The 57,671-nt window shown below is 35.3% G+C and carries 46 protein-coding genes and 1 tRNA gene (2 of these 47 only partly in view); 7 read left to right on the forward strand and 40 right to left on the reverse strand.

Annotated elements, in window-relative coordinates:
- The 10 genes from QTL86_RS14755 to QTL86_RS14800 form a co-directional block, all read right to left on the reverse strand.
- A protein-coding gene (locus QTL86_RS14755; protein ID WP_127065596.1) for a carbohydrate ABC transporter permease crosses the window boundary here: on the reverse strand, positions 1–523 show its 5' portion. 365 nt of this gene lie to the left of the window's left edge; only the first 523 of its 888 coding nucleotides appear in the window; it begins with the start codon at positions 521–523; the stop codon falls past the left edge of the window.
- A gap of 105 nt (positions 524–628) precedes the next feature.
- Complete coding sequence (locus tag QTL86_RS14760; RefSeq protein WP_127065595.1) at positions 629–1,972, reverse strand: extracellular solute-binding protein; 1,344 nt, start codon at positions 1,970–1,972, stop codon at positions 629–631.
- Between the two features lie 121 nt (positions 1,973–2,093).
- Positions 2,094–2,849, reverse strand: coding sequence for a response regulator (locus QTL86_RS14765; RefSeq protein WP_243118671.1), 756 nt, complete (start codon positions 2,847–2,849; stop codon positions 2,094–2,096).
- Positions 2,849–4,588, reverse strand: coding sequence for a sensor histidine kinase (locus QTL86_RS14770; protein ID WP_410495261.1), 1,740 nt, complete (start codon positions 4,586–4,588; stop codon positions 2,849–2,851). The genes QTL86_RS14765 and QTL86_RS14770 overlap by 1 nt, the downstream gene beginning before the upstream one ends.
- 78 nt (positions 4,589–4,666) lie before the next feature.
- Positions 4,667–6,643, reverse strand: coding sequence for a transketolase (tkt, locus tag QTL86_RS14775; protein ID WP_127065592.1), 1,977 nt, complete (start codon positions 6,641–6,643; stop codon positions 4,667–4,669).
- A gap of 129 nt (positions 6,644–6,772) precedes the next feature.
- Positions 6,773–7,426 carry a fructose-6-phosphate aldolase gene (gene fsa, locus QTL86_RS14780; protein WP_127065591.1) on the reverse strand — a complete coding sequence of 218 codons (654 nt, stop codon included), beginning with the start codon at positions 7,424–7,426 and terminating at the stop codon, positions 6,773–6,775.
- 314 nt (positions 7,427–7,740) lie between these two features.
- Positions 7,741–8,475, reverse strand: coding sequence for a GntR family transcriptional regulator (locus QTL86_RS14785; RefSeq protein WP_013655604.1), 735 nt, complete (start codon positions 8,473–8,475; stop codon positions 7,741–7,743).
- A 105-nt stretch (positions 8,476–8,580) separates the two neighbouring features.
- On the reverse strand, positions 8,581–9,033 hold the full coding sequence (locus tag QTL86_RS14790; RefSeq protein WP_013655603.1) for a hypothetical protein: 453 nt from the start codon (positions 9,031–9,033) through the stop codon (positions 8,581–8,583).
- Entirely contained in the window at positions 9,033–9,893 is an 861-nt protein-coding gene (locus tag QTL86_RS14795) for an AraC family transcriptional regulator (RefSeq protein ID WP_127065590.1), read from the reverse strand. The genes QTL86_RS14790 and QTL86_RS14795 overlap by 1 nt, the downstream gene beginning before the upstream one ends.
- A 166-nt stretch (positions 9,894–10,059) precedes the next feature.
- A complete protein-coding gene (locus QTL86_RS14800) occupies positions 10,060–11,865 on the reverse strand; it encodes a MutS-related protein (RefSeq protein WP_410495263.1) in 1,806 nt (601 codons plus the stop codon).
- Between the two features lie 305 nt (positions 11,866–12,170).
- On the opposite strand from QTL86_RS14800, the gene QTL86_RS14805 reads away from it, so the two are divergent.
- Positions 12,171–14,312, forward strand: a complete 2,142-nt coding sequence (locus QTL86_RS14805; protein ID WP_410495264.1) for a glycoside hydrolase family 3 C-terminal domain-containing protein — start codon at positions 12,171–12,173, stop codon at positions 14,310–14,312.
- Between the two features lie 117 nt (positions 14,313–14,429).
- Here QTL86_RS14805 and QTL86_RS14810 read toward each other — a convergent pair whose 3' ends face one another.
- From QTL86_RS14810 to QTL86_RS14835, 6 genes are all read right to left on the reverse strand, one after another.
- Positions 14,430–15,101 carry an SDR family NAD(P)-dependent oxidoreductase gene (locus QTL86_RS14810; RefSeq protein WP_190283503.1) on the reverse strand — a complete coding sequence of 224 codons (672 nt, stop codon included), beginning with the start codon at positions 15,099–15,101 and terminating at the stop codon, positions 14,430–14,432.
- A 197-nt stretch (positions 15,102–15,298) separates the two neighbouring features.
- Entirely contained in the window at positions 15,299–16,090 is a 792-nt protein-coding gene (locus tag QTL86_RS14815) for a polysaccharide deacetylase family protein (RefSeq protein WP_410495266.1), read from the reverse strand.
- 33 nt (positions 16,091–16,123) lie between these two features.
- Complete coding sequence (locus QTL86_RS14820) at positions 16,124–17,701, reverse strand: mannitol dehydrogenase family protein (protein WP_127065585.1); 1,578 nt, start codon at positions 17,699–17,701, stop codon at positions 16,124–16,126.
- A 14-nt stretch (positions 17,702–17,715) separates the two neighbouring features.
- The gene (gene uxuA / locus QTL86_RS14825) at positions 17,716–18,783 is read right to left on the reverse strand and encodes a mannonate dehydratase (protein ID WP_127065584.1); all 1,068 of its coding nucleotides are present in this window, start codon (positions 18,781–18,783) and stop codon (positions 17,716–17,718) included.
- Positions 18,784–18,808: 25 nt separating this feature from the next.
- Complete coding sequence (locus QTL86_RS14830) at positions 18,809–20,923, reverse strand: glycoside hydrolase family 3 protein (RefSeq protein WP_127065583.1); 2,115 nt, start codon at positions 20,921–20,923, stop codon at positions 18,809–18,811.
- Between the two features lie 25 nt (positions 20,924–20,948).
- Positions 20,949–22,976: an alpha-glucuronidase gene (locus QTL86_RS14835; RefSeq protein ID WP_410495268.1), complete on the reverse strand. Its 2,028-nt coding sequence runs from the start codon at positions 22,974–22,976 to the stop codon at positions 20,949–20,951.
- A 146-nt stretch (positions 22,977–23,122) separates the two neighbouring features.
- On the opposite strand from QTL86_RS14835, the gene QTL86_RS14840 reads away from it, so the two are divergent.
- On the forward strand, positions 23,123–23,920 hold the full coding sequence (locus QTL86_RS14840; protein ID WP_127065582.1) for a helix-turn-helix domain-containing protein: 798 nt from the start codon (positions 23,123–23,125) through the stop codon (positions 23,918–23,920).
- A gap of 74 nt (positions 23,921–23,994) precedes the next feature.
- Here QTL86_RS14840 and QTL86_RS14845 read toward each other — a convergent pair whose 3' ends face one another.
- The 3 genes from QTL86_RS14845 to QTL86_RS14855 all read right to left on the reverse strand — a co-directional run bounded on the left by QTL86_RS14845 (position 23,995) and on the right by QTL86_RS14855 (position 25,969).
- Positions 23,995–24,237: a DUF6171 family protein gene (locus QTL86_RS14845; protein WP_013655593.1), complete on the reverse strand. Its 243-nt coding sequence runs from the start codon at positions 24,235–24,237 to the stop codon at positions 23,995–23,997.
- Complete coding sequence (locus QTL86_RS14850) at positions 24,238–25,737, reverse strand: alpha-N-arabinofuranosidase (protein ID WP_410495269.1); 1,500 nt, start codon at positions 25,735–25,737, stop codon at positions 24,238–24,240.
- A 73-nt stretch (positions 25,738–25,810) separates the two neighbouring features.
- Positions 25,811–25,969: a hypothetical protein gene (locus QTL86_RS14855; protein WP_190283502.1), complete on the reverse strand. Its 159-nt coding sequence runs from the start codon at positions 25,967–25,969 to the stop codon at positions 25,811–25,813.
- Between QTL86_RS14855 and QTL86_RS14860 the strand changes: the two genes are divergently transcribed.
- Positions 25,970–26,055 (forward strand) — tRNA-OTHER (locus tag QTL86_RS14860). It begins immediately after the preceding gene.
- Positions 26,056–26,522: 467 nt separating this feature from the next.
- Here QTL86_RS14860 and QTL86_RS14865 read toward each other — a convergent pair.
- Both QTL86_RS14865 and araA read right to left on the reverse strand, forming a co-directional pair.
- Positions 26,523–28,166: a ribulokinase gene (locus QTL86_RS14865; protein WP_127065579.1), complete on the reverse strand. Its 1,644-nt coding sequence runs from the start codon at positions 28,164–28,166 to the stop codon at positions 26,523–26,525.
- A 12-nt stretch (positions 28,167–28,178) separates the two neighbouring features.
- Complete coding sequence (gene araA / locus QTL86_RS14870; RefSeq protein WP_127065578.1) at positions 28,179–29,660, reverse strand: L-arabinose isomerase; 1,482 nt, start codon at positions 29,658–29,660, stop codon at positions 28,179–28,181.
- Between the two features lie 317 nt (positions 29,661–29,977).
- Between araA and QTL86_RS14875 the strand changes: the two genes are divergently transcribed.
- A complete protein-coding gene (locus QTL86_RS14875) occupies positions 29,978–30,997 on the forward strand; it encodes a LacI family DNA-binding transcriptional regulator (protein ID WP_127065577.1) in 1,020 nt (339 codons plus the stop codon).
- 232 nt (positions 30,998–31,229) lie between these two features.
- Here the strand turns inward: QTL86_RS14875 and QTL86_RS14880 are convergent, their stop codons facing one another.
- The 6 genes from QTL86_RS14880 to aroD form a co-directional block, all read right to left on the reverse strand.
- Positions 31,230–31,763 carry a hypothetical protein gene (locus tag QTL86_RS14880; RefSeq protein WP_127065576.1) on the reverse strand — a complete coding sequence of 178 codons (534 nt, stop codon included), beginning with the start codon at positions 31,761–31,763 and terminating at the stop codon, positions 31,230–31,232.
- A 219-nt stretch (positions 31,764–31,982) separates the two neighbouring features.
- On the reverse strand, positions 31,983–33,128 hold the full coding sequence (locus QTL86_RS14885; protein ID WP_410495271.1) for a toxic anion resistance protein: 1,146 nt from the start codon (positions 33,126–33,128) through the stop codon (positions 31,983–31,985).
- An 87-nt stretch (positions 33,129–33,215) separates the two neighbouring features.
- Entirely contained in the window at positions 33,216–34,910 is a 1,695-nt protein-coding gene (locus QTL86_RS14890) for a vWA domain-containing protein (RefSeq protein ID WP_127065574.1), read from the reverse strand.
- 26 nt (positions 34,911–34,936) lie between these two features.
- On the reverse strand, positions 34,937–35,671 hold the full coding sequence (locus tag QTL86_RS14895; RefSeq protein ID WP_410495272.1) for a hypothetical protein: 735 nt from the start codon (positions 35,669–35,671) through the stop codon (positions 34,937–34,939).
- A 183-nt stretch (positions 35,672–35,854) separates the two neighbouring features.
- Positions 35,855–36,724, reverse strand: coding sequence for a shikimate dehydrogenase (locus QTL86_RS14900; protein ID WP_127065572.1), 870 nt, complete (start codon positions 36,722–36,724; stop codon positions 35,855–35,857).
- Between the two features lie 99 nt (positions 36,725–36,823).
- Positions 36,824–37,588 carry a type I 3-dehydroquinate dehydratase gene (gene aroD, locus QTL86_RS14905; RefSeq protein ID WP_410495273.1) on the reverse strand — a complete coding sequence of 255 codons (765 nt, stop codon included), beginning with the start codon at positions 37,586–37,588 and terminating at the stop codon, positions 36,824–36,826.
- Between the two features lie 223 nt (positions 37,589–37,811).
- Between aroD and QTL86_RS14910 the strand changes: the two genes are divergently transcribed.
- Positions 37,812–38,702 carry a LysR family transcriptional regulator gene (locus tag QTL86_RS14910; RefSeq protein ID WP_127065570.1) on the forward strand — a complete coding sequence of 297 codons (891 nt, stop codon included), beginning with the start codon at positions 37,812–37,814 and terminating at the stop codon, positions 38,700–38,702.
- A gap of 228 nt (positions 38,703–38,930) precedes the next feature.
- Here the strand turns inward: QTL86_RS14910 and QTL86_RS14915 are convergent, their stop codons facing one another.
- The 3 genes from QTL86_RS14915 to QTL86_RS14925 all read right to left on the reverse strand — a co-directional run bounded on the left by QTL86_RS14915 (position 38,931) and on the right by QTL86_RS14925 (position 43,857).
- Entirely contained in the window at positions 38,931–40,295 is a 1,365-nt protein-coding gene (locus tag QTL86_RS14915; RefSeq protein WP_243118644.1) for a dicarboxylate/amino acid:cation symporter, read from the reverse strand.
- A gap of 249 nt (positions 40,296–40,544) precedes the next feature.
- On the reverse strand, positions 40,545–41,750 hold the full coding sequence (locus QTL86_RS14920) for an MFS transporter (protein ID WP_127065569.1): 1,206 nt from the start codon (positions 41,748–41,750) through the stop codon (positions 40,545–40,547).
- Between the two features lie 106 nt (positions 41,751–41,856).
- Positions 41,857–43,857 carry an FAD-dependent oxidoreductase gene (locus tag QTL86_RS14925; protein WP_127065568.1) on the reverse strand — a complete coding sequence of 667 codons (2,001 nt, stop codon included), beginning with the start codon at positions 43,855–43,857 and terminating at the stop codon, positions 41,857–41,859.
- Positions 43,858–44,166: 309 nt separating this feature from the next.
- On the opposite strand from QTL86_RS14925, the gene QTL86_RS14930 reads away from it, so the two are divergent.
- A complete protein-coding gene (locus QTL86_RS14930; protein ID WP_127065567.1) occupies positions 44,167–45,231 on the forward strand; it encodes a LacI family DNA-binding transcriptional regulator in 1,065 nt (354 codons plus the stop codon).
- A 136-nt stretch (positions 45,232–45,367) separates the two neighbouring features.
- Here the strand turns inward: QTL86_RS14930 and QTL86_RS14935 are convergent, their stop codons facing one another.
- Positions 45,368–45,712 (reverse strand): hypothetical protein, encoded by a 345-nt coding sequence (locus QTL86_RS14935; protein WP_127065566.1) that lies wholly within the window; start codon positions 45,710–45,712, stop codon positions 45,368–45,370.
- A 129-nt stretch (positions 45,713–45,841) separates the two neighbouring features.
- Positions 45,842–46,174: an SHOCT domain-containing protein gene (locus tag QTL86_RS14940; RefSeq protein WP_410495274.1), complete on the reverse strand. Its 333-nt coding sequence runs from the start codon at positions 46,172–46,174 to the stop codon at positions 45,842–45,844.
- Positions 46,175–46,769: 595 nt separating this feature from the next.
- Here QTL86_RS14940 and QTL86_RS14945 point away from each other — a divergent pair.
- Complete coding sequence (locus QTL86_RS14945; protein WP_127065565.1) at positions 46,770–48,752, forward strand: oleate hydratase; 1,983 nt, start codon at positions 46,770–46,772, stop codon at positions 48,750–48,752.
- A gap of 266 nt (positions 48,753–49,018) precedes the next feature.
- Here the strand turns inward: QTL86_RS14945 and QTL86_RS14950 are convergent, their stop codons facing one another.
- The 8 genes from QTL86_RS14950 to QTL86_RS14985 all read right to left on the reverse strand — a co-directional run.
- Positions 49,019–50,239 carry a Zn-dependent hydrolase gene (locus QTL86_RS14950; RefSeq protein WP_127065564.1) on the reverse strand — a complete coding sequence of 407 codons (1,221 nt, stop codon included), beginning with the start codon at positions 50,237–50,239 and terminating at the stop codon, positions 49,019–49,021.
- Positions 50,240–50,280: 41 nt separating this feature from the next.
- Positions 50,281–51,780 (reverse strand): NAD-dependent dihydropyrimidine dehydrogenase subunit PreA, encoded by a 1,500-nt coding sequence (preA, locus tag QTL86_RS14955; protein WP_410495275.1) that lies wholly within the window; start codon positions 51,778–51,780, stop codon positions 50,281–50,283.
- An 18-nt stretch (positions 51,781–51,798) separates the two neighbouring features.
- Positions 51,799–53,166, reverse strand: a complete 1,368-nt coding sequence (gene hydA, locus QTL86_RS14960; RefSeq protein WP_410495276.1) for a dihydropyrimidinase — start codon at positions 53,164–53,166, stop codon at positions 51,799–51,801.
- Positions 53,167–53,781: 615 nt separating this feature from the next.
- Positions 53,782–54,963, reverse strand: a complete 1,182-nt coding sequence (locus QTL86_RS14965; protein WP_410495277.1) for an ABC transporter substrate-binding protein — start codon at positions 54,961–54,963, stop codon at positions 53,782–53,784.
- A gap of 75 nt (positions 54,964–55,038) precedes the next feature.
- Positions 55,039–55,824 (reverse strand): ABC transporter permease, encoded by a 786-nt coding sequence (locus QTL86_RS14970; RefSeq protein WP_410495278.1) that lies wholly within the window; start codon positions 55,822–55,824, stop codon positions 55,039–55,041.
- 12 nt (positions 55,825–55,836) lie between these two features.
- Positions 55,837–56,649 carry an ABC transporter permease gene (locus QTL86_RS14975; RefSeq protein ID WP_013655579.1) on the reverse strand — a complete coding sequence of 271 codons (813 nt, stop codon included), beginning with the start codon at positions 56,647–56,649 and terminating at the stop codon, positions 55,837–55,839.
- 2 nt (positions 56,650–56,651) lie between these two features.
- Positions 56,652–57,485, reverse strand: a complete 834-nt coding sequence (locus QTL86_RS14980) for an ABC transporter ATP-binding protein (RefSeq protein WP_410495279.1) — start codon at positions 57,483–57,485, stop codon at positions 56,652–56,654.
- 153 nt (positions 57,486–57,638) lie between these two features.
- A protein-coding gene (locus QTL86_RS14985; protein ID WP_410495280.1) for an iron-containing alcohol dehydrogenase crosses the window boundary here: on the reverse strand, positions 57,639–57,671 show its end. The gene runs 1,122 nt beyond the window's last position; the window shows 33 of its 1,155 coding nt (coding positions 1,123–1,155); its start codon lies beyond the right edge, outside the window; it ends in the stop codon at positions 57,639–57,641.

Genomic DNA, 57,671 nt, shown 5'->3' on the forward strand with positions numbered 1-57,671 from the left:
TATGATAACCTACATACTGCCACAAAATAGGTACAAAAGAAGCCCCTAAAGCTGTATTCGTTTCTCCTAGCCAAGCCTTTGCCCATCTCCCTAAACCTATTGCTCTTAAAAACGTATTAAGTAGTCCATAGTCAGGATTATAAATTTTCATCCATAGCTGTCCAATAACAACTGTGGCTAGTACAACTGGGATAAAAAACACTGTTCTAAAAAAGCCCTCTCCCTTAATACCATTAGCCAAAACAAGTGCTAGTATTAAAGAAATGGGTATTTGAATCACTAATGAAACTACTAAGAAAAACAAGGAGTTCATAACAGCTTTAGGGAACCCATCCTTGTTATTTATAAAGAGTTCTTTAAAGTTATCTATTCCAATAAATTTTGCTATGCCAAAGCCATTCCAATCTAATGTTGAGTAATATCCTGATAAAATAACAGGTAATACGATAATTAGCAAAAAGAATAATGTTGCTGGTAGCATAAACAGAAAAATAGCTTTCTTATCAGCGAAAATATTCTTCATCTCATCTCTCCCCCTCTATCACAAAGTTCTCTATCATCAAGTCCTGTTTAGAAAAGCCACTGTTAGCTTAAGTTCTGCTTAAACAACAGTGGCTTTTGTATTTAACTATTCATTCATTGTTTGTAACTGTTTTACAAATTCTTCTGGTGTAATTTGTTTTGCAAATAATTCTGCTGATTTATTCATATAGGTTTCGGAATCTTCACCTTCAAGTAATGTATTCCACCATAAAGTAAATGAATTAGAGTCCTGAATCAAATCAACTAATTGTAATGTCAGTGGATCAATTTGAGATTCATCTACATCTACTTTCCATGTTGGGATACCAGCCCCACTTAAGTATAAGTTCTTAGAGAATTTTTCAGAAATTGTTCTTAATGCATATACTGCTTCTTTAGGATGTTTTGTAGCAGCATTAACGACAAAGGTTTCAGCTACACCACCAGTAAAGTCATTCACATTGCTCTTTTCGTTAATCGTTGGGAATTTAGCAATTGAGATTTTACCTTTTACAGGACAATCATCTGCATTGATATTTCCAATTGTCCAGCTACCATTAACGTACATCGGTATTTGACCATTATAGAAAGGTACTTCTGATTCATCTCTTGATACTCCCAAAGCACCATTTGTAAATGCACCCATGTCTACAAGTTCTTGTAATTTAGCAGCACCTTCAATAATACCCTCATCTACGAAAGAGCCTTTTTTAGTTAAAGCATTATAACATGTTTCATAGCCTGCTGCTCTTGTTTCTATAATATCTAAATACATATCGATACACCATCTATCTTTAGCACCTACTGCCATTGGTGTAATACCATTATCTTTAAATGTTTTACAAGCTGTTACTAATTCATCCCATGTTTCAGGAATTTTAACACTATATTTATTAAATAACTCTGTATTTACAAAGAATGTGCCAACTGACATTGAGTGTCCTATACCATAAATCTTTCCGTCAAATGTCATATTGGTAAGCGTACCATTTAATATTTTATCTTTCGTAGCATCATCAAGGTACTCATCTAATGCAAGGACTTTACCTGCATCTACGATATTCTTCATATAACCGCCGCTCCAGTAGAAATAAATGTCTGGTGCTTCATTAGCTGCAATTGTTGCTGTCATCTTCGTTTTATAAGTTTCATTTTCAGTTGCATCTAATACTACCTGAATATTAGGATTTTCTTCATTAAACTCTTTTACTGCTGCTTCAAATGGCGCTTTACTAGATTCACTTTCCGCTGCCCAAATATGCCACAAATTCAAGGTCACCACTTCATCTGAGGTAGTTTCTGCTTCTTGTTTTGCTTCTGTACTTGTACTAGCAGTATTCTCAGTTTTAGTTCCATCCCCTGTTGTAGTAGTACCGCCTGTACATCCTATCATTGAAAATGCCATCATGCTTGAGATTAAGAATGTTATTGCCTTTTTAAATTTCCCCATCTTATCCCCTCCTGGATATATTGTAGTTTTTTACAACCAAATCCTTGATATGCTTTTATTTTATAGGCATTTTGCATCTATGTACACGTATTTAGATGTTTAAAAATAGTAATTTTTTTACCTATTCTAAGTTATACTTATGATTTTTTATCACTTTTTTATAATCATGAATGGACATTCCCCTATTTTTCTTAAAACATTTACTAAAATAAGTAGCATCTACTACACCTACTAATTCAGCTATCTCATAAGCTTTCTTATCTGTATTTTCAAGGTACCATATAGCTCTCTCGATTCTTGCCTTTGTAAGATATTCTATGAAAGGTTCGCCTACCTCTCTCTTGAATAATCTACTTAAATAAGATGAATTCAAAAAAAAATGGGCGGCCACTGTTGATAAAGATAGATCTTGATCACTTAAATGCTCTCTCACATACTCTAATACCTGTTGAATGACTGGCCTCGATGCACTTTCCTTTTCACTAATGCCGTACTTAAGCCTTCTTTCCTTTACCCTCATAATAGCTTTTTCTAAAGCTTCATTTAATTCACTTTTTCTAATAGGTTTTAAAAGATAGTCAGACACCCCTAATTTGATAGCTCTTTGGGCATACTCAAATTCTTCATAAGCACTAATCATAATAATAATCAAATCGGGGTTATAAGCTAACGCTTTTTGAGTCAACTCTAAACCATCTACAATAGGCATCTTTATATCCGTAATCACTATATCTGGATATTTTTGCTTAATCACTGCTATACCCTCTTCTCCATTAGTAGCTTCACAAATCATATTTATCCCTAGTTCCTTATTAATAAGCAGCTTAATAAGTCCCCTGGTTTTCTCTTCATCATCAATTACGAGCACTTTAATCATCACTCTCTACTCCCCCCTATTGGTATATAAAGCGTTATCTTCGTCCCCCTATCTTCCTCACTTTCTATCCTATATAAATCTCTTCTTTCGAAAAAAATGTTCAATCGTTCAAAAGTCCCCCTTAACCCAAAGCTTGCCTTATTATTCATAATGGTTGCTATTTTTTCTCCTGCCATACCAACCCCATCATCTTCTACTTCAAGTAAAATATAGTTTTCCTCTAATCTCGAACGAATGGCGATATGCCCTGGTTGTTGTTTTGGTTTAATACCATGGTAAATAGCATTTTCCACTAATGGTTGCAGTATAAGTTTTGGTACTGTATAGGGCAGTACACAAGCTTCTATTTCAAAGGTAAACTGTATGGTCTCTCCATATCTCATTTTTTGCAGGTATAAATAATCTTTTACAATATTTATTTCCTCTTCAAGTGAAATAATTTCACTTCCCTTACTTAAGCTAGTACGATAGTAATTTCCAAAGGCCTCCAGCGCTTCACAAAGTTCGTCATTTCTTCCTGAATAAGCTAAAAACCGCATGGCATCAATAGTATTGTATAAAAAGTGGGGCTTTACTTGTTCTTGCAGCATCCTAAGTTCAGCAGTTCTCTTAAACTGCTGTTCTGCATAAATTCTTTTAATGAGTTTTTCAATCTCATCTACCATATCATTATAATGATTTTTAAGTTCACCAACCTCATCGCCTCCTGTCTTTATATCTACCTTTACAAACTTTCCAGTTTCCATCTGTTTCATTGAATGAACCAATCTTTCAATAGGTTTTGTAATAGTGTGGGACATAATTAAACAGCTCACCATAACAAAAATACCACTCATAATAATAATAACAACAATGGCTACTTGATAAGGTTCCCTCTCTAATTCCTTTATTGGAATACTCATAATAGCCATCCAGCCATATTTAGATAACACTTTGTATGAAAATAAATACCTACTATCATTTACACTTACAATGCGTGACCCCTTCTCATCCTTTAATCCTTTAGGAAAAATCTCATTAATTATTTCTTTAGAGATATCCCCTTCTGTAGCAATTACTTTTTGATTTTCATTCAGCAGTAAAATATTAGGACTATATCCACTTGAAATTTCATCATAATTACTTTTAAAGGCCTCCTCTGAGATGTTAATCATCAATGTTCCTATAGGTTTCATTGTCACTGTGCTATTAATAATACGAATCAAAGAAATGGTATTTTCTGCTTCTCCATTCCAAAAAATATCATCTGCATTAATCTCAATAATATAATAACCTTTTTCATCCTTTGCTCTCTCGTACCAAGAAGCCTCTTCAATAGATTCAAATTTTAAAGACTTCAAAGAATGCTTATCTGAGCCATATCGATGCCCATAATGATCAAATACATAAATAGACTGAACATACGGTATGGAGTGAACCATCTCCGCTAGAGCTGTCGACACCCGATTTTGATTGGCTACTAATTCCGTATTACTCTTTTCTTTAATAACTTGTTGAATTTCATTATTGGCTATTATAATTCTAGAATTATTGCTAACATTAGTAATGACATTATCAATATTCGTTTCAAGTGAGTTTAATGATTGTGTTATTAGACTTACTTGTTTTTCAATAGTAATTTGATTGCTTATATAAGCGTAGATGGTAAGCGATATACTTAAGGAAAAAACCAAAAAACACATATACATAATAGACAACTTAATTGAAATCTTCCAATCTGAATATGCTAGCTTTCTCATAGTCATTCTCCTTAATAACTTAAAACAAAAAGGTGCTGTACAACTTACTCTTTAGTTGTGCAACACCTTTTTTAGTCTCTATTTACGTAACATTTGCTTAGCTTGATTTACTACATTCTCTACTGCAAATCCCTGCTTTTTAAATATAATACCTGCCGGAGCTGACTCACCAAAGGTATCTATTGAAATCACTTGTCCTTCAAATCCTGTGTACTTATGCCAACCGAAGCTAGTAGCTGCTTCTATTGCAATTCTCTTTACCTTATTACTTGGCAGGATAGATTCTTTATACTCGTCAGATTGCTTTTCAAAAACATCTACAGATGCCATGCTAATAGCACTTGCTTTAATACCTTCTTCAGCTAATACTTTTGTTGCTTGTTCAACTAAATGTACCTCTGAACCTGTTGCAATTAATAATATCTCCGCCTCTTCTGGCGCTACACCACCTACGACATAGGCACCTTTCTTAGCTTCTTCTCCTGATTTTTCAAGGAAAGGTAGGTCTTGTCTTGAAAGAACAATAGCTACTGGTTCTGTTTTACTATTTAGTGCATACTCCCATGCTGCCACTGTTTCTTTCGCATCAGCTGGCCTAAAAGTTATAAGGTTTGGCGTACTACGAAGCATTGCTAGCTGCTCTATAGGTTGATGTGTTGGACCATCTTCTCCTACTCCTATGCTATCATGAGTTAATACATAAGTTACTGGCAATTTCATAAGTGCTGCTAATCGCATTGGATTCTTCATATAATCACTAAATACAAAAAAGGTTGAACAGAAGGTTCTAAGTCCCCCGTGTAAAGTGATACCATTTGCTATAGCACCCATAGCATGTTCACGAATGCCAAAGTGAAGATTCCGTCCTGAGTAGTCTTCGCTACTAAAATCCCCCTTACCATTCATATAAGTTTTAGTCGAAGGAGCAAGGTCTGCAGATCCTCCTATTATGTAATCAACTACGTCTGCCATATGATTAATGACTTCGTAAGAAGCTACACGTGTAGCCATTTTCTTACTTGTATCTTGATACTTATCATAAATATCTAATTTTACTTCTCCTAGGTTATGCCACTGCTCCCACTTCTCAACATATTCTGGATAAGTTTTGGCATAGCTTTCAAATAGCTTCTGCCACTCAGCTTCTTTCTTAGCACCCTCTTGATTAAGTTCTTTAATATGTGTTTTCACTTCATCTTCTACAAAGAATGCTTGATCATGGTGTTCTAAAAAGCTTCTCATTTCTGCTAAATTCTCCTGTCCTAAAGGCTCACCATGTGCTGCTGCTTTTCCTTGTTTCTTTGGACAACCATATCCAATTTGTGTTTTTATTTCTATAAAGCTTGGTTTTGATAGATTAGCTTTAGCCGCATCTAGTGCTTTTTTAATAGCCGCTATATCATTACCGTCTTCTACAAGGAAGGTTTCAAAACCTTGTGCCTCAAAACGTGCTCTTACGTTTTCTTTAAAAGCAATATTGGTACTACCTTCAATAGTAATATTATTTGAATCATAGAGTACAATAAGCTTACCTAATTTTAATGTGCCTGCTAGAGACGCTGCTTCATAGGAAATACCTTCCATCAAACAGCCATCTCCAACTAATGTATAGGTATAATGATCTACAATAGGATAGCCCTCTTTATTGAATTCAGCACTCAAATGTTTTTCTGCTATGGCCATACCTACTGCCATGGCAATCCCTTGTCCTAAAGGACCTGTAGTTGCTTCTACTCCAACAGTATGTCCATACTCTGGATGACCTGGTGTTAGGCTTCCTTCTTGGCGGAAATTCTTGAGGTCTTCTGCTGTGAGTCCATAATTAAATACATGTAATAAAGCATATAATAGGGCTGAACCATGTCCTGCTGAAAGAACAAAGCGGTCTCTATTTTCCCATTTTGGATTTTTAGGATTATGTGCCATATTAGCCCATAAAGTATATGCCATAGGCGCAGAACCTAAAGGCAATCCTGGATGTCCTGAATTAGCCTCTTGAACAGCTTCTGCTGCTAATACACGAATAGTATTAATTGTTTTTTGCTCTACTTTCATTTTCTACTCCCTTTCTCCTATTAAAATCTTCTAAATACCTCGTTCTGTAATTATGACAGTTATTAGTTCTTTAAAATATATGCATATGACCTTAAAAGAAGGGCCATATGCAAAATAAGGGGGTTATTGTTAGTTAAGCTTTTGTTCTAAACCTTCCCAATCCTTGAGGAATCTTTGAATACCATTATCTGTAAGAGGATGTTTAGTCATTTGAATAATGACGTTATAAGGGACAGTTGCAATATGAGCTCCTGCTTTAGCTGCATCTACTACATGAAGAGGACTACGTACACTAGCTGCGATAATCTCTGTTTCAATGCCGTGGATATCAAATATTTCTGCAATATCTCTTACTAATTGCATACCTTCTGCTCCGACATCATCAAGCCTTCCCAAGAATGGACTAACATAAGTAGCTCCAGCTCTAGCTGCAAGTAAAGCTTGTGCAGCTGAAAAAATTAAAGTTACATTGGTTTTAATCCCTTTGGCAGTTAGCTGTTTCGTTGCTTTTAACCCTTCTTCTGTCATAGGTAATTTAATAACAATATTTTTGTGTATTTTAGCAAGTTCTAAAGCTTCCTCTACCATTTTAGGTGCTTCAAGTGAAATAACTTCTGCACTAATAGGACCATCTACAATCTCTGTAATTTCTTTAATAACGGATTTAAACTCAAGTCCTTCACGAGCAATAAGAGAAGGGTTAGTAGTTACCCCACAGATTACTCCTAGGTCATTTGCCTTACGAATTTCTTCAGTATTAGCTGTGTCCACAAATAATTTCATTTTAATTCCTCCTAAATAGTTGTATATAAAGTTTTATTGAATCTATTATCACGTTGTTTTTCATCACGTCGTTATGTTGTCCGTACAAGTTAAATATACTACTATATTTTTAATTTTTCAATAGTATCTGATTATAAAGTCTAAATATTTTTATCAAAGTGTATTTAAATCTTATTAAAAAAGTTTTCTCAATTACTTTCTCCGCTGAAACTTGCCTTTATTCATCACTTGATATTTCCTATTTAACAAAAAAATCACACATTAATTACTGTAACCTTTACAGTTTCAATTAATGTGTGTTCCTTATAACTTTATCATCTATGTTGCTCAATATAAAATTGAAATTGATCTGAACGATAAATCGCTTCAAAATACTCTATTATAACCTCTTTACCTTTCATATCTGCATAAACTTGTCCCTTAAATAGCATGACAGGTGCCCCTTCTTTAATTTTAAGCTGAAGTGCTATTTCTTCATTAGCTAAAATGGCTTCTACTGTACGAATAGCTCTAGTAATGACTATGCCATAGTCCTTTTCAATCACCTTATATAAGGATTCTTTGTTAAAATCCACCTTTTCAATGCCTGGTACAAGATGATAAGGAATATGACTCTTGTTTTTATTAATAGGGATTTCATCCCCATAAATAACACGTTCCATGTAAAAGGTTTCTTGCTCTTGGTCGATTTCTAACATCTTGGCTACTCGTTTTGAGGGCTTTTCTATAGTAGCTTTTAATACAAAAGGTTTTGGTTCTAGACCATAACGTCTAATATCTTCACTACAACCAGATAGCTTAATAAGTCCTTGCTCAAAACCACGCCCTTTCACAAAGGTTCCTTTGCCTTGCTTTTTATATAAATAACCCTCATTAACCAGTTCATCAATAGCTTTTCTAACTGTAGTACGACTTAAGTTATAGGTCTGCATAAGCTTAGGTTCTGAAGGTATACATTCGTCTACGCCGATCTCTTCATTTTCAATCATATCAATAATTATATTTTTTAATTGATAGTACATAGGTAAAAAGTTGTTTTGAATTTGCATACGGCACCTTTTCCTTGTCCTTAATATTAAATCATCTCATTTATTATAACATATTGTAACAATTCAGGTGAAATAATTTAAAAAGCAACGAACGATTAAAATGAATTAAAATCTTGACTTTTCATAATTATAAGGAATGCTTGTTCCTACAACGACATCTTCAATCTTCTCAATAATTAGCCAATCATCCATATTCCCTTGATGGTCAAATGCTAAAGGTTCTATTTCTCGGGTACCTGTAAATGCCACTAAACACATACATTTTTTGTGCCATCGTTCTTGTTGTTTTTTGGATAAATTGAGCTGGGGCTGATTGTTTTCAAGTGTACTATTAATCTCTTCTTCTGTTAGCTTAATATAGTTTTGTACAGATTCTACAGTTGCCATTGCCGTGATTTTACCTGTTCCCTTTTTCATGAAGTAAAGTTTTTCTCCTTCAAACACTCTACTATGGGGTATTTTTCGTCCTGCTGCTGCTCTTATAATCATTGTCTTTGAACCTTCTACTATTTTTTCTAATACCTTTTCCTTATCATCGCAGTATACTAAATGAACCACTAGTTATCCTCCTTTTTCATGACTGGAATCCAAACTTCAAACTTTGTATTTTGTGGGTCTGGTGAAAGGTAAACTTCTATATCTGGTGCGTTTCCATATTCATAGCCTGAAGTAGGTAGCCACTCTGTCACAATCCTTCTTTCTAATTCCTGCACTGCCTCTGGCATAGTCCCTTCTCCATAAAAAATGGCCCAGGTTGCTGGAGGCACTGTGAATTCTTCTAGTGATTCATCTAAAGGCTCATGACTTGCTGCTGCAATAAAATACTTCCACTGTTCTCTTTCATTACATGCACTTACCCCTAGTATGCCTTTAGGTTCTCCATTCATCATTGCTGCTAACTTTTCTATAGTGCCGCTCATTGCGGCCTTTTGCCACATCATCGGTACTACTTCGAAATTCTTTTCTATGTCTTGATGTAATGGAGCAGAAATCCCTATAATTCTAAAAGCTTCTTTCTTTTCGATTCTGTAATTCATTGCTACATCTCCCTTAATAGATAAACTAAAGCTGATAGGAGGATAAGCCTTTAAACTAATGCCCTCTTGTCTTGCCTTAGAGGGTGTCACATCATGGATGCTTTGAAAAGCACGATTAAAAGCTGTAGGAGATTCATAGCCATAAATAAGAGCAAGATCCACAATCTTTATATCTGTACTTTGCAATCTTACTGCTGCCATAGTCATTCGCCTACGTCGTATGTATTCTGAAAGTGGCACATTTGCCATATAAGTAAACATTCTTTGAAAATGGTAAGTTGAACAGCAAGCTAACTTAGCCACCTCTTCATACTTTATTTCATCTTCTAAATGCTCTTCAATATACTTCATAGCACGGTTTAAGCATTGTATCCATTCCATTTTTTCAGCTCCTTTTTATCATATATTAAGGTGAGTCACTTAGCCTCTCTTCTAATGCCTAAAAATGAGAGTTTTCTTACTTTTATTATACCTATCCAACTCCTTATAAACAATGGAACCCTAGTTAAATACCAAATTAGCATTATTAACTAGGGTTCTTATTTACCTATTTTATAATTCCTACCATTCTCAGTAAATACTTGGCGTTAGTGGTCTTACAACGACCCTTTTGAAGTTGATAGTCAAACTGTATCTCATTGTCTTTATAATGCTCTGTAAAGTGATAGTTATAAGATTCTCTTTTGCTACTATTTTCAAGTTCACATAGTTCAAAATCATGAGTGCTTACCATGACCGTAATCCATGGTTTTTCTAAAGCATGAATGGTTTCTGTAGCACCTAATATACGATCAGCTGAATTCGTTCCCTTAAAAATCTCATCTATTAATACAAGCATCGGCTGCTTTAATTCTGCTAATGTGATCATTTGTTTAATGCGTAAGAGTTCAGCATAAAAAGTTGAAATACCTTCATTGACATTATCTTCAATACGCATTGAAGTGAGTACCTCCATGCGTGCGGCTTCAAAGCTAGTTGCTAATACAGGTGCCCCTGCATAAGCTAAAGCTAGGTTAACACCTATTGTCCTTAGAAAAGTAGTTTTCCCTGACATATTGGAACCTGTAATAATACAGGTAGCATTTTTTAACTCTAATGCATTGCCTACCGCTGTTTGTTCTTGTATCAATGGGTGTTTTAACTGTGAAAAATTTACAAAAGGCTCTTTGGTTTCTTCTACCTGTGGGAAAACATAATCTTCTTTTACTTCACCAATGACAGCTAGGCTTAGGAGGGCTTCCATTTCCCCCATCACCTTTAACCAACGACGGACTGATTTACCATATTGTTTATGCCACATATAGTAAATATCCATACAATGAAAATCCCACATTAAAGTACTTGCTACAATCATATAACCTAGTCCATTAAACCTTACTTTTAAGGCTTCTGTTAATTGTTTAAGTCCCTTTAAGGCCTTCTTTGGACCACCTTGGTCACGTAAGCTTTTTTGCAGGTCTTTTAAATAATCACACTTAAACTCTTTGTTTTCTATAGCATAGAGAAAGGCTTCATAGGCCTTTATGTTTTGGCTAAACTTAATAATGGGCTCAAATACCATATGATGCTTCCTATAGTAAAAGGCACCTAATCCTATCTGAACCAGTATACCAAGACTTCCTAACAAATTAGTAATTGGTGTTTGTCTATGAATCCCAATTAAAACACTAGAGAAAAGTACAATAAAGGGGAGTACTAGCGCTAAGCCCTTCATTACTATACTCTGCTTCTTGTCTTCCCCTTCAGCTAGCTCTACAAAAGCTTCCATTGTTTGAATTTCTATCCCCTCTTCGTTCTTCCCAATCATCTGGCTTAAAGTCTGAAGATGCAAGGCAAATGCTTCATCATTAAGTAGCTCTTTAATAGCTTCTTGCCTTCTAGAGATTTGTTCATGTTGAGCGCCCTCAACTAATGCTTTTGCTAGCGCTTCTTTCCCATAAGGTGTATGTCCAACACAAATATACTGAAATAAAGAACCTTTACCTAATAAATCTAAATCCTTGGTTCTAGGAATATCTTGAGTAATATAATCTTTTCCCTCCTCTTTAAAATCTAACCACTCTTGTCCTAGACGTTTTACATAACCTTCTACCACTTCTTTTTTAGCTGTTTCATATTGCTTTTGGTTTTTTAACTTATTATAATGTTTTACCAAACCTATAAAACCTAATATAAGTAAAATCCCAATCATATAATAAAAATTATTTTTAAGTTCAAAACCTGCTATAATGCTAACTATCCCTAGTAAAAAAGTAGCTATTCTAAGCCATCCTACTTTGTCTAACCTATGCTCTAAAATACTTAATACTGTGTTTATCTGTTCTATATGAGATAAATACTTTTGTTTTTTCATCCGATTCTCCTATTCATGGTTCATTTAGACTACCGACAGTTCAACACTACAAAACCTTAGCATTTAATATCTGATTATATTTTAAATACTTTCTTTTACTTTGTATAGTAATTATTTGTAAAATATAATCACAACCATTGCCCTTAAATACCTATATATTCTAATAATAAAAATCTTTTTATATTTCTTTTAAAAAGTTTTTTATTATTTCATTGACGACTTTCACAAACTGTATTAACATTTATATATAATTAAAAATTTAGTTTACTTATTATTTTATTTATTTAAAGGAGGCCATACCCATCATGATTCATAATACCTTATTGCATGCACAAAAATTAGTTTCACAAATGACTATACAAGAAAAAATAACACAAATGCTTTATCAATCTCCAGCTATAGAACGCCTTGGCATTCCTGCTTATAATTGGTGGAATGAAGCTCTACATGGTGTAGCACGTGCAGGCATTGCTACTATGTTTCCCCAAGCTATTGGTATGGCTGCAACCTTTGATGAAAACTTACTTCACCAAGTAGCAGATATCGTGTCTACTGAAGGACGTGCCAAATTTAATGCTTTTTCTAAAAAAGGAGATCGTGATATTTACAAAGGCATTACTTTCTGGGCCCCAAATATTAATATTTTTAGAGACCCAAGATGGGGACGTGGCCATGAAACCTTTGGTGAAGATCCTTATTTAACCTCTAGACTTGGTATTGCTTATATTAAAGGGCTTCAAGGCGAGGATAGAGAACATCTTAAAACAACAGCTTGCGCTAAACATTTTGCTGTACATAGCGGTCCTGAAGGTATTCGCCATAGCTTTGATGCTGTTGTAAACAAAAAAGATTTATATGATACCTACCTTTATGCTTTTAAAAGATGTGTTCAAGAAGGCCAAGTAGAAGCTGTTATGGGTGCTTATAATAGAGTTAATGGAGAACCTGCTTGTGGTAGTAAAACGCTTCTCCAAGATATTTTGCGTGATGATTGGGACTTTAAAGGACATGTTGTCTCTGACTGTTGGGCAATTCTAGACTTCCATGAGCATCATCATGTTACTTCTACTGTAGTTGAATCTGCTGCTATGGCTGTTAATAATGGATGTGATTTAAACTGTGGTAGTGCTTTTCTGCATTTATATGCTGCTTATGAGCAAGGCTTAGTAACTGAAGAAGCTATTGACCAAGCCGTTATTAGACTTTTAGATACACGCATTCGATTAGGTATGCTTGAAGATTATCCTTCCCCATATGAAGATACACCTTATGAGCTTGTGGAATGCAAAGAACATATTAATCTTTCCTTAGAGGTAGCTAAACGAAGTGTTGTTCTTCTCAAAAATGATGGCCTACTTCCTTTAAAGAAAGAAAACCTTAAGTCTATTGCTGTTATTGGCCCTAATGCCAATTCAAGAGATGGCCTTATTGGAAACTATGTAGGTACTTCTTCTGAATATATTACCCCACTTGAAGGTATTAAAAATTATGTAGGTGATGATGTAAGAGTATATTATGCTCAAGGTACTCACCTTTATAAAGATAAAGTAGAGTCCTTAGCAGAAAGTAAAGACCGTTTTGCTGAAGCTATCTTAGCAGCAGAAATGGCTGATGTCGTTGTCATGTGCTTAGGTTTAGACGCTACTATCGAAGGTGAACAAGGTGATGCTGGTAATGAATATGCAAGTGGTGATAAATTTGACCTTAACCTACCTGGTAATCAGCAAGAATTACTAGAAGCTGTACATGCTGTAGGCAAGCCAGTTATTCTCCTTCTTTCCTCCGGCAGTGCTTTAGCTGTTAAGTGGGCTGATGAAAATGTTAATGCTATTTTACAGACTTGGTACATAGGTGCTCGTGGTGGTAAAGTCATTGCAGAATTACTATTTGGTGAGTCTTCTCCTTCTGGAAAATTACCTATTACATTTTATAACTCAACAGATGAACTTCCTGCATTTGAAGATTATTCTATGACCAATAGAACTTATCGCTATATGAATTCTCCTGCTTTATATCCATTTGGATACGGCTTAACTTATACTCATATCAATTATAGTAATAGTCACTTAAGTAAAACTAAATTAGCTACGAATGAAGAGCTCACTGTTACGACCACGGTTACTAATGCAGGAAACTATCCAATTCATGAAAGCATTCAAATTTATATCAAAGATTTAAACGCAAGTACAACAGTTCCTCATTATGCTCTTAAGGGAATGGGCATCGCTAGATTAGCACCTGGTGAATCAAAAGAATTCTCCTATGTGATTAAACCTAGAGATTTAGCACTTATTAATGATGATGGTGAATGTTGGATAGAACCTGGTAAATTTACACTTTACATTGGTGGTGGACAGCCTGATACTCGTACTAAGGCTCTTACTGGACATACCATTGATGCTTTAGACTTTGAAGTAATAGGTACTGCCTGTCAATTAGAATATTAATCTTGTTTGTATCATTAATATCATTATATAAAATAAATATTTCTTATATAATAAAGGAAGCTTGTCATTAATGACAAGCTTCCTTTATTATATAAGTCTTTATTTGATCTTATCCTATCAATAACCTTTATAGTCTTCTATCTTATGAGTAGAAATAACTTTATTATTAATTTCTAACTCATAAGTCTCAAACTTTCCTTGTTTTATTGCTTTAAATGCATCTATGTATATCTTACACATATCATTCACATGAATATCATTTTGAGTATAAACATGATCTTCTTCTTTTAGATATCTAATAATTTTGATTCCCCAATCAGCATCAACTTTATAAATTTCTTGGAGTATTCTTTCTATCATTTTCTTTGCACTTCCAAAGGTAGTCGTGTTTCTTCCATTGTCTTCATAAAATCCTTCTGAAGAGCTAAACAACATTTTTTTTACATTATGTTCTGCCATCACCTGACATAATACTAAAGTACTAGTTAGATTGGTATAATAATAATCTATCGGTTTATTTGTATATTCTCCTGTACATTTAATACCCGCAAAATGAATAATGCCTTCTATTTCATTTTCTCTAAAAATACGTTCTACTAATTCCTTATTGCCTAAGTCCATTGCATAAAACTTTATCTTATCTTGTGCCTGTTCCTGAATATGATATAATCGATTAACATCAGATGTTAAGAAATTATCTACTACAATAACTTCATACCCTTGCTTTAAAAGTTCTATACATACATGAGAACCAGTATATCCTGCCCCTCCAGTCACTAAAATCGTCATATTCATTCTCCTCTATTTTATATAATTTTAAGGATAATAAACTAGTTAAAACCAATAGTTGTTAATATGATATAAATGCTCTTATCCTTCTTTAATTTTATTAACAAATCCTGGTTTCCTCAACCTCACAAATTGTATAATAAATACCTACTAATTATTAGTAATATACTACAACTCCTCTTCTATACAGCCTTTTTTCAAAGTTTAGTATATCCCGGTTTTAGTTCTATCACTTGTCCTTCATACTCTGCCCAGATGGAAATATCCGCATTGTTGATGTACATCTTTTCATCTGTACTTACTGTAACATGGCGCATAGCATTAATATAGTGTTCAATTTCTAGGTTGGTAGCATACCATACATCTTCCTTAAAACTTATTCTCTCACAGAATTTTTCTATGACACTCCAATTGTTTTCTCTAGCAAACTCAAAACTATGTCCCCATATATAAAAAAGTGGCATTTTCATATACTCTGGCATATTTAGAAAGACATCTGCTTTCTCCATAATAGAGTCATTATGATGACATGTAGGATGCCAGCACATGAAATCACCTGGAATGCCAAAACCCTGTGTAGACTCAACTGTTCTAGAATACTTAATTCCTAATTGTGCTAACGTTTGCTTAATGCCCATTGAATACTCACCAAAGGCATAAGACATTCCTACTACTGGCTGTTCTATATAGCCTTCAAGATTCTTTCTATCTTCCCAAATTTCATTAATGAGTTGTTCTTTTGTTAACTGTCCTAAATATTTATGATTCTTTCCATGACATGCTACTTCATGCCCCTTATATAGTTCTTTTAAAGCATTACTTTTCACATAACCTTCTTTATTTAAGGTTCCTGAATTTAAATGAAAGGTTGCTTTCATATGATACTTGTTAAAAATGTCAATTAGTCGCTCATCATATACTTGACCATCGTCATAGCTAAAAGTTATTGCTTTCTTCTTTGCCTCAGGGTATAAAAATTCTAAGCACATCTCTATCTCTCCTTTTAAAAGTGATCTATTTAATTATTGCATTAAATATTTATCTAGTACTTTTTGTATGACATTTTTATCTGCTGTAAGCTCTGCAAAATAATGTTCTACTTTAGTACCTAATCCTACCTCATATAAATTCACCCCAAATAAACTTTCATCTGACAAAATAGGTGCTAGTTTTAAACTTATATTTTCATTCTTACCTAAGTATAAACCTTCTAATGCCTTCTGTAAAATAGCCCCTCTTGGGTCAGGACCTACTTCATATGCTTTTCCAGCATCATTAATGCCTAATAAGTAGCGACACCAACCAGCAATGACTAGAGGAATGTATGTTAATTGTTCTATCTTATTCTCCCCCTGCCTTTTATAAGCCTTAAGTGTCTCCCCAAACCGTATAGGCATTTTCAGCGAAGTATCTGCAATAATACGCCATGGACTATCTAAAATAAACGGATTAGGTAGTCTGATTTCTATGACTTCCTTGATAAAATGATAGGGATTAACCATGGCTGGACTCGTTACAACTGGTAACCCTTCTTCATAACCAATCTTTTCAATCAGTTGGAGGAGTAATGGATTACCTACTGCTTCATCAATAGTTTTATAGTCTAATAAGCATCCAAATATAGCTAATGCTGTATGTAATGGATTCAAGCAAGTACATACTTTCATCTTTTCAGTGCGTTCTACTTCTTCTCTTGTTGTAAAAATAACACCTGCATCTTCTAGGCATGGTCTACCATTTGGGAAACTATCTTCTATCACTAAATACTGAATTTCTTCTGCATTCACAAAGGGAGCAACCCATGTATTTTTACTCGTTTTAATAATGGGCATTTCTTCAAAACCCGCTTTTATAAGCATTTCTTGAACCTTTTTGTTAGGTTGAGGCGTAATTTTATCTATCATAGACCAAGGAAATGACACCCTCTTAGGATCTTGCAAATAAGTTTTAAATGCTGCATCCATCTTGCCTCTTTTAATCCATTCTTCTGCAAATTTGCAAACTGCCTCTTGTAACTTCTTCCCATTCTGTGAACAATTATCTAAGCTCACTACCGCAATCGGCTTACCTCCTTTCTTATATCTGCAGTAGCACAAATAAGTTAATTGGCCCATTAAACTCTCACTTGCTTCTGGCTCTCTTTCAAAATCTGTTTCATAACTAGAGACACTATATCCTTTTTCTGTAATAGTAAAAGTCACCATTTGCAAAGAGTCTTCCTCAAAAAAGTGTATTAGGCGTTGCCATCCTTCTTTATCTGACTTTACTGACTCTATAACACTTCCTATAATCTCCTTATTAACACTTCCATCTCTTTTGAGAGTTACTGAAACATTTAAATCATCATAAGGTTTATAAGCAAGATCAATAATCCCTGTGTCATACGTTTCAACGACTATAATACCTTTGTCACTTTTTCCGTCTTCTAAAAGCTGATTTTGCAGTGTTGCTATAAAGCCTCTAAAAATATTGCCTGCCCCAAAATGCAGCCATATAGGTGCTGCTAAAGTAGCTGTTTTTATCTTTTTTCTATCATAATTAAAACATCTTATCTCTTTTTGTGATTTTAGTGTTGTGACTAATTCTTGATTCAGTTTCACCCTTCTCGCCTCCTTTAGCTCACTGATTTTGTAATAGCTTCCCATAAACCATTCAAGTAGCATGCTCCTAATGCACGGTCATACAAACCATACCCCGGCATAGCAACTTCTCCCCATATCATTCTTCCATGATCCGGTCTGATGGGTCCATCAAACCCTGTATCATATAAGGCTTTCATCACTTCATACATATCCATAGAACCATCCTTAGATAAATGGGCAGCTTCTTCAAATACACCTGGACTCTCATGCTTTAAGTTTCTAACATGGGCAAAATGTATTCTACCTTTAATACTTCTAATAATGTCAGGTATATCATTTTGAGGATTAGAACCTAGTGAACCAGTACATAAAGTAAGTCCATTATAAGGATTATCAACCGCTTTTAAGAACCGTAGAATTTGTTCTTTATTCGTAATAATGCGTGGCAAGTTAAATACTGGCCATGCTGGGTCATCTGGATGTATAGCCATCTTAATCTCATATTTTTCACAAGTAGGCATGATGGCTTTTAAGAAGTAAACAAAGTTATCAAATAGTTTTTTTTCATCAATCTCTGCATATAAAGTAAAGAGCTCTTTAATTTGAGCTAAACGTTCTGGTTCCCAACCTGGCATAATAAAACCATTGGATTTATGCTCCATACTACTAAACATTTTATCTGGATCAATGGCATCAATTATTTTTTGATTATACGCTAGTACAGTAGAACCATCTAATCTTCTTTTAGCTAAGTCTGATCGTGTCCAGTCAAATACAGGCATAAAGTTATAACATACCATATGGATATCTGCTTCACCTAATGCGGACAAAGATTGAATATAGTTATCTATGTATTCGTCTCTTTCTTTACTCCCGGCTTTAATAGCGTCGTGAATATTGACACTTTCTATTCCCGAAAGGTTAAGACCTTCTGCTTCAATCTCTGCTTTTAGTTTTTTTATACGATCTAGCTGCCATACTTCTCCAGGCTTTGTATCGTATAAAGTAGAGATAATCCCTGTAACACCTGGAATCTGTTTAATTTGCTTTAGTGATACACTGTCAAATCCATTGCCAAACCATCTTAATGTCATTTCCATCTTGCAAATTCCTCCTTAATCTCTCTTACAAATAAATCTCCTTAATAATAGGCCTTCTTCCTGTTAATTCAACACTTCTCTTATCTGGTCCACTTGTGCCAATAAATAGCTTAAAATGATGACTATCTATATAACGTTTACCCTCTTCATCAACGATTTCAAAGGCTCTTTGTTTTATTTGAAGCGTTATTTGAGGTTCATCATATGCAGCTAAATAAATAGATTTGTAAGCACATAAGCTGTAATTAGGAACGGCCCATCTAGATTCCATATCTTTAATATAAACCTGCACTACATCATAAGTACAAACTTCTGATTGATTAGTGACTTGAAGCTGTATTTCATAGATGATTTCATTTTCTATATTTCTCTCTTTTATGACTGCATCTTTCACTTCTACCTTGGCATAGTTAAGACCATAACCAAAAGGATATAGCGCCTCATTTTTCATATAACGATACGTCCGCCCAGCCATACTGTAGTCTCTAAAATCCGGTAATTCTTCTGTGGTTTTATAAAAGGTTATTGGTAATTTGCCACTAGGAGAATACTCTCCAAATAAAAGCTGTGCTAGTGCCTTACCACCTGATTGACCTGGGTACCAAGTTTCTAGAATTGCCTCACAGTATTCTTGGGCTGTATGAATAGCCATGGCACTACCACTACTTAAAATAAGAATAGTTGGTTTACCTATTTTTAGTACTTCTTCTAAAAGCAATTGTTGTCTTCCAATTAGGTTCAAATCACTTTTGTCGCCTGCGGCAAAGGCATTTCCCGTATCGCCTTGTTCTCCTTCTATACTTGCATCTAAACCAAGACAGAGAATAATAACATCACTTTGTTCTGCTACTATAAGGGCTTCTGATAATCTATCATTTTCCCAGGACAAACCAGATATGCTGTTTTTAAATAAATGACATCCCTCTGCATAATAAACTCTTGCTGCATCTCCAACATAATCTTGAATCCCCTCTAAAAAAGTAGTATATCTAGAAGCTGTCCCAAAATAATTACCTTGTAAAACCGTACGACTATTGGCTGTAGGGCCAATAACACCAATAGCTTTTGTTTGTTTTAAATTAAGTGGTAAAATACCATTATTTTTAAGCAGTACCATACTCCTTCTAGCTACATCTAAGGCAATGTCACGATGAACTTTACAATCATTGACTTCATATGGAATTTTATTATACTCACAGTTTTCATCAAACAATCCTAATTTCATACGAATTGCCATAAGCTTCTGCGCTGATTTTGTAACGTTTTCTTCTGTTACAAGTCCTTCTTTATAAGCTTGTAGCATATGTAAATAGGTATTACCACAATTTAACTGGCAGCCATTATTAATAGCTAATGCTGCAGATTCTGTAGCCGTATGTGTTACCATATGTTCTGTATGAAAATCACGAATAGCCCAGCAATCTGAGACAACATAACCATCAAAGCCCCATTCTTCCTTTAAAATATCTTGTAGTAAAACCTTACTTCCACAGGCAGGCTCTCCATTGACACGGTTATAAGCTCCCATCATTCCTGCTACTTTCCCCTTAGTAACTGCTGCTTCAAAAGCAGGTAAATAAGTTTCATACAAATCTTTTTTAGAAACAACTGCATCAAAGTGATGTCTCTCTTCTTCTGGCCCTGAGTGAACTGCAAAGTGCTTAGCACATGCTGCAGCTTTCCAATAGTGATGATTTTCATCTCCTTGTAAGCCATGAATAAAAGCAACCCCTAAGCGTGATGTTAAATAAGGGTCTTCACCATACGTTTCATGTCCTCTTCCCCATCTTGGATCTCTAAATATATTAATGTTAGGTGCCCATAAGGTCATTCCCTTATAAATATCTCTATCTTCTTTTTTAGCAAATTCATTATACTTAGCTCTAGCCTCTGTCGCGATAATATCTGCTATTTCATAGAGATATTCTTCATCAAACATAGCTGCCATACCTATAGCTTGTGGAAACACTGTTGCTACACCTGCTCTAGCAACTCCATGCAAAGCCTCACTCCACCAATTATAAGCTGGCACTCCCAATCTTTTAATGGCAGGAGAATCATATCTGAGCATAGAGGCTTTTTCTAATAAATCCATTTGTGCTACTAGCTGCCCTGCTTTGTTCATAAATACTTCTTCCATCTTTACACCTCCTTACAAGCTTCTACTACTCATAAATTTTTCTATTTTTACTATCCCCTATACCTGTTCTTCTGTAAAAGTAAGTATTGACCACATCCCGCCATTCTTTAGCGTCCTTTAGCTGAACTTCTAAGCCTTTGCTCACTGCATTATAAAAATCTCGGTCTATACTTCCATCTAGGCTTTCCCATGCTTTTTGATAACTTCTTACTTGCTCTACACCTTCAAAGTGAACATCATATATATATTGTAATAGTGTCCTTCCATCTTTTAGCTGATAGTCATAAGACACATGATGGAAAAATAAAAGAAGCTCTTCTGGGCAAGTTTTAATATCTTCGTACAAACTCCTATTGGGTTCTAGATACTGATTGACATAACCTGTTCCTGTTTTCGAAGTACGATCAACACCTATACCTTTGTAGTCTGCATAATGATAAGTTCCCCAAGGTGAATATTCATAGCCTTCAATATTAGGACCATAGTGATGGCCTACATTAACCATCCAGCCTATACCTAAAGGTTCAGTATAATCTTCATAAGTTTTTCTAGACGTTAAAAGTATTTTACTGACTACCTCATGAACTTTTTTATCTAATCCTAATGTAAGACTAATCCATTCATCCGCAATTTCTTTGGAAGATAAATGAGGATTCCAACATAGTCTACCAAAACCATATAAATTAGCAGCTGCCATAGGATTTCCGCTCCAGCACTCACTGTCTCCAATATTCACAACACCTGCTATGCCTGTTTCTTTATTACCAAATAAATTGCCACTTACAATATCTTTAATCCTGCTATTTTCTCCTTTTGCATAAGTATCAAAATCCAGGCATTCTTTCCACATAGGTACCAAAAAGCAAATATGCTTTTGTTGTCCTGTATATTCTTGTGTGATTTGAAATTCTAAAATTTGATTAGTATTTTTAAGTCCTCCAAATAATGGCGATAATGGTTCTCTAATTTGGAAATCCATAGGACCATTCTTAATTTGCAAAATTACATTATCATTAAATTGGCCATCTAAATCTATGAAATGATCATATGCCGCTCTAGCTCTATCTGTTGTCCTATCTCGCCAATCCACATGGCAGTTATAAACAAAGCATCGCCATATAACAAGCCCTCCATAAGGTCTTACAGCATCTGCTAGCATATTGGCTCCTTCTGCATGAGTACGTCCATAAGTAAACGGTCCAGGCCTATTTTCTGAGTCTGCTTTCACTAAAAATCCACCTAGATTGGGAATTACCTTATAAATGTGCTCGGCTGTTTTTCTCCACCACTCTCTGACCTCTGTATTTAAAGGATCTGCATTTTCTAAATGATCAAGACTAATAGGCGCTGCAAAATTAATACTCAGGAACAGACGAATACCATAAGCTTCAAACACCTTAGCAATACGTGCAATATCCTTTAAATAAATGTCTGTAATAAATTGAGTCTCATAATGATGAACGTTTACATTATTGATACAAATACTATTAATACCTACAGAAGCTAATAACCTAGCATAGTCTTTAATCCTACCCATGTCTTGTATGATTTCATTGTTATGATAAAAGATAGACTTTCCTGCATAACCTCTTTCAATACTACCGTCACTATTATCCCAGTGGTTAATCATTCTTATTTTATTAGTGGGTTCTTCTTTAATCTTTAGTCCTTGAACAGGTATTTGCCTTTTAATAACTTGTATCAATCCAAATGCACCATATAAAATCCCGTTACAACTACTTGCATGGATAAGAAGCTGATTGTCTTCTGCGACCATTTCATAAGCGCCTTCCTTTAATCCATAAGTCTCTGCAACGTCTAAGGCGATATGTGCTTGTACTGGCTTTTTGGTTACTACGTCCATACTTAAGTCAAAGTGTTGCAGAAAAAACAATTTTAGTTCATCAATGGCTGATTGAATTACCCCTTCCTTTAATAGGTCCTCTGCGCAGTAAATTTGATTGCCATAAATCCATTCTTTTGATTGCTTTTTATGTAGTTGATAGTCCAGCCAGCAGTGATACATTTTACTTTTCTCGTTACCATTCATCATACGCTTCCTCTTTCTTATTGATTATTAAATTTCGAAAAATGTATTTGTATTTTTTATATGCTCATTTTATAATACGAGTAGTATAAACGCCATGTATAAACTACATAGCATTTGTAATTTTTCAAGTTTTATTAAAGGAGAATCTAATGAATCAGAGTTTACCTAATTATGATAATCTTATCGTTACCATTTGCTATTTCATTTCTAGGCAATGTAATCCTGACTGGATTATAGAAGAGAGCCGTATTGATTTCATCGACATGACTTATATTTATAGTGGAGAAGCCGATTATGTTATTAATCATAAGACCTATCATGTCAAAGCTGGAGATTTACTTTGTATTCCTCAACATAGTCTGCGTTCTGCTACCACTAATCCTCATAATCCCATGATGTGTTATCCTGTTAATTTTCTACTTCATGACTTTGAACATAACGAAGTCTCTTTGCCATTCCCCATTGTTTCGCATATTGGCATTCTTGACTCTCTTATTCACTTTTATCAGGAGCTTAATGTAGCTTGGTTAGAGAAAAAGCCTGGATACATACTTCATTCACGTACGCTCTTTACTGGCATTTTATATAGACTACTTTCTCTCCTTTATTATCGCAATGATTTAACCTTTATAGACCCCCGTATCAGGAAGGTTATCTCTTATATTGCTCAGCATTATACTGATAAACTGTCAGTAGAACTACTGGCTGAATTAGTCGGACTTAATCCCGTTTACTTTGGTAACTTATTTAAGCAATGTACCGGCTACTGTGTCAAAAGATATATCAATCAAATCAAAATTAACCATGCTGAAAATCTACTCTTAAGTGGTGAGTTTACTATTACAGCTACTGCCTTAAAGTGTGGTTTTGATGATATCTACTACTTCAGCAAACTCTTTAAGGATATTAAAGGATACTCTCCTTCACAAGTTGGTCAGTTTCATTAAAAAGTCATGCCCTTTCATCCATACCAAAATAGCTTATGCCCCATACATATGAGACATAAGCTATTTTTCTAATCTTACCATTTTTTATAAGGACAATAATTACTTTGCACAGCTGCTCGCATTTCAACAAAGCAACCACAATGCTTGCACATACCATTGATGAGAGACTGACATTGTTTACATATTGCAAGCCTGCTTTCATAAAGAATCTCTTCTGTTTTAATTTCTTTATCTAACTGTTTAATATAGGTAAACATATTTTCATAGTCCAACCTTTCATCTAGGTCTCTTATCAAACAACGTTTACACTCTCTCATCTATTTAATCTCAAAATGTAATACACTACATGCTGGTATTGTAAACTTGAGCTTTTGATCTACCACACTAAAATCTTTAAATTCAGTAGGTTGCACCTTCTCTGGCTGGTCAAAACTATTATAGTCATCCATTCTTGCTGTTAAGACTGTAGCTTTGACTTGTTGTATATTCCAATCTGTAAAATGGCTTTCTACTTCATAAGACTCATTAACAGATAAATTATTAATAGTTATATTAACTACGCCATTTTTATCTACGGAAACAGATTCATGTAAATTAGGAACTTGGTGATCTTCCTTTCCAATCATAGTTGTCTCTATATAACTATCTACAAGTGTGGCCTCTTGATGATTCTTGTATAAATAAAATACATAATAAGTTGGTGTTAATAACATCTTTTCTCCTTCTGTTAAAATAACAGATTGAAGTACATTCACTATTTGAGCAATATTAGCCATTTTAATACGATCACAGTGCTTATTAAAAATATTTAAATTAATTCCTGCTACCAAGGCATCTCTCATTGTATTTTGTTGATATAAAAAGCCTGGATTTGTACCTGGTTCTACATCAAACCATGTGCCCCATTCATCTACTATAAGCCCAATTTTTTTCTGTGGATCATATTCATCCATTATCGTGCTATGGCGTTTCACTAGCTCTTCCATATATAGCGTTTTATTAAGTGTTTTATACCATTCTTCCTCATCAAACTTAGTAGCACTTCCTTTATGTTCCCATGAACCTGGTACTGTATAGTAATGTAAGGATAAACCATTCATGTGCCCATTTAAGTGCTTTGGCGTATTCTCAAAGCAAGTTTTTAACACCGTTTTAGTCCATGCATAATCATCACTGTTGGGACCACAACAGATTTTATTAATTTTCTGTTCATTATTATAATCTCTTATGTAAGTCTGATAGCGCCTATACATATTGGCATAGCCTTCTGGTGTCATATTGCCACCACAGCCCCAGTTCTCATTTCCTACACCAAAATACTTAACTCGCCATGGTTTTGAATGGCCATTTTCTGCTCTTAGATTAGCCATAGGTGATACCCCGTCGAAAGTGAGATATTCTATCCATTCACTCATTTCTTGAACAGTGCCACTTCCCAGATTGCCACTAATATATGCATCACAACCAAGTTGCTCACATAACTCCATAAACTCGTGTGTTCCAAAACTATTGTCTTCTACTACGCCACCCCAATGAGTGTTAATCATCTTTTTCCTATTTTCTTTAGGACCTATTCCATCTTTCCAGTGATATTCATCTGCAAAGCATCCACCTGGCCAACGCAGTACTGGAATACCCATTTCCTTTAATGCTTCAACTACATCTTTTCGCATGCCATTGATATGAGGTATCGTAGAGTCCTCACCTACATAAATACCTTCGTAAATACATCTTCCCAAATGCTCTGAAAAATGCCCATAAATTTCTTTATTAATATGTCCCTTCTTAATATTAGGATTAATATACAACTTAAACATACTGCACATCCTCTCTTCGTTAATTGGTCACTCTATAAGTCTCTATTCTAAATAGCACGCTGAATGTAATCCATTAGTTTTGGCCATAATAAGCCTGTGCGCCATGCTTTCTCAGAAAATGCTTATCTAATAAATCGTGCTGCATCCCAACGCTTGTATGATTTAGCAAAGTAGTTTGCCAAGCCATCTTACATACTTCTTCTAGTACTACTGAATGATAGACAGCTTCCATAGCATTTTTCCCCCAGGTAAAGGGGCCATGTTCTTTGACTAATACTGCTGGAATATGCAAGGGTTCAATTCCCTTAAAGGTTTCCACAATCACCTTTCCTGTTTGCGCTTCATAGGATGCTTCAATTTCCTCCTTGGTCAAATCTCTTGTACAAGGAATCGTTCCATAAAAATAATCAGCATGTGTAGTTCCCATAGCTACCACACTACGTCCTGCTTGAGCAAAGCTTACTGCCATAGATGAATGTGTATGTACAATCCCTCCCACCTCTGCAAAAGCTTTATAAAGCTCTATATGTGTAGGTGTATCTGAGGATGGTTTATAGCTTCCTTCTACTACTTTTCCTTGTAAATCTACTATGACCATATCCTCTACCTTTAGGTCTTCATATGCTACTCCACTGGGTTTAATAACAACAAGTCCTGACTCTCTATCAATGCCACTCACATTTCCCCATGTATAAACAACAAGCCCTCTTTTAGGTAATTCCATGTTTGCTTCCCATACTTCCTGCTTTAATGCTTCTAACATAATAGGCCTCCTTCCTTCTATGCTAATTCCATTGGTTAGCTTCAAGCATTTTTCCTACTTTAAGGTATTTTTTATAAAGTTCTTGATAGAGATCTACTTTTTCTGCTTCTGGCATATATACCTTTTCTATCTCACTTGCCATATTTGCCTGGGCTTCTTCCACCGTTTCATAAACTCCACCAACAACTGCAGCAAAAATAGCTGCACCAACTGCTACTGATTGCTCTGACTTAGCTACCTTAATAGGCATATCAAGTACATTTGCTACAATTTGCATATTAAGAGGTGATTTTTTAGCAACACCCCCAATTGCTATCACCTCGTTAATTTCTATGCCGCTTGCTCTAAAACATTCTACAATTGCTTTTGCACCATAAGCTGTTGCTTCAATCAGACTTCGGTAAAGCATAGGGGCATTACTTCCTAGACTAATACCCGTAATAGCACCCTTTAAACTTTGATTGGCATAAGGCGTTCTGCGGCCATTCATCCAGTCAACTGCAAGTACACCACTAGTTAATGGATCAACTTGCTCTGCTTCTTGCTCTAGTTCATAAAGTATCTTAGCTTCTACTTCTTGCTTATAAGCCTCTGGTATCCATTTTAATGGCCAAGTCAGTATGTTTTTATACCAAGCATAAATATCCCCAAAAGCTGATTGACCTGCTTCCATTCCTATCATACCTTTAATAACAGAACCATCTACTTGCCCGCAGATGCCTTCAACAAGTTTTTCTCCTACTATTTGGGCATCCTCTATTAAAATGTCACATGTAGAAGTACCCATTACTTTTACTAATGCTTTAGGTTTTATACCTCCTCCTACAGCTCCCATATGGCAATCAAATGCTCCTATCCCTACCTTTACTGCTTCTGATAATCCAAGTGCACTTGCCCACTCAGCCGTTAAAGTACCCGCCACTTCATCTGCTGTATAGGTTTCCTCAAATAATCTTTCCCTTAATCCACTTAAAAGAGGATCTATGCTTACTAGAAATGCTTCACTTGGAAGCCCGCCAAATTCTTTGTGCCACATAGCCTTATGCCCTGCTGCACACCTAGACCTTTTAATTTCTTTAGCTGATTTAACACCGGTTAAAAGTGCAGGAATCCAATCACAATGCTCTACCCAGCTATAAGCAGCTTTCCTTACAGCTTCATCCACTCTTAACGTTCTGAGAATTTTAGCAAAAAACCACTCTGAAGAATATACGCCTCCTATATACTTGGTATAAGAGGTTCCTTCCCAAGTCTTAGCTACTTCATTAATTTGGGCTGCTTCTTTTACGGCTGTATGGTCTTTCCACAAGATGAACATGGCATTAGGATTATCTGCATACTCTGGTAAAAGTGCTAAAGGTACACCTGCTTCATTAATAGGACAAGGTGTTGAACCTGTTGTATCAATACTGATACCTACAATATCATTAGCTATTTCTTTTCCTACTCTATCTACAGTTGTTCTAACCACATGTTTAAGTCCTTCTATGTAATCTAATGGATGCTGTCTAAATTGATTTTTAGTGGCATCACAGTATCTACCTTGCTTCCACCTAGGATAATAAAACACTTCACTAGTTAACTCATACCCATTATCTGTATCTATAATGACACCTCGACAAGAATCACTGCCATAATCTATCCCTATAACATACTTCTTATGCATATGTTTATCCCCTTACCTTAATTTCCAAATTAACTCATTCGTACGCAAATCTTGTTTCAATCTAAGAATATCAGTAGACTCATTAATAATAACATACTCAATATCCATTATCTCTGCCCAATCTACTAAATCCTCTACTGTCACCTCATGGGAGAAAACTGTATGATGTGCGCCACCAGCTAAAATCCATGCCTGTGCCCCTATCTCTAAAGAAGGCTTAAGCTTCCAAGTCGTTCTTGCTACTGGTAACTGTGGCAGTTTATGAGGTACTTCAACAGCTTCTACCTCTGCAATAATAAGTCTCATCCTACCACCCATATCAATAAGAGAAGCACATACTGCTTCTCCAGCTTTTCCATCAAACACTAATCTTGCCGGTGCTTCCTTTCCACCGATGCCAAGTGGATGTACCTCAATACGAGGCTTTTCATTGGCTATAGTTGGACATACTTCTAACATATGAGCACCTAATACCATTTTGTTTTCTGGATTAAAATGATACGTGTAATCCTCCATGAATGATGTTGCTTTATTATCTGCTATTATTTTCATGGTACGTGTAAGTGCTGCTGTTTTCCAGTCTCCTTCACCTCCATAGCCATAACCTTTTTCCATTAACCTTTGTGTTGCAAGACCTGGAAGTTGTTTCATACCATATAAATCTTCAAAAGTATTTGTAAATGCTTGGAACTTGCCCTCTGTCAAAAATTGCTCCAAGGCAATTTCCATTTTCGCCTGTTCTCTAACATGCTCATATAATTCTGTTCCCTTGTCACATTCAGGTGCAAAATTATATTTCTGTTCATACTCCTCCATAAGGCCATTTATTTGATCATCTGTCACTTCATTTATTCTAGTTACTAGATCTCCTACCCCATAGCTATTAATAGACCAACCAAATTTGATTTGAGCTTCTACCTTATCGCCTTCAGTAACAGCCACTTCTCTCATATTATCTCCAAACCTTACCACCTTCAGCTCCTTAGCAGTTGCTGCTGCTAGTGCAACTCTCGCCCATCTTCCAATCTTTTCTTGTACTATTGTATCTTCGTAATAGCCTACTACTACTTTACGTCCTATTCCCATTCTAGTATAAATAAATCCATGTTCCCTATCTCCATGTGCTGCTTGATTAAGGTTCATAAAATCCATATTCATTGTTTCCCATGGGATATCTCTATTAGCTTGTGTATGTAAATGTAAAATAGGCTTTCTTAAAATTTTAAGTCCATTAATCCACATTTTTGAAGGAGAAAAAGTATGCATCCATGTGATTATGCCTATACATTTATCCTCATTATTGGCTGCTTTACAAACTTCAAATATTTCATCTGAAGTAGTGACTGTTTCCATACACACTATTTTTAAGGATATTTTTGCAGTATTATTTAGTGCGTCTACTATTTTTCTAGAATTTACTGCTACTTGCTTTAATGTTTCTTCTCCGTAAAGATGTTGGCTTCCTGTTACAAACCATATTTCTTGCTGACTCATTTACATCCCTCCACTCGTTTGTTTACTAAACACTTCATCTGTTAATTAGAATTTACCATATGTTTTTAATTTAAACAATATTATTTTACTAAATTTTATGCATTATGTTATTAATAACTATATCTTGGTCAATATTATGTTTATTTTTGCTTATTATTGATTTTTATTCTGTATTGCACTGTGCTTTTTGTTTAGTAAACACATTTTATAATTGATTGACTTACCTCTCTTTTTTTTTTACAATAAAGCTAGTCTTGAAACGCGTGTTTTAGCTTTCCTATAAATAATAATTTTGATATACATAATGAGGTGTTAGTATGGCAACTATTAGACAAATTGCTGCTTTGGCAGGTGTCTCTGCAGCAACGGTCTCCAGAGTCCTTAATCATGATGATACAATTAGTGTCACCAATGAAACTAAGAAAAAAATCTTTGAGACAGCAGAACTCCTTTCTTATCAGAAACCAGCCAAAGCAAAAAAAAGTGTAGAATCAACCACTAAGTCTCCTTCAATATGCATTGGACTCATCCATTGGTTTGATGAGCTTCAGGAGCTTAATGATCCCTATTTTATCTCTATTCGTATGGGAATTGAGGAAGAATGTAATAACCAAGGCATCATGCTTCAAAAATTTTTTAATACTGATATATCACCTTCTGCTCTTTCTCAATATACTTTCGATGGGTTAATCATACTTGGAAAATTTACAAAAGAACACTTAAAATTAATCGAGCCCTATTCATCAACTATTGTTCTTATTCATTCTCTGCCTGAAAATACTAACTATGATTGTGTGCATGCAGACTTCACCAAAATAACAACTGATATACTCAACCATATTATTTCCAAAGGCCATACAAAAATTGGGTTTATTGGCGGACGAGAAATTCTATCCGATCATACTACCCCATTAGTAGATGAACGTGAAACTACTTTTAAAAATTATCTACAGCTTAACGATCTCTATAATGAAAATTACGTTCGCATAGGCCAATTTAATTTTCAAGAGGGATATGCTCTAATGAAGGATCTCCTTAAACAAAATGAAAACAATCTCCCTACCTGTATATTTGCTGCAAGTGATACTTTAGCCATCGGTGCACTCCGAGCTATTACAGAAGCAGGTTTATCCATTCCAAATGACATAGCTTTAATTGGATGTAACGATATTCCAACCTCTCAGTATACATTTCCTCAACTTTCTACTGTAAAAATTTATACAGAACTTATGGGGCAAACAGGAGTAAAGCTTTTAATGGATCAAATTAATACAAAACGAACTGTACCATTAGAAGTTACAGTTCCTCATAAGATTATTTTGAGACAAAGTTGCTAATTTGAATATCCTTCTTTCTTGATTTCCATAGTGACTCAAATGGATCCTTACTATTTATATAGAGGGAGATTATATAGCTTTGCAAATGAAAAATAAAAAGATTATAAAAAATAAAGAAGCCTTTCAGAGTCCTAACACCCTAAAAAGCTTCTTTATTTTTCTATATATCATGTGCTTATTCTACTACAACTAGCTTATGCTTCAGCACCTAACTGTATTACCATAATAAATCTCATTGGCAGCATCCTAAGGACCTTATTTCATTATTGCCACTCACTACGATTTCCCACATATGCCCTCCTAAAAGATTTTCTCTAGCTGTAAAGAACATACTTATTTCCATTTTTACCTCATCATCCGTAGCACTTATGCCAAACCCTATTTCATCACAATGTAAAACGTATGCTAAGAAATCTTCTAAAGAAATAGGTAGTTTTAGTCGTACACCATTCTCCATTTGAATATATTCTTGTTTGTGATGATTTCCCATATAATTTCTCACTGTGGTTAGAACATTTCCTTCTGACAACAAGCATTCTATTAGTTTATCTTGATTAGCTTCGATCCATTCTAGGCGTTCTTGAATCTCTGGTAGATTTTCTTCTATGACCTGAGTCAGTTTGTTCATGTATACTTCTTCATTTCCTTCATCTTCATCAATCTCAATGTTAAATACTATATTGACACTATGCTTCCACATTTCTGTTAAATATGTAATCTCATCAATTGCTTTTATTATAAAATCTTTCGTTTCTAATCTTCGCATTGCGACCTCCTTGTACTTTTTTCTAAATATTATAACAACTTTTTCTCTGAAATTCTACACTTATTATTTGAATAAAACTTCAATCTACAGCTAATATCCTTATGCTTATTAAAACTCAGCAATATAAAACCCCACTAGAGAGAAATTTATCTCATCTAGTGGGGCAAAATTAAATTTTATTCCTAACCTTATTTATTACTTTATATTCATACTTATATGTTATTGCACGCTCCCTAGCTGAACATTCTTTTCTAATTTTTGTATCTCCTTCTCTCCCTTTTCTGCTAGTTCTCTAAACTCTGCTATGGTCTCTTTCATCTTAGGTAAGGCTTCTTGTTTATACGTACTAATCGCTTCTAAGGCCGCCATTGTATCTGAAAAAGCACTTTTTAAAGTCTCTACAGAAACATTAGCTTCCATAGATTGTTTATGAATATCTGCTCCTTGCTGCTTCAACATATTAGCAGTGCCACTAATTAATTGATTGGTGGTTTCATTAAGCATTTCTATTTTCTTAAGTACAATCTTTTGATTATAAAGGGCACTAGCTACCATAGTGGCAATTCTAAGCGCTGAAATCGTTACATTCTTCGCACGCTCTACCCCTCTAATAAGCTCCTTATTATTTCTTCGAATCACTTCTATGGCCATAATCCCCTGCTGATTAACAATAATCATTTGTTGCATATCCATAATCCGTTGTCTCAGTGGGAACAGCACCTCTTCTGAAATAAATCTTATTTTATCAGCATCCTCATTAGCCGCCCTAGCCTTATCCACTTCCTGTGAAATAGCTTCATCCATAAAGCTTCCCATCTCTATTTCTTTAGCTAGCTTCTTGGTTAAATCCCGAAGGGCTACTTCTTCTATTTCTAGCGTGGTATTATCATTCTTCAAAGTATTTTTCCCTCGTTCTAGAGAAGCAACAATATCATTAATCACACTATCTGCTTTTTGATATTTTTCAAAATAAGTCCTAATAGGGTTAAAAAACTTACCTAAAAACCCGGTTTTAGTAAAATCAATTAAGCTAGGATCTAAATTCTTCATTTCATGTTGCAAAGCTACTAACCCTTCAGCAACTTCACTGCCTTCTCCACCAAGCTTAGATAAATCCTTAATAGGCACTTGTAATAAGCTATTTTTCTCGGAGGACTTTCTAATGGTCTCTAGTCCAAACTCCTCTATGCCTTTTAAAACAGTACTTCTCTCCTCTAATGAAGTCATGTCTATCTTCACAAGATTAGCTACATTTTGGTTTGCTATATTCTTTAGAGCCACAACCTCTTGAGGCTCAGGCTTAATCTGCTCTATAATCTCCTCTTCAACTGCCTTACCATCCACTACTTCCATAGAAAAATCCATCTCATTTTCCTCCCAGCTGGCTTATACTAATCTTATTTCTATTACTTTTTACTAAAAGCGTTCTTTACCACATTGCTCCTGACTGCTCTACATCTGCGCATTAAATAAACTAGCCAGCTTGTAAATGACGTCATCTGACTCTGCATTAATACTTGCCGCTTCATTAATACTGGAAATATTGTTAAGTGCTGATATATTGGCATTATAACCAATGGTATATACAGGGATTTTAAGGGTTCTTAAAATCCCCTCTATGTCATTAAGTGAATGTCCTCTGTTAGTTTCTCCATCACTTAAAACAAACAACATCAGCTTGGCATCGGGATTCGCTGCTTTTTCTTCCATTAACATTTTTAGTGCTACAATCATGCCATCAAAGGTAGCTGTACCGCCACTTGCTTCAAGATCCATGACTGCACCAGTAAATAAAGAACGTTGATTAAGGTCAAATTTTCCTATTGGCAAATTAATATTCACATCGTCCGAGTAAGTCACTAAACCAATTGAATTGTCTTTTCCTATATATTCAGCGCCTGTTATAAGTGATTTCTTTAAATTATTAAGTGGCTCCCCATCCATGCTGCCAGAGATGTCCGCTACAAATACAGCTGATATTTTCTTAGTACCGTTCTTCTTTTCCTTCCATAGCTTTTGTGCCTTTGTAATCTGCTGCTTAGCTACACTCTGCATTTCTGATTTATACTCATCTAACCCATTAAAGCCGTATTCAACTGCTTTTGCTGCATAAGTTTCGGAACTTGCAAAATGAACAAACTCCCTTAAAATAGCTTGTTTTTCTGTACTCAAATCACCTATAGCATAAATAGGGCTATCGTGTCTTATCCCAAACGGCGTAAACACATAATCATCTTTTAGTTCTGCATCATTGATATAAGTTTGATATTCCATAATAAAACCATCTAGTGCCCCTGTCTTAGCAGATTCTCTCATTTGTAAGGTTGTATAAGCTACAAAAGGAATGTTTTCCTGGAATTTTTCAAATCCACTAATAGCCGTTTCACTAAGAGGATTCTGACCATCAAAAGTACTTAGGGTAGATAGTAAAAAGTTAAGTCCCGTAGAGCTCGCAAAGGGATTCGTATATCCCATAGCTATTTCATTATTAGCTACTGCATCTGTTATAGTTTTTAAGTTAATAGCTCCATATTTCTTAGTTAACTCATCATTTTTACTTTTAGCTAAAACAATACCTGCCACATTTCCTACTAATCTTTCTTTAAACAAGGTAACCTTACTTCCTTGGTCACTTAGCATATCCCCCCATAACTCATTAGAAGGTGTATACGCATCCGGCACATATTTACCAGAGAGAATATAATCTTTGCCTAGACCTGAGGCTACATTACGTACTTTTACTGATACAGTATTTCCATTAATTTGTATGCCTGCATGATTAAAATCCTCTGCTACTTCATTTAACCAGCCATCTTTATCACTACCTGCTTTCTCTGGTGAAGCGAAAATTTCTATGTAATTATCTGTTGCATTCTCTACTGTTATAGGACTTTTATCAATAGCCGGTAAAGTATCTTCCAAAGCTGTTTCCTCTAAAGCCACGGGTTCTTTCCTAGCTTCTACGTTTTGAACTGATACTCTCTTATAAAGTGAATCTAATCTTTCTGTAGCATTTTCCGTACTGATCACTCGTTGGTCCTTGCCTCTATCTTGAGTAAACGAAATTCCTAGATAAATCATTCCAAACATGACGGCGGCTAACACCGCTAATAAAATGACTGGTTTCTTGCTATTTCTCTGCTGCATGTCCTTTCCTCCTTACTCCTTAAATGCTATTGATAAAATTTAGCTTTACTAATTAATTCATCTATTTCTAACATTGCAGGCATTGCTTCTACCTCACCATCTTCCAGGCTATTAAATTTAGAAAGCTCTAGTAGTAGTTGATCTAACTTTAATAAAATCTGCTCATTATCTTCTATGCTATGTTCAATAAAGGTGATATACTCCTCATAAACCTTTCTTTTTTCTTCCTCAATACGATTAGAGACCTTAGTTTTTTTCCCAGTAATTTGGTCATACTCCTCTTGATCAAAAACATTTAGCTTATTGACCATACTTCTTAGATTCAGATAAAAGAGTTCTTCTATTTGTTTTAAAATGCCCTTAAATTTTATATAACTTAATTCCTCTAAGGTGAATTTTTGAAGTAACACATCATGTATGATGGCATTCTTTTTATCTAACCGTTCTATTTGCTTAAGTATGTAAAAAATGCTTTTAGTAAACGTCTTCTTAACTGCATTTTGCCGTATAGCTATCTTGTAGTCCTCTTTACTTTTAAGTTCTGTTCCTAATATTACCTTTTCTTGAACAATAAAATAATGTACATTCCCCCATATAAAAATAATAATACTCATTAAAATAAGCGTTCCTCCTAGTGCCCCTTCAAATGCACTTTCTCCTCGTAGCTGTAACCCTATAAAGCCTTGAGAAAAAAAGATAATATTAGTAATAATAATCCCCAGATTTAATGCTACTGCCTTTATCACTTTATAAATTGGCATTTTCCATCCCCTCATTTATCAATCATATAACCTTAAATTATACCTTTTATCTAGTTTATGAATAACTTGCCCTAAACATTACAATAATAAAGAAGCTATTAGCAGATGACTTATTCATCACCTGCTAATAGCTTCTTTGATTAATAGTTTTTGTTCATTTACTCGATTAACTCTCAAATTTAATTATTCTAATCCTAATACTTGTTTTACATGGTCAACTGGCATCTCTTCACCCGTCCACATTTTAAAGCCTGCTGCTCCTTGATAAATCATCATACCAATACCATTGATTGTTTTACATCCAACTTCTCTAGCCATTTTTAATAAAGCTGTCTCAGCTGGTGAATAAACAACATCTGATACAATAAGCTCTGGTCTAAGGAAAGAAGCATCTGGAATATAAGTTTGTCCTTCAAGAGGTTTCATACCCATACCTGTTGCATTAGTGAAGAGTGCACTTGTTGCAATCTCAGCTTTTAAAGCATCAAGGTCTGCTAAGTCAAATAATTTTGCTTTACAAGCTGTTTTTTCATTAATTGTTTTTACTGTGTTCTCTGCTTTTGCAAAAAAGTCATCTTTGATATTAAAAATGCTTATTTCAGTAACACCATCTAAAGCTGCTTGAATAGCAATGGCTGTAGCTGCCCCACCAGCACCAACTAATGTCATTTTTTTGCCGATAATATCTACACCAGCTTCCTTGATTGATCTCATGTAACCAGTACCGTCTGTAATATGTCCTGTAAGTACACCATTATCATTCACAACTGTATTTACTGCACCACACATTTCTGCTGCTGGTGATAGTTTGTCTAGGTACTGCATAATAGCTACTTTATTAGGCATAGAGACGTTCCACCCTCTTACGTTCATGGCTCTAAAACCATTCACAGTAGCTTCTAACTCCTTGTTACCTACTTCAAATGCAAGATAAGCATAGTCTAAACCTAATTTAGCAAAGGACTCATTATGCATAGTAGGTGATTTTGAATGTCTAATAGGTGTTGCAATTAATCCAATCAGTTCTGTATGTCCTGTAATTCTTTCTGCCATCGTTCAAGTCTCCTTAGTTGTCTTCTGTTATTATGATATTTCTCTTATCTATTCATAAGACTCTTGCGGTTAATGTCAATTTAAATTGACTTAGCCCGTCTACTTACTTTCATGTAAAATTTCAAGTACTTGTGCTAATTTTTCTACTGGTACTTGTCCTGGTGCTGATGCCGCTTTAGCTGCTCCAAAGGTGAGAGCACTTCCAAAAGCTTCTCCTGCTAAACGACTTATAACGCCAAGTCCTGCCATAGACATTGTAATAATAGGTCTGTCTGCATGTTTTGTTACCATTTCGTTAGTTGCACTTAAAAGCGTTAGTACATCTTCTGTAGTTTGTGGCATAACTGCAATTTTAGGAAGGTCAGCATTCATTTCTTGCATTTTACAAAGACGACTAATAATCTCTTCTTTAGCTGGTGTCTTAAAGAAGTCATGATTTGACATAACTACCTTTACATTTTTACTATGAGCAAAATCTACGATTTCTTTTACTATCTCATCACCTGTGAAAAGCTCAACATCAATCATATCCGCCATGCCTGTTTCAGCCATAGCTTTATTTAGCTCTGCATAGTAATCTATACTAACCTCCCTTTCACCACCTTCTTTTTTGCTTCTGAAAGTTACAAGAAGAGGTAAATCTCCAAGCGCTTCTCTAAGTACTTTTAAGGATTCTTTCATTTGATCAATGTCTTCTACTTCTTGGTGATGATCAATACGCCATTCTACTACATCAAGATTCAGTGTTTTTAAGAAATTGGCTTCTTCAATAAGTTCTTTATTATTTTTCCCAATAAGAGGCACACAAATTTTTGGCATACCTTCTCCAAATTTAACATTTCTCACTTCTACGATTTGCTTCATAATCTTGTCTCCTTTAGGAATACTATTTATATAAATCAATTTATTAATATTTTATAGTAATTTCTTGCAACTTGCACTGTTAGTTAATTTTTTAACACGTTTGTTTATGTTCTCATTATACCTTTTCTATTTTGATAAATCTAATACTTATTTTTATAATTTTTAATAGATATATTCTATCAATTATGGTAAACTATGTAAAACACAAAGGAGTATGTCTTACATGAATTTAAACCAGCTTTATTACTTCAAAACAGTAGCTAAGGTAGAGCATTTTCGCTATGCTGCTGAACTGTTAAATATATCACAGCCTAGTTTGAGCTATGCCATTTCCAGCTTAGAAACAGAACTGGGTGCAGAACTTTTTGAAAAGCAAGGACGCAATGTTACTTTAACAAAATACGGTAAAATCTTCCTGGCTTATGTGACAACAGCCCTGGATACTTTAGATGAAGGAAAAAAACAAATTGAAGCCTTAACCAATGAAAACTCTGGTCATATTGATATTGCTTATGTAGCTCCCTTAGCTTTTCACTATATTCCAGAGACAGTACGAAACTTTCTAGATCAACCGCATCTTCAGCAACATGAAATCACCTTTACTTTTAAACAAGCTTTTACAGCTTATATTTTAGAAGGCTTAAAATCTGGGACTTATGATTTAGGCTTTTGTTCTTATGTAGAAGATGAACCCTTAATTCACTTTGAGCCAATCTGTAAGCAAGAACTAGTTGCCATTGTACCACCTCATCATCCACTTGCTAGTTTTGAGCGAATTAACCTTAAACAACTTGAACCCTATCCTTTTGTCGGATATGCCAAAGGAAGTGGTCTTGGCAAGATTACACGTCGTCTTTTTAAAGAAGCTAAGCTTCATCTTCATATCATCTGTGAAGGCGAAGATGAAACAGCCCTCTTAGGCTTAGTTGCCCAAAGCTTTGGTGTCTCTGTCATTGCTAAAACAGAAGCGCTTGAACATATTAATGTGAAAGCTATTCCGCTCAATCATCCTGACCCTACACGTACGATTTATTTAGCATATGTGAAAAATAAATATTTGACCCCCATAACCGAAAGCTTTATCAGCTATATCAAAAAACATACTCACCTTTAATATCAATAATGTTTTATCAATATCGGCAAGTTCTATAAGACATGAGCCATAAAAAAACTCCCGCCCTCTTGTTTATTTTCAAAAGGACGAGAGCATTCTCTCGTGTTACCACCTTAAGTTTATAGATTACTCACGTAACCTACCTCTTCGAGTACACCTTACCTGTGCAGGCTATATATTAAGTTATTTACTGTTATATAGATGCTCATTTTGTTGTCAATAGCTATTTTACTCATTATAATATACTTTTTTATCAAGACTACCTTCTGAGGCCGCTACTACAACTGCTGTAGCTGCATCTCCCGTTACATTAAGACTAGTAGTAACCATATCTACTGGTCTATTAATGGCAATAATTAAACTATAAGCAATAATCGTTGCAGGGTTATTATAACCCATTGAATTAAGTACCGAGAATAATATAATGGCTGAAGCCCCAGGTGCGGCTGGTGTACCCACAGAAGCAATTAAAGCTAATACTGCAATAACCACAATATTTTTATACTCTAAACTATAGCCGGAACTTGCTGCAATAAAAATAGTAGCAATGACTTGAGTAATAGCAGTTCCATTCATATTAATGGTCATTCCTAATGGCAGGATAAATGAGGCAATATCCTTATCAACACCTAAGTCTCCTACAGTTGTTCTTTCATTTAATGAAAGTGCTGCTGCTGACGAGTTAGCAGAAAAAGCTAAAAGCGCTACCTTGGCAATCTTTTTCATAAAAATAAATGGATTTAATCTTGCTACTAAAAAGACATATAAAGGATATGCAATAATTAAATAAAGAATTGCTGTGCCACAAGTCGTCAAAATATAAACTAATGCTGGCTTTAAATGTTCAATCCCATATACTGCAAAGGTACGTGTAATTAAGATAAATACTGCTACAGGACTAAATTTAATAATCACAAAGTTTAAAAAAACATTAACGACCTTATTAATATCTAGTAAGATTTTCTTTAAAACAACAATCTCTTCTCCTCCAGTATTGATACAAAGTCCTATTACAACAGCTAAAAATACAACAGCCAACACACGCCCATTACTTGTGAATACACTAAAAATATTATTAGGCACCGCATCTAATATGACCATTAGAGGATTTTGCCTTGAAGCTACTTCTACACTTGCATTTCCTTCTAATGCTACATTAAATAAACCCATCTTATAAACAAGATAGCCGATGGTTCCTGCTGTAATTAACGCAAAAATAGAGGTCGTTAAAAAACCCAATAACGTTTTATATGAAATTCTCCCTAATTTCTTAGTATCACTAATTCTGCACATAGCCAGTGCAATAGATGAAAACACCATAGGTACAATAATAAATTGCAAAGCATTAATAAATAATTGCCCTAAAATATAAAAAATCCCAAAGCCATTTGTCCCTTCTTCTGTACTAATATCTACGAAGAAGATCCTATTAATTTGTGCCCATAAGCTGGCATTTCCACTCTCAATTAAATACTCTCTTAAAAAAATCAGTACTGTCCCTACTGCAAGTGCAAGTATTAAGGATATTGTCATTCTAATAGCTAACTTGTTAGAACTATCCTTCGTTCCCCTTAAGTCATCTCTTGTGTTCATTATGGACTCTCCTTTACTTAATCTATTTTTCATCCCATACTATCACCTTTGCTATTTTCATTACTTTCCCTCAGACTTGATTTAGATTACTATTATGTAACATATCTTATTTTTAAGTCTGATTAAAGCTTATCCCCGAGCTCTCATAGTAGAAGTGTTAAATATCTTAAAAATTAAAGGGATAGCTTATAGTCCTTTTGACTTATGATAAGCTACCCCCAATCATATTATTCACTTTTGCTTTAAATACTACGCTTTTTTCATAACTCTGTTATAACGGAAGTTAACAACAAGTGCAAGGATTACTCCCACTGCTGTTATCACAATATCTAAAAGAATGATATGACCTACATTAATATCTGCAAGCTTACCACAAACTGCCGGAATAATGAAGGATGAAATACTTGATGCGCTATATACAAGACCTGTAATGGTTCCTTTATTAACTGGGAACAGTTCCGCCATTGATGTAAGTGCTAATTGAAGTACACCACCTGCTGCTGTGAATCCAATGACTACTGCTGCAATTTTACACACTAATACACTTGGGAACATCCAGAGAATAACAAGCATGATTAAAGAAATAAGAGGGTATACAAATACAAAGCGTACTTGTTTAATCCACTTTGCAACTAATGCTGATGTAACGAATACAGAAAGTAATGATCCTGTACTATAAAGACTTATAAGCATATTTGCTGATGCTTCTTGCATTCCTGCTGCTCCTTGCGCATAAGTTGGAAGCCATGAAGCAATAATCTGGAATGTTGATGTTGCAGTGAAGCCAATAACGATAAGAGCAATTCCTTCAATCCACATATTAGATTTTGGTACATCTTTTATTTCTACTACTTCTTTAGCTCCTTCAGCTTCTACTGCCTTAAATGCTGGAAATGGTACTTTTAAAAGAACAAGTCCACATAATACTAATACTGCAATACAGAAAAAGAATGAATAACCGTAATACATATTATTGGCGATTAAGAAACTAATAATGATTGGAAGTAATGAAGAACCTCCTGAAATAAAGGCCTTAATCATAACACTTGCTGAACCTTGTGCTTCTTCAAAACACTCCATAAGTGCTGGATAAGTTCCTGCATCTAAAAAAGAATTTGCCATACCAGCAAGAAGACCAAAGATAAATGCCACTGTTACGTTTTTAGAGAATAAGATTCCTACAAAGAATGTTATATAAGTAACAATCCCTATTAAAATAAAAGGTTTTCTACCATATTTATCTGAGAGTTTCCCAGAGATGAAAAGTACGATAAAACGTCCTAACCCAAGTGCTGAAATAACCATACCAATCCCAGCTGCATCTGTTGCCCATTGTGCCATTAAAGCTGTTTTATTTTGAGCAAGAATGATTCCACCCATACCATGTACAAAGTAAACTAAGTACATTGCGAGGGCTGTAAGTAAATACTTGTTTTTGAAAATATTCTTTTCCATTTGAGTTAAATGCTCCTTTGATGTCATTTTACGTTAATTTTTTATCAATTCAAAGCAAATGACAAGGGCAATTTGATTGCCCTAAATCATTTACTCTGCTGAATCACTATTTTAATAAGCCTTGTTTTTCAAGTTGAAGGAGAATATTTCTTCCTTCCTCAATCCCTGCAAGAATTTTTCTAGCTCTTAAGCTGTCTCCTATATTAAGGACTTTAACGCCTTTTGTTCTAAAGTACGCTGTCATCTCTTGTACATGAGCATTTTCTGCTCTCATACCAAGACAGATGCACGCAAGATCAAATTCAAGGGTAATATCGTTTCCTTCACTATCTTGGCAAAGCATAGCCTTATCTGTAAGTTCCATAAGTGATGTACTTGTAAGTGTTTGTACATCATGGCTTTTAATAACTTCAAGCATACCTTTTCGAGATACTGGGTCAAGATCTTGACCTACTACTGGAAGTCTTTCAAGAATTGTTACAATAGCACCTTGTTGTGAGAAATATTCCACACAATCAAGTCCTACTGCTCCTGCACCAGCAATTACAACACGTTTCCCTTTCATATTAGGTACTTTGTCTAAGTTAGCAAGTAGTTTAGTAATTGTGTAAACATTTTCATTGTTTAAGTTTTTATCGAATCCTTTTATTGGTGGAAGAAGAGGTACTGACCCAGTTGCATTCACAACAATATCTGGTTTAAATTGCTCTACTTTCTCAATAGTTGCTTCAGTATTTGTACATACATAAAGATTCTTAAGATCCTTCGCACGTTCTTCTAAATAATCAACAAAGAATTGTACTTTTTTCTTATCTGGGAATTTAGCAATCTCCCGTGCTAAGCCGCCTGTTTGTTCTCTCTTTTCAAGAAGTACAGTACTGCATCCTACTTCTGCTGCTGTGCAAGCAGCCTCAAGTCCAGCTGTACCACCACCAATAACAACCACGTTAGTTGGCTCTGTTACTTTACGGTTTCTGTACTCATTTTCATTAATAAGGTCTGGGCTTACTGTACAAGTAATTGGTCTGTTCATGTAAACACGATTTGTGACACATCCAATGTTACATGAAATACATTTACGAAGTAATCTTTCGTTACCTGTAGCTACTTTGTTAACCCATTCTGGTTCTGCAATTAAACCACGACCCATACCGATAAAGTCTGCCATTCCTTCAGCAAGTACTTTTTCAGCAATCTCTGGAGATCTAAATGATCCTACCGTCATTGTTGGTTTGCCAAACTTTTCTTTAACAGCTTGTGCTTGATTTGCTCTCCAACCTTCTTCAAGCCCCATAATATCTACTTGCATATGAAGTGTATCATTGACACCTGCTGAAATATCATACATATCTACATACTCATCAAGGTAAGTAAGCATTTCAAGTGTTTCATTAAGGTCACGACCTTTTTCCATAAACTCATCACCAGATACTCTAAGGATGATTGGGAAATGTGGACCTACTACTGCTCTAATTTCTTCAAGTACAAGTTTTGTAAAACGCGCTCTATTTTCTACACTACCACCAAATTCATCTGTTCTATCATTTGTAAGTGATGACATAAATTGTGCTAATAAATAAGAGTGCCCTCCGTGTACTTCTACTGCATCAAACCCAGCAATCTGTGCTCTTCTTGCAGCACTTCCAAACTTTTTAGCAATTCCGTAAATTTCCTCCACTGTTAATGGTCTGGGGATTGCCCCCCCTTCCTTAGAAGGAATATGAGATGCTGATACTGGTTGTAACCCTTCAATACGCTCAGCAATAGCAGATGCCCCAGCATGATTGATTTGAAGAGCAATCTTTGAGCCATGTCTGTGCACACGGTCAGTAAGTCTCACTAATTTTGGAATATATCTGTCATGATCAATACGGATTTGTGTTGTTCCGTTTGAACCAAGTGGATAGTCAATATTAATATTTTCTACGATAATCAGACCTGTACCACCTTTAGCCCTTTGTTCGTAGTATTTTATATGTTCATCTGTGAATTCACCTGTTGCTGCTGCAAAATTTGTACCCATTGGTGTCATCACAACTCTATTTTCAATTGTTAAGTTCTTAATAGTAATGGGACTTAAGAGATGATTATAATGTGTGTTCGCCATTTTCTTCTCCTCATTTAGTTGAATGTATTATAAACAGTTATTGTTAAAATTTAAACTAACAGATATGAGTATAAGAAAATTTTCAAATTATGTCAACCTATTTTATTGAAATTTCATCTGTTTTCCTAAAATTACATGAAACAAAACTGAAACAATTTTAGATTCAGCTATTTGTTTCAGTTCCATTTTCATTTTTATTTCTTTCTCCCCTATTCATCGAAGCTATTTCTAGATAGACTTGACATAAGAGATAGTGTATACTATAAACACTAAAAATCAGCTAAAATAGATGTACAAGAGGTTATAAAAATGCGCAAAGTAACAGTACAAGATGTAGCTGCACTTGCAGGAGTGTCTCCAGCTACTGTTTCAAGAGTCTTAAATGGTGGAAGTGTTAAAGAAGATTTGGCTAGCAGAACTTATGCCGCTATTGAAACCTTAGGTTATGAAATTAAAACCAAGAAAAAGCATAATATAAGCCGAGAACATGCTTTTATAGGTGTGATTGTGCCTGATATTAGTAGTCCTTTTTATTCAGAAATTGTTTCAGGAATTTTAAAAGAAGCCTTACTTTATCAGTATGAAGTTATTATCAAATCTAGCGAAGGCTCTCAGTATAAGGAAAAAGAGTGCTTGGAGCAGCTTTCTCATTTACCGCTTCATGCACTCATTTATTATCCTATGGCTACTATTGACTATCTCTATGAAATAGATATTTATAAACAAATTGCTATCGTTATTGGTGGTAGAGAAAATATCAGTACCCCTTTTTCTCATGTCTATTTTAATAATGAAAAAGCAGGTTACTTGGCTACTAAATACCTGACTAAATTAGGTAAAAAGAGAATTTATTATCTAGGTCCAATACATGAACTTGAAAAACCTATTACCAGTATCCAAGAACTCCTTTCTCTAGAAGAAGAACCTAATAAAGGATTTTATGTTTCACTTAAACGACTAGAAGGTTATAAAAAGGCCTTATCTGAAGAAAATATTCCTTTTGATTTAGAATTAGTTAGCTTATGTGGCTATACTTGGCAAGATGGGTATGAGGCAGCTAGAGCTATTATTACTAAAATGTTAGATGTAGATGCTATTATTGCTGTTAATGATATGGTTGCTACAGGTATGCTTAAATTTTTAAAAGAACAAGGGATTCGTATACCTGAAGACTTATCTATTATTGGATATGATAACCGAAGCATAGCTGAAATCTCTGAGCCACCTTTAACAACCATTGATCAAAACGCCTATGAATTGGGCCGCGAGTGTGTGCTAAGTGCTATGAAACAGCTTCAAGAACATAAGATAGAAAGTAGATCCTTAGATATCAATTTAGTTATTAGACATTCTACAGCTGCTACTAATTTATAGCCCACTTTATATGTCTGTAATATACGATCAAAAACCCCGTCTCATCAGGCTTTGATGCCTTTTGAAGACGGGGTTAATCATTCTATGATATATCCACTTTAATTCTTTTTGTTTTTATAACAGAATCATATTAATATCATGAAATTGGGAGGAGCTTAATAATGCGTTTCTCCCCACCTTCTATGCGTAGTAATAATGTGTCCTCTATTAAACCTATCTCTTTTTTAGCGAGTACATCATATGCAATATAGCTTCCCAATAGGTTTGCTGCACTTAGAGGAATAGCCACACTTACTTGTTCATTTTTTTTATTTAAGCAACTTAAATAAGTCCCCATCTCATCTCTACTTCTTGTAAGCAGTAACTCTTCTGTATCATATAAAATATGAGTGAGTACTAACTGCTCCTTTTCTTTTAGTATTTCCTGTTTCACTTTCTTTGGCATTACTAAAAGCTTATTAACTACATTAATCATCTCCATTAATAGCCCCCCAATCTAGTTTAGTTTCTGTTTGTTTTAAAATTAAGTATTTAACATATATTAATACAAAATTTTAATCAAGTAAATACATTTTTTATGTATTGTGTAGATGAGGTTTTTTTTATTACTTTAAACAGAGATTTTACTTAATAATTTTGCTTTCATCACATCATATTCTTCTTCAGAAATAGCGTTCTTTTCTTTTAAAGTACCTAACTGAACTAATTCTTCTGTTACAGACATAAAGTTTCCTTTGCTTCCTGTACCGTTTTCCTTTTTACCATGTCTTATACTACTTACTAGTGAAGCAATGGCATATGGAATACCATAGAGCATTGCTATAATTCCCCAACCTATGGCTGCTTCATAGTCCTCAATATTATTGCTGAACCCCACTAAACACAAGAAGCTAAAACTAAAAACTACGATAGCTATGATAGACATTACTTTTACTGTTCTCATTTCCTACCTCCATTTATGTATATATTATATATTATACCATCCCGAGTTTAAATATTCAAAATTTTTTAAATTAATAATTATGCAACCTTCATTTGTTTTTAGTTAAGGCTATATTAGACATTTGTGTTGTTATTGTTTAAAATCCTCTAATTCTGGTATAAATTGATTAAAATAAACCATCCGAATTGTAGCAAGTAGATTTGTGCAGTTCAGATGGTTTATTTTTAACTTATTAGTTTACAGCATTAATATTTGTACAAAAGCTCAATTGTGTCTAGTTTTTAGACATAACAGCTTTTTTGTCTATATACAAACAAAAAAACATAAATTAAGATAGAGACAAGTATGAAGGAAGTGAGATAAGATTCGCCAACTAAAGATAGCAAAGACAACATTAAGATGTATATGTAGGATGGGTAATATTGTTCTTTTGATTTATGAAACAATAAAAACATTAGGTTATTTTACAAAACATAGGTTTCAAACAGAAATTTTAGAATACCCCCTAAGGTAAATGATTTGGCATTTAGAAATAATGGCTTGTTAAATCTATGATGATACAGAATACAGTAAAAATCATAAGGAGAGATGATATATGAACAAAAAAATAGCAAAGATAGGTGTAGCTTCATTATTAGCAGCTGGAGCAGGAATGACAGTAATCGCAAAGAATAAAAAAGAAAAACAAGTAGCCAACGAAAGACAAGAAGCCAAAGAAAAAAGAGCCAAAGAGCTTGCAGAATATCGTAATACAGAGGTTGGTAAGAATATAAAGAATAGCAAAGGAATTTATTATTCTAAAGGTAACTATGAAGCATTTGCTCGACCAGAGAAACCTGCCGGAGTAGATGACAAATCTGCTTATATTGTAGGTAGTGGACTTGGTGCATTAGCGGCAGCTTGCTTTCTTGTAAGAGATGGGCAAATGAAAGGTGAAAATATTCACATTTTAGAGGCTATGGACATTGCAGGGGGTGCTTGTGATGGTATCAACGATCCAATGAGAGGGTATGTAATGCGTGGTGGTAGAGAAATGGAAGACCATTTCGAATGTTTATGGGATTTATTCCGAAGCATTCCATCTATTGAGACACCAGGCGTGTCTGTACTTGATGAATATTATTGGTTAAATAAACATGATCCAAATTACTCACTATGCCGTGCAACACACAAGAGAGGTGAAGATGCCCATACTGATGGGAAATTCAATTTAAGCCAAAAAGGCTGCATGCAAATTATGAAATTATTCTTCACAAAAGATGAAGATCTTTACGATAAGACCATCGAAGATGTATTTGATGAAGAAGTCTTTGATTCTACCTTCTGGTTATATTGGAGAACAATGTTTGCTTTTGAAAATTGGCATAGTGCACTTGAGATGAAACTTTACTTCCAGAGATTTATCCATCATATTGGCGGCTTACCTGATTTCTCTGCATTAAAATTCACAAAATACAATCAATATGAGTCTTTGATCCTACCAATGCAAAAATATTTAGAAGCAGCAGGTGTGAAGTTCCAATTCAATACTGAAGTAACGAATGTATTATTTGATTTTGTTGGTGATAAGAAAATTGCCAAAAAGATTCAATGTAAGGTTAACGGGGAAGAACAATCAATTATCCTTACAGAAAATGATCTTGTATTTGTAACCAATGGAAGTTGTACAGAAGGAACAATCTATGGGGATCAAAACCATGCACCAGTTGGCAATGCAGAAGTTCGTACAAGTGGCTGTTGGAGTTTATGGAAAAACATTGCAGCCCAAGATGAGGCTTTTGGACATCCAGAAAAATTCTGCTCTGATATTGAAAAAACCAACTGGGAATCTGCAACAGTTACAACTTCTGATGATAGAATCATATCTTATATTGAAAAAATATGTAAGAGAGATCCAAGAAGTGGACGTGTTGTTACTGGTGGTATCGTGAGTTGTCAAGATTCTAGCTGGTTACTGAGCTGGACAATCAATAGACAAGGACAATTTAAAGAACAGGAGAAAGATGAAATTTGTGTATGGGTATACAGCTTATTTACAGATGTTCCAGGGGACTACATTAAGAAACCAATGAAAGAATGTACTGGTAAAGAAATTACAGCAGAATGGTTATACCATATGGGTGTTCCAGTAGATGAGATTGATGACCTTGCTGAAAATCATGCAATCTGTGTACCAACAATGATGCCATATATTACAGCATTCTTTATGCCAAGAACAAAAGGGGACAGACCAGATGTTATTCCAGACGGTTGTGTAAACTTTGCATTCTTAGGTCAGTTTGCTGAAACACCAAGAGATACTATTTTTACAACGGAGTATTCTGTTCGTACTGCCATGGAAGCTGTTTACGGTTTACTTGGGGTTGACCGTGGCGTTCCAGAAGTTTGGGGTAGCGTATACGATATTAGAGAGCTGCTTGATAGTAGCGTAAAATTAATGGATGGTAAGTCTCCTCTTGAAATTGAACTTCCAGGACCACTTAATGCATTAAAGAGACCATTGCTTAAGAAACTAAAAGGAACTGTGATTGAGAAAGTTTTAAAAGATCACGGCATAATCAGAGACGGAATGATATAAAAATAGGATTAGTATCAAATAGAAATCATCATAGAGAGCTGAAAAATGCTCTCTATTTTTATGTGTCTACCGTGAGGTGAAGTCTGAAGGAAGCCGGAGGAAGACTTCTAGTCTGACGTACAGAAATCACATTAGGAATAATAAAGACAAAAAAGGGATTGTCATAAAATCAATCTATTCTACAAAATATAATTCATACTCAATGCATTATATTTTGTATTTCCTGTGATTTTTACGACAACCCCTTTTTTATATATCATGCAAAATTATTTTTGATCAATCTTAAGTAGTGTTTGAAGTAGTACATTAGCCCCTTTTAAGCATGCCTCAACTGGGGTGAATTCTTTTTCACAATGACTATGCCCTTTTACACTAGGTACAAAAATCATAGTAGTTGGAATAACATCTGCAATAAATTGAGCATCATGACCTGGTCCACTATACATTCTCATAGCTGAGTAGCCATACTCCTGAACACTTTTTTCTACAAAGTCTACATACTCAGGATAATAAGCAACTGTTTTACGAGACCATGCCTCTTCGTAGCTTACTTCACATTTTTCTATCACCTCAGGAATAGCCTTAATAATAGCTAATACCTGTTTAATGACTTCAGGGTCTTGATGTCTTGCATCTAAGGTAAACTTCACTTCATCTGGGATAATGGTATGGATATTAGGATGAGCAGAGATCTTACCTGTTGTATAAACAAGCTTACTATCTAATTGAACTAATTCATCATGTAAGTATTGAATAGTCTTGGTGGCTGCATATAAGGCATCTTTTCTATATTTCATCGGTGTTGTTCCTGCATGATCTGCTTGACCGATAAAGGTAAATTCATAGTTAATCATACCGCAAACCCCTTCAACAACTCCTATATCTTTTTTCTCTGCTTCTAGTACAGGCCCTTGTTCAATATGCAGCTCCACCAAAGCCATATTTTCTTCTGGCTTCATCCTATTTGCTTCTTCTCCTAAGTAACCACTGGCTTCTAAGGCTTCTTTAAAGGTAGTTCCCTCTTTATCTTTAGAAGCCAGCATCTTATCCTTATCAAATTTACCAGTAATAACCCCTGAAGACATCATAGCTGGTTCGAATCTTGCCCCTTCTTCATTGGTCCATACCACTACAGTAATAGGATGACGATGAGGAATCTTTTCTGTCACAATGGTTTCAGCTACTTCTAAAGCTGTTAAAACACCTAAGATACCATCATAATTTCCACCTTGTTTAACAGAATCCATGTGTGACCCAGACATAATAGCTGGAAGTCCTTCCTCCCCTTTAAGTGTGGCATAAATATTGGCCATATCATCTGTTTTAATAGTCATTCCAAGCGCCTTACATCTCTTACAAAATTCCTCTCTAGCTTCAAGAGCTGCTGGTGATAAAGAAAACCTAGTAATGCCTCCCTTACCTGTATCTCCAAATTTACTAAAAGTCACTATTTTATCCTCTAATCTCTCTTTGCTACATGTCTTCATAACCTTTCCTCCTCATCTTGATCATCTTCTATTGCTACATACTATTTCTTAACAACTCGTTTTCCTGTCTCAATAGCATTTACTGGACACACCACCTTACAAAGATGACATCCTACACATTTGCTTGCTATTAATATAGGTTTACCACTACCTGGTTCTTGCTCAAGTGCTTGATGCCCACCATCATAGCAAGACAAATAACACCTGCCACAGCCAACACATTTGCTTTTATTAAACTTGGGATAACATATACTATCCCTATCTAGCTCATCACCTGGCACAATATGTTCTATGGCTTTTCCTACTATCTCACTAATAGAATGATACCCTTCATTTATTAAATAAAATTTCATCCCCTCTATAAGATCTTCAATTATTCTATAACCATATTGCATAACCGCTGTTGTTACCTGTAAGTTTTCACAGCCTAAAGCTAAAAACTCGGCTGCATCTTTCCAGGTTTCAATGCCTCCCATACCACTTATAGGCGTCTTCCTTAAACCTTCATGACTTTTCATCTCATAGATAAAACGCAGGGCAATGGGTTTCACGGCTTTTCCAGAATAACCACCCACACTTGTTTTACCTCGTACCTCTGGCCCTGAACAAAAGCTTTCTAAATCTACATTCATAATGCTCTTAATTGTATTAATAGCTGCAATCCCTGTTGCCTCTGCCTCCATGGCTGCTAAAGCTGGTATTTCCATATGACCAAGGTTTGGTGTCATCTTGGCTAAAATAGGTAAATGGGTTCCTTTTCTAGTCGCTTTTGTATAAGTAGCTACTAACTCAGGATTTTGGCCTACATCGGATCCAAGACCATCTGTGGCCATATGAGGGCAAGAAAAGTTACATTCAATAATATCAGCTCCAGCTTCAGTAACGACCCTTGCTAAGTAGGTCCATTCCTCTTCATTGGTTCCCATAATAGAAGCAACAATGACCTTAGTTGGATAGTTCTTTTTTAATTCCTTCAAAAAAGTTAAGTTCTCTTCTAAGGTATGGTCTGAGATTTGTTCAATATTTTTAAAGCCTACAAAAGGCACTGATTCCTTAGTTAGTGCATCAAAGCGAGGCGAAACCTCTTTAGGTACAAAATGACCTATCGTTTTAAAAGCTACACCTGCCCACCCCATTTCAAAAGCCTTAGCTACCATCTCATAGTTACTACCTACTACAGATGAAGATAAGAAAAACGGATTTTCACAAGGTACACCACAAAAGGTTATAGATAAATCTACTTCTTTTTCAGGTGTTTTAGGATAGGTAGCTGCCTTTATCATGATGTCATCTATTGGAACAGTTTTACTCATTTTAGACTTAACGCAAGCTTCTAAACACGCTTTGTTATCACAGCTTTCACAAGCCATCTCTAAGGTGAGCTTTTCAGCCGCTCCTGACGTATTTTCAAAACGAAGGGAACGAATGATTTTGTCTACCTCCACCCCATGTGGGCAAGCCTTTGTGCAGGCCGCTTCGTTGCATAGTAAACAACCACTCACTTCTTCCTTAAGTGAAATCTCTATATATAATGGATTCATCGCTTTCCCCCCTTGTATTTATTTTCTAGGTTCTCTTTTTACAAACTCTCCAAAACCTGGTGTGCCTACAAAATCTCCATTGTCATAAACTAACTTGCCACGTACATAGGTTTGAACCGGATACCCATGTATCTTTTTTCCTTCCCAAATGGTATGGTCATAATCTGAATGCATGTTGCTTACAGAAATGGTTACATCTTTATAAGGATCATAAATAACAATGTCTGCATCTTTTCCTACTGCTAAGGAACCCTTTTGTTTGCATCCAAAAAGTTTAGCTGGATTTGTAGAACACAACTCTACTGCCCTATTGAAGGTAATCTTACCTTCATTAGCTGCTGATAGCATATAAGGATAAAGATTTTCAACACCTGCACAACCATTGGGGATTTTAGTAAAGTCATCTTTTCCCCAATCCTTCTCATAGCTTTGGAAAGGGCAATGATCAGTTGCTACTGTATCAATAGCACCCTGTCTAATCGCCTTCCATAGTGCTTCTTTGCTTTCTTCCCCTTTCATGGGTGGTGAACAAACGAAGTTTCTACCATCTTCTCTTTTATAAACATCACAGGTGAACTCTAGATACTGTGGGCAGGTTTCGATATAAATATCATGGCCCTCTCTTTTGGCAGCTACTGCAGCTTCTAATCCTTCTTTGTCTGCCATATGCACTAGATATAAGGGCGCCTCTACTGATTTTGCCCAGTGAACTGCTCTTTTGTCTGCTTCTGCTTCCACAAATTCTGGTCTACTCATATAGTGATACCAAGCTGAAGTCTTACCTTCCTTTAAAAACTGAGCTGTATATAGGTCTATTAAATCTGGATTTTCTGCATGAATGTTGGTCATGGCACCTACTTCTTTTGCTTTTAATAAAACCTTGACTAAGGTGCCATCATCTACCATCATGCCTTCCTTTTTGTATACTAAAAAACATTTAAAACTCGTAATCCCGTAATTGACAGCTACTTCAAATTCATCTAAAATCGCCCCATCATTTAAGTCGGTAATACAGCAGTGAAAAGCATAATCTACGCAGGCTTCTACATCACATATAGCTTTTCTAGCTTCTACTGTTTCAATAATGCCAAAACTTTTTCTTTGCATTGGATAATCAAATACAGTGGTAACCCCTCCACAAGCTGCTGCCCTTGTTCCTGCTAAGTAACTGTCTGCTGAAACTGTTCCCCCAAAAGGCATAGCTAAATGGGTGTGTGCATCAATAGCGCCAGGTAATACCAGCTTGCCAGCAGCATCTACTACCTTTTCAGCTACTACAGGAAGATTCATTCCAACACATACTATTTTCCCATCGTTTACTGCAATATCTCCAACAAAGGTTTCAGCAGCTGTTATAATTGTTCCATTTTTAATTAATAAGTCCATTTTTCTTCCTCCTCCACTTTTAATAGAAATTTGTCGGTGGCTTTACTAGGCCATTTGGGCGGAACTGAGAGAGGGTGACTATCCTACGTGGCTCCGCTCCGCATTTTCAGTAGGCACTAAGTTCACTTTTTTGGATGAACGCCCGCAAACTCGGTTCCCTCAAACACGTGGGCTAAGTACCATCCAAAACGTTCGCTAAGTGCCTACTGAAAATACTCCGAAGTCACCTCGCTAGGACAGCCACCCTCTCTCAGTTCTACCAACAATAACGCGTAAAGCTACTCTCCTGCAGTGTTTCCAAGAAAAAAGATAAATTACTATCGTTACGCCTTCTTTCCGGCTGCCTCAATGCCTATTGCTTATGAGGTCAATAATGCTTGTAAGAAATGAGAGGAGAGGGCTATCTGGAAGGGTGACTTGGGAAAGTTTTTTAGAGGCACTTGGCGAGTGTTTTTGATGGTTTTTAGTGCGAGTGTTTGACCAGCGGGAGTTTTCGCACGTTCATCAAAATAAGCGAGCCTAGTGCCTCTAAAAACTTGAACCGGAACACTGGAAGATAGCCCTCTCCTCTCATTTCCGCCCAGTAGCATTTCTCATAAACACCAAGGCAACTTTCTATTGATTTAATTTGTATACAAGTACTAGCCCTGAACGTTGATAGATTTGAGCAATTTCAAGTAAGTTCATACCACCAGCATTAGCTGCTGTTAAGTTAGATACCCAAGTTACACCAAAGTCTACTTGCCCTGTGTAAACAGCTGTGGTTTCCCCAATATCTCCACCACCAGGTACAATGGTCACATTTAAGCCAGCTTCTGTATAGTATCCTTTATCTAAAGCTACATAGTATCCCATGAATTGTGCTTGTGGTAACCATTTAAGTTGGATGGCTACATCTGTTTTTTCAAGAGGTGCAAATTTGCCATCTGCTGATGCCGTAGCTGCTTCCCAATAAGAAGTATCTCTAATATCATCTAAGGTTAATTTTTGAAGTGCATCTGCTGCTGTACTATCACTTAATTGAATATATTTTTTAGCTAACTCAAGAGTTTGAGCCATAGCTTCTTCATTCATCTCTCCATAATTCGTTACTGTCTCACCTTTTGTATTGGTTTGAACCAGTTTTTTAACTTCTGTAGCCATGTAAGCTTGATGTTCTGCGGAAACGGAAGAACCGTATTTATAAACAATTTCTGCTGCTTCTTCTGGATGTTCTGCAGCATATTCCCAACCCCTTAAAGAAGCATAGATAAACGCTTTAACTGTATTAGGATTTTTCTCTGCAAAATCTTTCGTGCAGAATAAGTTATCTTCGAGCATTGCTATGCCTTCATCATTCATATCGATGGTTTTAACAGTATCCCCATATTTATAAGCACCGTCATAGTCATTTTTAACTAAGCCTAATTCGTTATAGGTCATAGCTGAGGCAAGTAAAATAGAATCATCATCAAAACCATCCATATCAAAAGCTTGGCTTAAATAAGTAATAGGCTGACCATATTTAGCTAGAAGTGCTTGAATTTCATATTCGTTTCCAAGTCCCCAGTTGCCAACCTTACCTTGGCTAGCAGCATCCTTAATAATCTCTTCTGCTGATTGATCTGTATTATAATAAGGACCACTTGCTGCTGGACTAGCAGCCTCACCACTTGGGCTTTCTATAGCAGTAGATCCACTCGCTACTGGAGAAGGACTAGCCTCACCATCTGTCTTACTACTACAACCTACACTAGCTACTATAAGAGCTCCACTTACCATTATTACTGTGATTAATTTTGACCATTTTTTATTCATACTGTTATCCTCCCTTTTAATCTCTAAATTTTTATTATTCAAACCATCTTACTTCTATATATAAGCTTAAGGTCATTATCTTCGTCCCTTAAGCAGGATATTTTCGGCTACCATTAAGATGCCGTAAAGTATAATCGCCATCAAACATGCCACTACAATATACGCCCAAGCTGTAGCATACTGGGCAAGTACAATACTTTCTCTAATCTGCCTACCAACCCCAATAATGTATTCTGCAAAGTACTCACTCACCAATGCACTAATAATACAACCTGGAACACTAATTCTTAGAGCTGTAAAAACATAAGGTATACTATTAGGTATTTTGAGCTTTAGAAAAATAGTTTTCTTACTAGCTGCATAAGAAGTCATTAAATCCTCTGAAAAAGGTTTTAACTCAGTAAATCCCCGATAGGCATTAATGCTCATTGCCACGGTGCAAGTAATCATCACCACCAGCATCTTAGCAAACATACTTCTAATATTCGGATCTTTACTAAAATCCTTTGTTAGATTAGTCAAAATAGGTGCAATGGCAATGATAGGAATAGCATTAAAAGCTGATATAATGGTAAGTCCACCCATACCCCATTTAGGAAATAAAGTAGCAATAATAGCAATGAGATAACCTAATAATGAACCTAGTATTAAACCACCTAAAGCTACCATAGCTGTTGCCTGTACATTGAGCCAAATGCTTCCCATGTTATCAATAATGATACTGATAATACGAGTAGGTAGAGGAAGCGTGAAGGTATCTGCACCTATAAGCTTATGCAGCAGCTGTGTCTGCCAAAGAATAATGATAAATATTCCAAATAATAAAGGATATAAAACCGATGTTAATTTTGCTTTACTCATATGCCCCCTCCTTTACCTCTTTTTAGGTCTACCTGGTGCTACTAATCGTTCAATAAGTCCCATTAAGTAGTAACTGGAAATCCCGATAATAGCGCTGAAAAATACAATCTGCCAAAAAACATAAATACTCATGGCATGCTTGAGTGATTGTGAAAGCATACATCCAAGTCCACCACCGCCTTGCAGGGTGTCTACTAAGATAGATGCTGTAATTGCCATAGGTGCTGAGATTTTTAGTCCTGTAAAGAAATATGGAATACAAGAAGGAATCATCAGCTTCTTGTAAATTTCATACTTGCTAGCCGCTAAGGCATACATCAGTTCATGCTTTTCTCTCTCCACAGACTTAAAGCCTGCTAAAGTATTCGTACATACTGGATAAAAAGTTAAAATAGCTGCAATAATAATTCGGCTTTTATTGATATCTTTTGTCACAGCCAATACAATGGGTGCCATTCCTAAAATAGGAATCATTTGAATCAGCATTAAATAAGGAAAAGCCACCTTTTCTACTACCCCTGATAAATTCATTAGGAGTGCTAGAACAAATCCGCAAGCTGCCCCAATTAAAAAGCCTACACCCGCTCTTAGTAAAGTTTCACCAGCACTAGTCATCACTAGCTGAAAAGCTGTTTGACTGCTGCTCACTAACTTGCTGCTAAAGACAGATTCGATGATTTGATAAATGTGAGGAAGCACATTTTCAGGGGTTCTCTTAGTTTGCTCGATAATAGTAGCGCCTATCTCCCATATACCAATAAGGCCTAAAAGCCATACGAAGACTACGGCTTGTTTTGATAAAAGTACTTTTTTAATAGCTTTCATGCCTATACCCCCTCAAAACTATTTCTTACCTTAGCCACGAGTTTAGTAAATTCTGCTGTATCCTTAATAGAAAGATCTCTCGGCCTTTCTAAATTAATATCTACTACGGCTGATACCCTACCTGGATGAGGTGATAAAACAACAACCCTGTCTGAAAGGAAAACAGCTTCCTGAATGTTATGAGTAACGAAAATAATCGTTTTGTTAGTTTTACGCCATATTCTTAAAAGGTCTTGATGAAGCTTTTCTCTAGTGAACTCGTCAAGTGCTGAAAACGGTTCATCCATAAGTAAAATTTCCGGTCTAATCGCTAAAGCTCTTGCAATTCCTACTCTTTGCTGCATACCCCCACTAAGTTCATGAGGATAATGTTTACCAAATTCATTAAGGCCAACTAAATCTAACATTTTAGTAACTCTAGCTGTTCTATCTTTCTTAGGCATTCCTAGAAGTTCCATAGGCATACATACATTCCTTCTTACGGTACGCCAGTCATATAAAACAGGGTTTTGAAAAACAATACCATATTTCTTTTGGAGCCTAATACTTCTAGGCGTTTCTCCTCTAACGGTTATGCTTCCTTCTGTAGGCTGCAATAAATCAGCAATGATACGGAGTAAGGTGGTTTTCCCACACCCTGAAGGACCTAATAAAGAAATAAACTCACCTTGATTAATCTCTAGATTGATATTACTTAATGCTGTAACAGGCTCTCCTCCACTTTTATCCTCAAATCTTACTGATAAGTTTTCTATTTTAATCTCAGTTTTAACTTCTCTTGGTTTGGAATAGTCTCTCTCTTCAAATTCAGTATCTAATTCTTTTAATGCACTCATTTGACTCCCTCCTTATTCATAAAATGATTGAAAATAAAAAGCGGCGCAAAACAATAACATGTTTTGCGCCTTTGCAAAGAAAATATAATATTTATTTAAAGGTTTAATCTCTTCTTATTGATTAGAAACTAAGCAATCTCTTTATCATCGTTTCTACTTATATAGCTTATAGTAAATCTGCTTTAA

The sequence above is a fragment of the Cellulosilyticum sp. ST5 genome (assembly GCF_046529625.1).
GTDB classification, from domain to species: Bacteria; Bacillota; Clostridia; order Lachnospirales; family Cellulosilyticaceae; genus Cellulosilyticum; species Cellulosilyticum lentocellum.

Coding starts and splice junctions, on each gene's coding strand:
- QTL86_RS14935 (WP_127065566.1), bottom strand. CDS start 45,712: ATGGAGATGATTAATGTAGTTAATAAGCTTTTAGTAATGCCAAAGAAA.
- QTL86_RS14895 (WP_410495272.1), bottom strand. CDS start 35,671: ATGCCAATTTATAAAGTGATAAAGGCAGTAGCATTAAATCTGGGGATT.
- QTL86_RS14770 (WP_410495261.1), bottom strand. CDS start 4,588: ATGAGAAAGCTAGCATATTCAGATTGGAAGATTTCAATTAAGTTGTCT.
- uxuA (WP_127065584.1), bottom strand. CDS start 18,783: ATGGAAATGACATTAAGATGGTTTGGCAATGGATTTGACAGTGTATCA.
- QTL86_RS14760 (WP_127065595.1), bottom strand. CDS start 1,972: ATGGGGAAATTTAAAAAGGCAATAACATTCTTAATCTCAAGCATGATG.
- QTL86_RS14925 (WP_127065568.1), bottom strand. CDS start 43,857: ATGGCGAACACACATTATAATCATCTCTTAAGTCCCATTACTATTAAG.
- QTL86_RS14765 (WP_243118671.1), bottom strand. CDS start 2,849: ATGATTAAAGTGCTCGTAATTGATGATGAAGAGAAAACCAGGGGACTT.
- QTL86_RS14865 (WP_127065579.1), bottom strand. CDS start 28,166: ATGCATAAGAAGTATGTTATAGGGATAGATTATGGCAGTGATTCTTGT.
- QTL86_RS14795 (WP_127065590.1), bottom strand. CDS start 9,893: ATGGAATGGATACAATGCTTAAACCGTGCTATGAAGTATATTGAAGAG.
- QTL86_RS14875 (WP_127065577.1), top strand. CDS start 29,978: ATGGCAACTATTAGACAAATTGCTGCTTTGGCAGGTGTCTCTGCAGCA.
- QTL86_RS14880 (WP_127065576.1), bottom strand. CDS start 31,763: ATGCGAAGATTAGAAACGAAAGATTTTATAATAAAAGCAATTGATGAG.
- QTL86_RS14940 (WP_410495274.1), bottom strand. CDS start 46,174: ATGAGAACAGTAAAAGTAATGTCTATCATAGCTATCGTAGTTTTTAGT.
- QTL86_RS14900 (WP_127065572.1), bottom strand. CDS start 36,724: ATGGCAGAAAGAATTACAGGACATACAGAACTGATTGGATTAATTGCA.
- QTL86_RS14810 (WP_190283503.1), bottom strand. CDS start 15,101: ATGACGATTTTAGTGACTGGAGGGGCAGGATATACTGGTTCTCATGTA.
- QTL86_RS14835 (WP_410495268.1), bottom strand. CDS start 22,976: ATGATGAATGGTAACGAGAAAAGTAAAATGTATCACTGCTGGCTGGAC.
- QTL86_RS14805 (WP_410495264.1), top strand. CDS start 12,171: ATGATTCATAATACCTTATTGCATGCACAAAAATTAGTTTCACAAATG.
- QTL86_RS14830 (WP_127065583.1), bottom strand. CDS start 20,923: ATGGAAGAAGTATTTATGAACAAAGCAGGGCAGCTAGTAGCACAAATG.
- QTL86_RS14850 (WP_410495269.1), bottom strand. CDS start 25,737: ATGTTTAAGTTGTATATTAATCCTAATATTAAGAAGGGACATATTAAT.
- QTL86_RS14845 (WP_013655593.1), bottom strand. CDS start 24,237: ATGAGAGAGTGTAAACGTTGTTTGATAAGAGACCTAGATGAAAGGTTG.
- hydA (WP_410495276.1), bottom strand. CDS start 53,166: ATGGACTTATTAATTAAAAATGGAACAATTATAACAGCTGCTGAAACC.
- QTL86_RS14930 (WP_127065567.1), top strand. CDS start 44,167: ATGCGCAAAGTAACAGTACAAGATGTAGCTGCACTTGCAGGAGTGTCT.
- QTL86_RS14980 (WP_410495279.1), bottom strand. CDS start 57,485: ATGAGTGCATTAAAAGAATTAGATACTGAATTTGAAGAGAGAGACTAT.
- QTL86_RS14885 (WP_410495271.1), bottom strand. CDS start 33,128: ATGGATTTTTCTATGGAAGTAGTGGATGGTAAGGCAGTTGAAGAGGAG.
- araA (WP_127065578.1), bottom strand. CDS start 29,660: ATGAGTCAGCAAGAAATATGGTTTGTAACAGGAAGCCAACATCTTTAC.
- QTL86_RS14965 (WP_410495277.1), bottom strand. CDS start 54,963: ATGAATAAAAAATGGTCAAAATTAATCACAGTAATAATGGTAAGTGGA.
- QTL86_RS14910 (WP_127065570.1), top strand. CDS start 37,812: ATGAATTTAAACCAGCTTTATTACTTCAAAACAGTAGCTAAGGTAGAG.
- preA (WP_410495275.1), bottom strand. CDS start 51,780: ATGAATCCATTATATATAGAGATTTCACTTAAGGAAGAAGTGAGTGGT.
- tkt (WP_127065592.1), bottom strand. CDS start 6,643: ATGAAAGTAGAGCAAAAAACAATTAATACTATTCGTGTATTAGCAGCA.
- QTL86_RS14920 (WP_127065569.1), bottom strand. CDS start 41,750: ATGGAAAAGAATATTTTCAAAAACAAGTATTTACTTACAGCCCTCGCA.
- QTL86_RS14915 (WP_243118644.1), bottom strand. CDS start 40,295: ATGAACACAAGAGATGACTTAAGGGGAACGAAGGATAGTTCTAACAAG.
- QTL86_RS14945 (WP_127065565.1), top strand. CDS start 46,770: ATGAACAAAAAAATAGCAAAGATAGGTGTAGCTTCATTATTAGCAGCT.
- QTL86_RS14970 (WP_410495278.1), bottom strand. CDS start 55,824: ATGAGTAAAGCAAAATTAACATCGGTTTTATATCCTTTATTATTTGGA.
- QTL86_RS14840 (WP_127065582.1), top strand. CDS start 23,123: ATGAATCAGAGTTTACCTAATTATGATAATCTTATCGTTACCATTTGC.
- QTL86_RS14815 (WP_410495266.1), bottom strand. CDS start 16,090: ATGTGCTTAGAATTTTTATACCCTGAGGCAAAGAAGAAAGCAATAACT.
- QTL86_RS14950 (WP_127065564.1), bottom strand. CDS start 50,239: ATGAAGACATGTAGCAAAGAGAGATTAGAGGATAAAATAGTGACTTTT.
- QTL86_RS14975 (WP_013655579.1), bottom strand. CDS start 56,649: ATGAAAGCTATTAAAAAAGTACTTTTATCAAAACAAGCCGTAGTCTTC.
- fsa (WP_127065591.1), bottom strand. CDS start 7,426: ATGAAATTATTTGTGGACACAGCTAATACTGAAGAAATTCGTAAGGCA.
- aroD (WP_410495273.1), bottom strand. CDS start 37,588: ATGAAGCAAATCGTAGAAGTGAGAAATGTTAAATTTGGAGAAGGTATG.
- QTL86_RS14785 (WP_013655604.1), bottom strand. CDS start 8,475: ATGCAAATTCAAAACAACTTTTTACCTATGTACTATCAATTAAAAAAT.
- QTL86_RS14890 (WP_127065574.1), bottom strand. CDS start 34,910: ATGCAGCAGAGAAATAGCAAGAAACCAGTCATTTTATTAGCGGTGTTA.
- QTL86_RS14855 (WP_190283502.1), bottom strand. CDS start 25,969: ATGGAAGCTGTCTATCATTCAGTAGTACTAGAAGAAGTATGTAAGATG.
- QTL86_RS14800 (WP_410495263.1), bottom strand. CDS start 11,865: ATGAAAAAACAAAAGTATTTATCTCATATAGAACAGATAAACACAGTA.